The organism is Streptomyces sp. NPDC096310 (genome assembly GCF_044763125.1).
Taxonomy (GTDB): Bacteria; Actinomycetota; Actinomycetes; order Streptomycetales; family Streptomycetaceae; genus Streptomyces.
This window is the reverse complement of the sequence record NZ_JBIWFO010000024.1, coordinates 1-56,560: the sequence shown is the minus strand read 5'-3', so window position 1 is coordinate 56,560 and position 56,560 is coordinate 1. Positions and strand designations below refer to the sequence as shown.

Annotated in this window: 53 protein-coding genes, 1 pseudogene and 1 riboswitch; of the genes and pseudogenes, 17 read left to right on the top strand and 37 right to left on the bottom strand. The window is 70.8% G+C overall.

Annotated features, from left to right (window positions below; genetic code table 11):
- Positions 1–100 precede the first annotated feature (100 nt).
- The 17 genes from ACIQ7D_RS31115 to ACIQ7D_RS31035 form a co-directional block, all read right to left on the bottom strand.
- Positions 101–751 carry a hypothetical protein gene (locus tag ACIQ7D_RS31115; protein ID WP_403943329.1) on the bottom strand — a complete coding sequence of 217 codons (651 nt, stop codon included), beginning with the start codon at positions 749–751 and terminating at the stop codon, positions 101–103.
- 88 nt (positions 752–839) lie between these two features.
- Positions 840–1,400: a GNAT family N-acetyltransferase gene (locus tag ACIQ7D_RS31110; protein ID WP_403943327.1), complete on the bottom strand. Its 561-nt coding sequence runs from the start codon at positions 1,398–1,400 to the stop codon at positions 840–842.
- A gap of 33 nt (positions 1,401–1,433) precedes the next feature.
- Positions 1,434–3,644 carry an MMPL family transporter gene (locus tag ACIQ7D_RS31105; RefSeq protein WP_403943325.1) on the bottom strand — a complete coding sequence of 737 codons (2,211 nt, stop codon included), beginning with the start codon at positions 3,642–3,644 and terminating at the stop codon, positions 1,434–1,436.
- A gap of 187 nt (positions 3,645–3,831) precedes the next feature.
- Complete coding sequence (locus tag ACIQ7D_RS31100; RefSeq protein ID WP_403943323.1) at positions 3,832–6,009, bottom strand: phosphocholine-specific phospholipase C; 2,178 nt, start codon at positions 6,007–6,009, stop codon at positions 3,832–3,834.
- A gap of 106 nt (positions 6,010–6,115) precedes the next feature.
- The gene (locus ACIQ7D_RS31095) at positions 6,116–6,559 is read right to left on the bottom strand and encodes a universal stress protein (protein ID WP_403943406.1); all 444 of its coding nucleotides are present in this window, start codon (positions 6,557–6,559) and stop codon (positions 6,116–6,118) included.
- A gap of 125 nt (positions 6,560–6,684) precedes the next feature.
- Positions 6,685–7,941 carry an SLC13 family permease gene (locus ACIQ7D_RS31090; protein WP_403943321.1) on the bottom strand — a complete coding sequence of 419 codons (1,257 nt, stop codon included), beginning with the start codon at positions 7,939–7,941 and terminating at the stop codon, positions 6,685–6,687.
- Between the two features lie 218 nt (positions 7,942–8,159).
- Positions 8,160–9,668, bottom strand: a complete 1,509-nt coding sequence (gatB, locus tag ACIQ7D_RS31085; RefSeq protein WP_403943319.1) for an Asp-tRNA(Asn)/Glu-tRNA(Gln) amidotransferase subunit GatB — start codon at positions 9,666–9,668, stop codon at positions 8,160–8,162.
- Positions 9,665–10,306, bottom strand: a complete 642-nt coding sequence (locus ACIQ7D_RS31080; protein WP_403943317.1) for a hypothetical protein — start codon at positions 10,304–10,306, stop codon at positions 9,665–9,667. The genes gatB and ACIQ7D_RS31080 overlap by 4 nt, the downstream gene beginning before the upstream one ends.
- Positions 10,303–11,583 carry an AAA family ATPase gene (locus tag ACIQ7D_RS31075; RefSeq protein ID WP_403943315.1) on the bottom strand — a complete coding sequence of 427 codons (1,281 nt, stop codon included), beginning with the start codon at positions 11,581–11,583 and terminating at the stop codon, positions 10,303–10,305. Before ACIQ7D_RS31075 ends, ACIQ7D_RS31080 begins: the two co-directional genes overlap by 4 nt.
- A 95-nt stretch (positions 11,584–11,678) precedes the next feature.
- On the bottom strand, positions 11,679–11,906 hold the full coding sequence (locus ACIQ7D_RS31070; RefSeq protein ID WP_403943404.1) for a hypothetical protein: 228 nt from the start codon (positions 11,904–11,906) through the stop codon (positions 11,679–11,681).
- A gap of 8 nt (positions 11,907–11,914) precedes the next feature.
- Positions 11,915–13,423, bottom strand: a complete 1,509-nt coding sequence (gatA, locus tag ACIQ7D_RS31065; protein ID WP_403943313.1) for an Asp-tRNA(Asn)/Glu-tRNA(Gln) amidotransferase subunit GatA — start codon at positions 13,421–13,423, stop codon at positions 11,915–11,917.
- Positions 13,424–13,429: 6 nt separating this feature from the next.
- On the bottom strand, positions 13,430–13,726 hold the full coding sequence (gene gatC, locus ACIQ7D_RS31060) for an Asp-tRNA(Asn)/Glu-tRNA(Gln) amidotransferase subunit GatC (protein WP_010984178.1): 297 nt from the start codon (positions 13,724–13,726) through the stop codon (positions 13,430–13,432).
- A 169-nt stretch (positions 13,727–13,895) separates the two neighbouring features.
- Entirely contained in the window at positions 13,896–16,022 is a 2,127-nt protein-coding gene (locus ACIQ7D_RS31055) for a putative bifunctional diguanylate cyclase/phosphodiesterase (RefSeq protein WP_403943311.1), read from the bottom strand.
- A gap of 262 nt (positions 16,023–16,284) precedes the next feature.
- Positions 16,285–18,585 (bottom strand): NAD-dependent DNA ligase LigA, encoded by a 2,301-nt coding sequence (gene ligA, locus ACIQ7D_RS31050; RefSeq protein WP_403943309.1) that lies wholly within the window; start codon positions 18,583–18,585, stop codon positions 16,285–16,287.
- 9 nt (positions 18,586–18,594) lie between these two features.
- Entirely contained in the window at positions 18,595–19,623 is a 1,029-nt protein-coding gene (locus tag ACIQ7D_RS31045; protein ID WP_403943307.1) for a methionine synthase, read from the bottom strand.
- A complete protein-coding gene (locus tag ACIQ7D_RS31040) occupies positions 19,620–20,309 on the bottom strand; it encodes an SDR family oxidoreductase (protein WP_403943304.1) in 690 nt (229 codons plus the stop codon). Before ACIQ7D_RS31040 ends, ACIQ7D_RS31045 begins: the two co-directional genes overlap by 4 nt.
- Before the next feature lie 29 nt (positions 20,310–20,338).
- A complete protein-coding gene (locus tag ACIQ7D_RS31035) occupies positions 20,339–20,878 on the bottom strand; it encodes a TIGR00730 family Rossman fold protein (protein ID WP_403943303.1) in 540 nt (179 codons plus the stop codon).
- Positions 20,879–21,080: 202 nt separating this feature from the next.
- On the opposite strand from ACIQ7D_RS31035, the gene ACIQ7D_RS31030 reads away from it, so the two are divergent.
- From ACIQ7D_RS31030 to ACIQ7D_RS31010, 5 genes are all read left to right on the top strand, one after another.
- Positions 21,081–21,890: an ABC transporter ATP-binding protein gene (locus tag ACIQ7D_RS31030; protein WP_403943301.1), complete on the top strand. Its 810-nt coding sequence runs from the start codon at positions 21,081–21,083 to the stop codon at positions 21,888–21,890.
- On the top strand, positions 21,887–22,648 hold the full coding sequence (locus tag ACIQ7D_RS31025) for an ABC transporter permease (protein ID WP_403943298.1): 762 nt from the start codon (positions 21,887–21,889) through the stop codon (positions 22,646–22,648). The genes ACIQ7D_RS31030 and ACIQ7D_RS31025 overlap by 4 nt, the downstream gene beginning before the upstream one ends.
- Positions 22,649–22,663: 15 nt before the next feature.
- Entirely contained in the window at positions 22,664–23,491 is an 828-nt protein-coding gene (locus ACIQ7D_RS31020) for a MerR family transcriptional regulator (protein ID WP_403943297.1), read from the top strand.
- Between the two features lie 35 nt (positions 23,492–23,526).
- The gene (locus tag ACIQ7D_RS31015) at positions 23,527–23,862 is read left to right on the top strand and encodes a DUF427 domain-containing protein (RefSeq protein ID WP_403943402.1); all 336 of its coding nucleotides are present in this window, start codon (positions 23,527–23,529) and stop codon (positions 23,860–23,862) included.
- Positions 23,863–23,950: 88 nt separating this feature from the next.
- On the top strand, positions 23,951–24,727 hold the full coding sequence (locus ACIQ7D_RS31010) for an alpha/beta fold hydrolase (RefSeq protein ID WP_403943400.1): 777 nt from the start codon (positions 23,951–23,953) through the stop codon (positions 24,725–24,727).
- Positions 24,728–24,750: 23 nt separating this feature from the next.
- Here the strand turns inward: ACIQ7D_RS31010 and ACIQ7D_RS31005 are convergent, their stop codons facing one another.
- Positions 24,751–25,251, bottom strand: a complete 501-nt coding sequence (locus tag ACIQ7D_RS31005; RefSeq protein WP_403943294.1) for an ATP-binding protein — start codon at positions 25,249–25,251, stop codon at positions 24,751–24,753.
- A gap of 248 nt (positions 25,252–25,499) precedes the next feature.
- Between ACIQ7D_RS31005 and ACIQ7D_RS31000 the strand changes: the two genes are divergently transcribed.
- Genes ACIQ7D_RS31000 through ACIQ7D_RS30990 form a run of 3 tightly spaced genes read left to right on the top strand, consistent with a single transcriptional unit; the run spans position 25,500 to position 27,239 of the window.
- On the top strand, positions 25,500–26,351 hold the full coding sequence (locus tag ACIQ7D_RS31000; RefSeq protein WP_403943292.1) for a helix-turn-helix domain-containing protein: 852 nt from the start codon (positions 25,500–25,502) through the stop codon (positions 26,349–26,351).
- A gap of 12 nt (positions 26,352–26,363) precedes the next feature.
- The gene (locus tag ACIQ7D_RS30995) at positions 26,364–26,627 is read left to right on the top strand and encodes a DUF397 domain-containing protein (protein ID WP_403943289.1); all 264 of its coding nucleotides are present in this window, start codon (positions 26,364–26,366) and stop codon (positions 26,625–26,627) included.
- Positions 26,628–26,657: 30 nt separating this feature from the next.
- The gene (locus tag ACIQ7D_RS30990) at positions 26,658–27,239 is read left to right on the top strand and encodes a hypothetical protein (protein WP_403943286.1); all 582 of its coding nucleotides are present in this window, start codon (positions 26,658–26,660) and stop codon (positions 27,237–27,239) included.
- Between the two features lie 103 nt (positions 27,240–27,342).
- Here ACIQ7D_RS30990 and mnmA read toward each other — a convergent pair whose 3' ends face one another.
- The gene (mnmA, locus tag ACIQ7D_RS30985) at positions 27,343–28,470 is read right to left on the bottom strand and encodes a tRNA 2-thiouridine(34) synthase MnmA (protein ID WP_403943284.1); all 1,128 of its coding nucleotides are present in this window, start codon (positions 28,468–28,470) and stop codon (positions 27,343–27,345) included.
- Positions 28,471–28,530: 60 nt separating this feature from the next.
- Between mnmA and ACIQ7D_RS30980 the strand changes: the two genes are divergently transcribed.
- Complete coding sequence (locus ACIQ7D_RS30980) at positions 28,531–29,280, top strand: N-acetylmuramoyl-L-alanine amidase (protein ID WP_403943281.1); 750 nt, start codon at positions 28,531–28,533, stop codon at positions 29,278–29,280.
- Between the two features lie 197 nt (positions 29,281–29,477).
- Here the strand turns inward: ACIQ7D_RS30980 and ACIQ7D_RS30975 are convergent, their stop codons facing one another.
- The 11 genes from ACIQ7D_RS30975 to ACIQ7D_RS30925 all read right to left on the bottom strand — a co-directional run bounded on the left by ACIQ7D_RS30975 (position 29,478) and on the right by ACIQ7D_RS30925 (position 41,924).
- Positions 29,478–30,641, bottom strand: coding sequence for a cysteine desulfurase family protein (locus ACIQ7D_RS30975; protein WP_403943279.1), 1,164 nt, complete (start codon positions 30,639–30,641; stop codon positions 29,478–29,480).
- 145 nt (positions 30,642–30,786) lie between these two features.
- A complete protein-coding gene (locus ACIQ7D_RS30970; protein ID WP_403943277.1) occupies positions 30,787–31,620 on the bottom strand; it encodes a thioesterase family protein in 834 nt (277 codons plus the stop codon).
- Between the two features lie 76 nt (positions 31,621–31,696).
- The gene (locus ACIQ7D_RS30965) at positions 31,697–32,356 is read right to left on the bottom strand and encodes a trimeric intracellular cation channel family protein (protein ID WP_403943274.1); all 660 of its coding nucleotides are present in this window, start codon (positions 32,354–32,356) and stop codon (positions 31,697–31,699) included.
- Between the two features lie 197 nt (positions 32,357–32,553).
- Positions 32,554–33,738: an ABC transporter ATP-binding protein gene (locus tag ACIQ7D_RS30960; RefSeq protein WP_403943271.1), complete on the bottom strand. Its 1,185-nt coding sequence runs from the start codon at positions 33,736–33,738 to the stop codon at positions 32,554–32,556.
- Complete coding sequence (locus tag ACIQ7D_RS30955; RefSeq protein ID WP_403943270.1) at positions 33,735–34,871, bottom strand: ABC transporter ATP-binding protein; 1,137 nt, start codon at positions 34,869–34,871, stop codon at positions 33,735–33,737. Before ACIQ7D_RS30955 ends, ACIQ7D_RS30960 begins: the two co-directional genes overlap by 4 nt.
- On the bottom strand, positions 34,868–35,878 hold the full coding sequence (locus ACIQ7D_RS30950; RefSeq protein ID WP_403943268.1) for an ABC transporter permease: 1,011 nt from the start codon (positions 35,876–35,878) through the stop codon (positions 34,868–34,870). Before ACIQ7D_RS30950 ends, ACIQ7D_RS30955 begins: the two co-directional genes overlap by 4 nt.
- 159 nt (positions 35,879–36,037) lie before the next feature.
- Positions 36,038–37,798 carry an ABC transporter substrate-binding protein gene (locus ACIQ7D_RS30945; protein WP_403943265.1) on the bottom strand — a complete coding sequence of 587 codons (1,761 nt, stop codon included), beginning with the start codon at positions 37,796–37,798 and terminating at the stop codon, positions 36,038–36,040.
- A 42-nt stretch (positions 37,799–37,840) separates the two neighbouring features.
- Positions 37,841–38,839 (bottom strand): ABC transporter permease, encoded by a 999-nt coding sequence (locus tag ACIQ7D_RS30940; protein WP_403943263.1) that lies wholly within the window; start codon positions 38,837–38,839, stop codon positions 37,841–37,843.
- 360 nt (positions 38,840–39,199) lie between these two features.
- The gene (locus tag ACIQ7D_RS30935) at positions 39,200–39,994 is read right to left on the bottom strand and encodes an enhanced serine sensitivity protein SseB C-terminal domain-containing protein (protein ID WP_403943261.1); all 795 of its coding nucleotides are present in this window, start codon (positions 39,992–39,994) and stop codon (positions 39,200–39,202) included.
- Between the two features lie 316 nt (positions 39,995–40,310).
- On the bottom strand, positions 40,311–41,045 hold the full coding sequence (locus ACIQ7D_RS30930; RefSeq protein WP_403943259.1) for an enhanced serine sensitivity protein SseB: 735 nt from the start codon (positions 41,043–41,045) through the stop codon (positions 40,311–40,313).
- Positions 41,046–41,156: 111 nt separating this feature from the next.
- The gene (locus ACIQ7D_RS30925) at positions 41,157–41,924 is read right to left on the bottom strand and encodes an AAA family ATPase (protein ID WP_403943257.1); all 768 of its coding nucleotides are present in this window, start codon (positions 41,922–41,924) and stop codon (positions 41,157–41,159) included.
- A gap of 210 nt (positions 41,925–42,134) precedes the next feature.
- A riboswitch (glycine riboswitch) is annotated at positions 42,135–42,232 on the top strand.
- 146 nt (positions 42,233–42,378) lie between these two features.
- Here ACIQ7D_RS30925 and gcvT point away from each other — a divergent pair.
- The 4 genes from gcvT (at position 42,379) to ACIQ7D_RS30905 (ending at position 46,873) form a co-directional block, all read left to right on the top strand.
- Positions 42,379–43,518 (top strand): glycine cleavage system aminomethyltransferase GcvT, encoded by a 1,140-nt coding sequence (gene gcvT, locus ACIQ7D_RS30920; protein ID WP_403943255.1) that lies wholly within the window; start codon positions 42,379–42,381, stop codon positions 43,516–43,518.
- A 152-nt stretch (positions 43,519–43,670) separates the two neighbouring features.
- Positions 43,671–44,048, top strand: a complete 378-nt coding sequence (gcvH, locus tag ACIQ7D_RS30915; RefSeq protein WP_403943252.1) for a glycine cleavage system protein GcvH — start codon at positions 43,671–43,673, stop codon at positions 44,046–44,048.
- Positions 44,049–44,100: 52 nt separating this feature from the next.
- Complete coding sequence (glyA, locus tag ACIQ7D_RS30910) at positions 44,101–45,369, top strand: serine hydroxymethyltransferase (RefSeq protein ID WP_403943250.1); 1,269 nt, start codon at positions 44,101–44,103, stop codon at positions 45,367–45,369.
- A gap of 121 nt (positions 45,370–45,490) precedes the next feature.
- Positions 45,491–46,873 carry an L-serine ammonia-lyase gene (locus ACIQ7D_RS30905; protein ID WP_403943248.1) on the top strand — a complete coding sequence of 461 codons (1,383 nt, stop codon included), beginning with the start codon at positions 45,491–45,493 and terminating at the stop codon, positions 46,871–46,873.
- Here ACIQ7D_RS30905 and ACIQ7D_RS30900 read toward each other — a convergent pair.
- Positions 46,860–47,732, bottom strand: coding sequence for an alpha/beta fold hydrolase (locus ACIQ7D_RS30900; RefSeq protein WP_403943246.1), 873 nt, complete (start codon positions 47,730–47,732; stop codon positions 46,860–46,862). The genes ACIQ7D_RS30905 and ACIQ7D_RS30900 overlap by 14 nt on opposite strands.
- A 237-nt stretch (positions 47,733–47,969) precedes the next feature.
- A complete protein-coding gene (locus tag ACIQ7D_RS30895) occupies positions 47,970–48,440 on the bottom strand; it encodes a hypothetical protein (RefSeq protein WP_403943244.1) in 471 nt (156 codons plus the stop codon).
- Positions 48,441–48,585: 145 nt separating this feature from the next.
- Between ACIQ7D_RS30895 and ACIQ7D_RS30890 the strand changes: the two genes are divergently transcribed.
- The gene (locus ACIQ7D_RS30890; RefSeq protein WP_403943241.1) at positions 48,586–49,227 is read left to right on the top strand and encodes a CGNR zinc finger domain-containing protein; all 642 of its coding nucleotides are present in this window, start codon (positions 48,586–48,588) and stop codon (positions 49,225–49,227) included.
- 207 nt (positions 49,228–49,434) lie between these two features.
- Positions 49,435–50,640, top strand: coding sequence for an IS701 family transposase (locus ACIQ7D_RS30885; RefSeq protein WP_403943238.1), 1,206 nt, complete (start codon positions 49,435–49,437; stop codon positions 50,638–50,640).
- Here the strand turns inward: ACIQ7D_RS30885 and ACIQ7D_RS30880 are convergent.
- On the bottom strand, positions 50,580–52,544 hold the full coding sequence (locus ACIQ7D_RS30880) for a helix-turn-helix domain-containing protein (protein ID WP_403943235.1): 1,965 nt from the start codon (positions 52,542–52,544) through the stop codon (positions 50,580–50,582). The two genes, ACIQ7D_RS30885 and ACIQ7D_RS30880, sit on opposite strands and share 61 nt — an antisense overlap.
- 278 nt (positions 52,545–52,822) lie before the next feature.
- Here ACIQ7D_RS30880 and ACIQ7D_RS30875 point away from each other — a divergent pair, with 278 nt between their 5' ends.
- Positions 52,823–53,587, top strand: coding sequence for a methyltransferase domain-containing protein (locus tag ACIQ7D_RS30875; RefSeq protein WP_403943232.1), 765 nt, complete (start codon positions 52,823–52,825; stop codon positions 53,585–53,587).
- A gap of 50 nt (positions 53,588–53,637) precedes the next feature.
- Positions 53,638–53,946: pseudogene (locus ACIQ7D_RS30870) on the top strand (aminodeoxychorismate synthase component I); the annotation flags it as partial.
- An 83-nt stretch (positions 53,947–54,029) separates the two neighbouring features.
- On the opposite strand, the gene ACIQ7D_RS30865 reads toward ACIQ7D_RS30870, so the two are convergent.
- The 4 genes from ACIQ7D_RS30865 to ACIQ7D_RS30850 form a co-directional block, all read right to left on the bottom strand.
- Positions 54,030–55,124 carry a transaldolase family protein gene (locus ACIQ7D_RS30865; protein WP_403943229.1) on the bottom strand — a complete coding sequence of 365 codons (1,095 nt, stop codon included), beginning with the start codon at positions 55,122–55,124 and terminating at the stop codon, positions 54,030–54,032.
- A gap of 3 nt (positions 55,125–55,127) precedes the next feature.
- Entirely contained in the window at positions 55,128–55,328 is a 201-nt protein-coding gene (locus ACIQ7D_RS30860) for a hypothetical protein (protein WP_403943227.1), read from the bottom strand.
- Complete coding sequence (metF, locus tag ACIQ7D_RS30855) at positions 55,325–56,311, bottom strand: methylenetetrahydrofolate reductase [NAD(P)H] (RefSeq protein WP_403943225.1); 987 nt, start codon at positions 56,309–56,311, stop codon at positions 55,325–55,327. Before metF ends, ACIQ7D_RS30860 begins: the two co-directional genes overlap by 4 nt.
- A gap of 3 nt (positions 56,312–56,314) precedes the next feature.
- Positions 56,315–56,560, bottom strand: a 246-nt coding sequence (locus ACIQ7D_RS30850; protein ID WP_403943223.1) for a methionine adenosyltransferase domain-containing protein, incomplete at its 5' end; no start/stop codon positions are given.

Here is a 56,560-nt window from a genome sequence, read left to right as displayed (position 1 = left end):
AAAGCGGGGCCGGACATACGGACGGCCTAAGGCCCCGGGCGGCATGAGCCGCTCAGACCTTAGACCGGGCGGGGGCGGAGGGGTGTGGGGGGAATCGGCGTCAGGCGCCGGTGGTCGGCAGCGCCGCGAAGAGGTCGAAGTACATGGCCATGGAGATCAGCAGCCCCAGGAAGCCGAGTACGGCGCCGGCGAGCGCGAAGGGCCGTACCCAGCCGTCGCGCTGGGGCAGCGTCAGCACGATCACGCCGAGGAGGAGCGCCACCAGGGCGACCCCGCCGTTGACGGCGGCCGTGACGTGCCAGGCGTCGCCGTAGATCGCGGAGATCTGCTGCTCGGCTGTGGCGGACTGGCCGGTCTTGAGCTGTCCTACGAGGCCCTGGCGCTCGGCGAGGACCTTGCTGGTCCAGGTGCCGGTGAGGGCGACGATGCCCAGGCAGACGGCGACGACGGCCGCGGCGGCGGCGCCGAGACCGGACGACGCCGCGGGGGCGCCCTCAAGGAGGTCCAGCTCGTCGTCCTCGCCGGCCGCCTCGTCCTCGTCGAGGTCGGCGGCCGGGGCGGCGGCGCCGGTGGAGGCGTCGGTGGTGGGGGCGCCGGCGGTGGGGGCGCCGGCGGTGTCGGCGGACGTGTCGCCGGGGGTGCCGTCGGGAGTGTCGCTCTTCTTCAGATCGGCCTGGGTTCCGGCCGCCTTGGTGGTGGGGGCCTCGGCCGTCTCCGGCTCGGGGGTCTGGGTCTCGGGGGTGGACTTCATACTTCGCACGCTAGGGGCCCGTTCTGAGAACTTCCTGAGAACGCGGAAATTCACTCCCGTGGGCAGCCGTATCGTGATCAGCGGTTGATCAGCTCGGCGTACCGGGCCGTGCGCGCCACTCCGGGGCGAGCACCGACCAGACCTCCGTGTCCTGGCGTACGCCCTGGTACGGGTAGTTCTGCCGCAGCACCCCGTCCCGGGTCATCCCGAGCCGCCGGGCGACCCGGATACTGGCCGCGTTCTCCGCCGAGACGCGCCATTCGACGCGGTGTATCCCGCGCTCCTCGACCGCCCAGTCGATCAGGACGGCGGCGGCGCGCGTGACCAGGCCGCGCCCCGTTCCCGCGGGCTCCAGCCAGCAGCCGATCTCGCAGTTCCCGGCGGGCGCGTCGAAGATACGGAAGAGCACGCCGCCGACGAGGGTGGGGCCGAGCCAGATCCCGTAGAGGCGTCCGGTGTCGGCCGCCTGCTTCTGCGCGTACGAGTCGAGGAGCGCCCGCGCGGACGCCGGGTCCGTGACGGCCCTGGCGAGCTGGATGTGCTCGTCCACCAGGTCCCTGGCGCGGTCCATGTGGGCCAGGAACTCCGCTGCCCGCCAGGGCTCCAGCGGGCTCAGCCGGGCGTCGTCACCCAGTGGTACGGCGAACATGATGATTCCCCCGTGCGGTGTGTGTCGTGCGGTTCACCGGACGAGCGGAGTGTGCTTGTGCTCGTGCGGCACGGGGATCTTCGCACGTTCGCGGTGCTCGGGCGCCTCGATACTGATGCGCGGGAGCCGGCGGTCCACGGCGCGCGGCAGCCACCAGTTGGCGCCGCCGAGCAGATGCATCAGGGCGGGGACCAGGAGCGTACGGAGCACGAAGGCGTCCAGCGCGACCGCCGTGGCCAGGGCGATGCCGAACATGGCGATGACGCGGTCGCCGCTCAGGACGAAGGCGAGAAAGACCGAGATCATGATCACCGCCGCCGAGTTGATCACCCGGCCGGTCTCGGAGAGCCCCACGCGCACGGCCCGCGCGTTGTCGCCGGTCTCCAGCCACTCCTCGTACATCCGGCTGACCAGGAAGACCTGGTAGTCCATGGAGAGCCCGAAGAGAACCGAAACCATGATCACCGGTAGGAAGGGTTCGATCGGCCCCGCGCTGCCGAGCCCCAGCAGCTCACTCCCCCATCCCCACTGGAAGATCGCGACGACGACTCCGAAGGAGGAGGCGACGGCGGCCACGTTCATCAGAGGGCCCTTGAGCGGGATGCCCACGGAGCGGAACGCCAGCAGCAGGAGCAGACAGCCCAGGGCGATGACCACCCCGACGAAGAGGGGGAGTTTACCGACGATGATGTCCGCGAAGTCGTCGTAGCTCGCGGTGACGCCACCGACGTACACCGCGAGGGAGGTGCCGGCCGCCGCCGTGGGCAGCACGTCGCCGCGGAGCCGGTCGACCAGGTCGCTGGTGTGCCGCGACTGCGGCGAGGACTCCGGTACGACGGTGAGCAGCGCGGTGTCGCCGGAGCCGTTGAAGGCGATGGGGCCGACCGAGGCGACGCCCTCGGTGGCACGGAGGGCGTCCGGAAGCTGGTCCATGGCGAGCCGGTCGGCGGCGCTGTCGAGATGCGCGACCAGCGTCAGCGGGCCATTGACTCCGGGCCCGAACCCTTCGGCGAGCTGGTCGTACGCCTTGCGGGTGGTGGCCGTGGCGGCGTTGTTGCCCTGGTCGGAGCTGCCGAGGTGGAGGGCGAAGGTGGGGAGCGCGAGGACCAGCATCACCACGGCCGCGACGGCGCCCAGCAGCTTGGGGCGGCGTTCGACGAAGAGGGACCAGCGGACGGCGAAGCCGGTGGGCAGGTCGGGCCGCGGACCGTGGGCGGCGAGCCGGGCGCGCTGGCGCCGGCTCAGCGCGCGTGTGCCGATGAAGGAGAGCAGGGCGGGCAGCAGGGTCACGGACGCGGCGACGGTCAGGACGACCGTCAGCGAGGCGGCGATCGCGACCCCGTTGAGGAAGCTCAGGCGCAGGATCAGCATGCCGAGCAGGGCGATGCAGACGGTGGCCCCGGCGAAGACGACGGCCCGGCCGGTGGTGGCGACGGCGCTCACCGCCGCCTCGGGGACGGTCAGCCCACGCTGGAGGCCCTTGCGGTGCCGTACGACGATGAACAGCGCGTAGTCGATCCCGACGCCGAGCCCGATGAGCAGGCCCAGCATGGGCGCGAAGTCGGCGACCGTCATGGCGTGGCCGAGCAGGACGATGCCCGCGTACGCGGTGCCGACGGAGACCAGCGCGGTCGCGATGGGCAGCAGGCCGGCCGCGAACGAACCGAAGACGAGGAAGAGCACGACGGCCGCCACGGCCACACCGACGATCTCGGCGGTGTGCGCGGAGGTGGCCTCGGTGAGGGCGACGGCGCTGCCGCCCAGCTCGACCCCGAGGCCCTTCCGAGCCCCTTCCAAGGATGTCGCGGTGTCCACCAGGGCCCGCGCCTGGGACGGCGGGATGTCGTCGGCCTGCCGGTCGAAGGTGACGCGCGCGTAGGCGGTACGGCCGTCCGCGCTGATCTGCTCGGCGCCCTCGGCCGAGTACGGGCTCACGACGGAGGAGATCCCGGGCAGCCCGGCGACCTTGCCCAGCATCTCCCCGGCCCGCAGCTCGACACCGGCGTCGCGGACGGAGCCGTGCTCCGTGTGCCAGACGATGGTGTTGCTGTCCCCGCCGAGCCCCGGGAAGGCCGTACCGAGAAGCTCGGTGGCCCGGCCCGACTCGGTGCCGGGGACCTCGTAGTCGTTGGAGTACGAGGTCCCCATCACACCGGCGGCCGCGGAGGTGCCGCCGAGCGCGAGCAGCCAGAGGAGGACGGCGAGAAGCCGGTGGGTGACGCACCATCGCGCGAGGGCTGCCAAGGACTGCTCCCTGAGTGGTTCATGGATCTTTACCGGGAACGGCCCGTGGGGGAGCCCGCAAAGAACGCGTGACCTACGGAGAGCTACTATCGCAGCCGAAAGAGATCCTTAGTGATCCTTTGTCCGGTTGGTGGCCTTACTCACAGTAAGGCTTGGCGATGGGGCGGCGCCTCGTGGCACGGAGATGTCAACCAGCGACGCTCGCCCGACCGTTCTCGACATGGCCCATGAGACGGCGGCGGAACGGGGCGGCGGAGCCCTCGGCTGCGTCGGTGGTCACCTCGATGTCGTACCAGCCGTGCGCGTCGGCCGCCGAGTGCACGACGCCCCTGCTGCGGCCCGGCTTCACCGTGATCCGGCGCGTCCAGCCGTCCAGGTCGGCCTCGTCGACGTATCCGAGGGGCCGCACCGTGAAGGTGACAGGACGCGTGCCCCGGTTGGTCAGGGTGAGGTGCAGATCGCGGTCGTGATGGTCGACGGACGAGGCGACCTCGGCCCCGTCCCCGGCGACCGGTCCGGAGAACTCCCGGCGGAAACCGTTCGGCCCGGTGATCGTGAAACGGTAGGAGTCACGCTCGGTGCGGCCCGGGCCGGTAAGGGGCACCGTCCATTGTGCCCTGCCCCTTACATCACGGTGCTGCGGGATCGCGAACTCGCCGGCGTACGGGTAGAGCGCGAAGTGGGCGCTGGCCGGGCCCGTGTTGCTGAGCGCGACCGTGAACGTCCGCCCGTCCGCGTCGACCCACCCGTGCGCGTCCGGCTGGTACGGCAGTGGCCTGGCCGGGCGCGCGCCCTTCTCCTGTACGGGCATCTTCTGCTCGGCCGGGGGTACGGGCTGCCAGCGGCCGGTGAACGGCGGGATCGCGCCGGGCTGTTCCACCTCGGGCTGGACGCGCCCGCGCCGGAAGTCGAACGCCGAGGTCAGATCGCCGGTGACGGTGCGCCGCCACGGGGTGATGTTGGGCTCCGCCACCCCCGTCCACCGCTCCAGGAAACGGATCACGGAGGTGTGGTCGAAGACCTGGGAGCAGACATAGCCGCCCACGGTCCAGGGCGAGACGACCAGCAGCGGGACCCGGACGCCGAGCCCGGTGGGGCGGCCCTTCCAGCGCTCGTCGGGGTCGTCCACGGGCGGCACGGGCGGCGGCACATGGTCGAAGAAGCCGTCGTTCTCGTCGTAGTTGATCAGTACGACGGTATGCCGCCAGACGTCCGGATGCGCTCCGAGCGCGTCCAGCACCTGGTAGACGAGGGAGGCACTGGCCACCGGCGACGAGGAACCGGGGTGCTCGGAGTCGACCGCGGAGGGCACCAGGTACGACACCTCGGGCAGCGTCCCCGCCGCCACGTCGGCGCGGAACGCCGCGGCGAGCGTGCCGGTCTCGACCCGGCGCAGCCCGCGCTCGAAGAGCGAGCGCTCCTCGGCCGTGAGGGTGGCGACGCCCTCCTCCAGCGCGCCGAGCAGCCGCGCGCGCTCGGTCATGTCATCGGCGTCCCGCACGGCGGCGTAGAACGCCTCCATGTAGGTGAAGCCCGCCGCGCCGTGCTGTCCGGGCAGGGCGCGGGCCCGGCCGAGCGCCTTACGGGCCACGTCCTTGAACGTGGTGAAGAACTCGATGTTGTTGTCGGTGAAGTTCTCCCACTCGGTGTACGTGCGCCAGCTCCGGCCCGCCTTCTCCAGCCGCTCGGCGTAGGTCGGCCACGGGTAGCCGGGGTGGGTGCCCTCGTCGTACGCGTCGTTGCCGACGGCGCGCCGCCCGTCGGCCTCGAAGCCGGTCCAGCCGCTCCAGAGGTGGTTGCGGTTGGGGCTCGTCGAGGTGTGGACGGAGGAGTGGTACGCGTCGCAGACGGTGAAGGTGTCCGCCAGCTCGTAATGGAGCGGGATGTCACGCCGGTCGTAGTGGGCCATGGTGGCAGCCGTCTTGGCGGAGACCCAGCCGTCCATCCAGCCGTCGTTCCAGGCCGCGGCGCCGCCGTCCCAGGAGTGGTCGAGGGCGCCGATGTACTGGAGGTCCTTGCGCTGCGTCGCGGCGGCGTCCCGTACGGAGAACGGCAAAACGGTGCCGCCCGACGGGGCCGGCTGCGCGAACACGGACTTCCCGGAGGGCAGCTCGACGGCGTTGCGGTCGCCGAAGCCCCGTACGCCGCGCAGGGTGCCGAAGTAGTGGTCGAAGGACCGGTTCTCCTGCATGAGGACGACCACGTGCTTGATCGCGTGCAGCCCGCCGGGCGCGGGTCCGGTGGCGAGCGCCGCCTGGAGGGACGGCGGCAGTACCGACGCGGCAGCCGCCGCGCCCACGACGCCCGAGCCGAGGGCGAGCACTCTTCTGCGCGACAACTCTCCGCGCGACATCTCCGGTGACATGTCCCGGACGGTAGTGAGAGCGGATGGCAGGGGGAAGACCCCGGCGCGTCCACCAGGTGAACGTCCCCGGGGCGCGCCCCGCCTCCGAGGCCGCGCTGCTCCCCGGCTACCCGCCCGCTTCCTCGCCGTACGGCCAGACCAGCAGGACCGGGCACGTCGCGTGGTCGACGACGAAGCGTGTCGCGCGGCCGAGGCTGTGCGGCCCGGGGCGGTCGCGCTCGCCGTCGCGCGCGCAGATCAGCAGATCGGCGCCGGTGGCCGCCCGTACCACCTCGTGCTCCACCTGGCCGTGGTGTTCGAGGAGTTCGCAGGGCCGGCCGAGCCGGTGCGCGGCGGCCTCCAGCAGATCGGCCGCCGCCGTACCGGAGAGGGCTTCGAGCCGCGGGCCGGGGTCGCGGTCCGGGCGGTGGCCCCGGCCGAGGAGCCCCGCGTAGGCGTGGTGCGCCGCGGCGACGATCTCGTCGTCGCCGATGTGGAGCAGCACCACGGCGTCGTGCGGGGCGCGTGCGCGGGCCGCGTCGACGCAGGCGGTCCAGGTGGACTCGGTGATCCAGACGAGCGTGGTCCGCGGTGTGGCGTCGGCCTGAGGTGCGGCGTGGGCCCGCGGGTCGGCGCCCGCCTGCCGGTCGGCGCCCGCCTGCGGACCGGTCGCGGGAAAGGGGAGCGGCACTGCGGTCAGCCTCCGATCAGTCGCAGAGTGCCCCACAGTGCCACGGTCGAGACGGCCAGCGTGGCAGGCACGGTGAGCAGTCCGAGCCGGGTGAAGTGACCGATCTTGGGCTCGGCGTCGTGCTCGTGCAGGATGCGCCGCCACAGCAGCGTGGCGAGCGACCCGACGTACGTCAGGTTCGGGCCGAGATTGACCCCGATGAGTGCGGCGAGAACGGGCCCGGGGCCGGCCGGGGCGAGGACCGGCAGCAGCGCCAGGATCGCCGGGAGGTTGTTGATCGCGTTGGCCAGGACGGCGGCGATCGCCGCGATGGCCAGCAGCGAGAGCAGGGAGGAGCCGCCGGGCAGCAGCCAGGTGATCCCGGTGTCCAGGCCGTTGTCGACGACCGCCTTGACGACGACGCCGAGCGCGAGGACGAAGAGGCAGAACAGCGGGGACGCGGCGCGCAGCAGCTTCACGGGGGTCGTACGCCGCTGCCGCAGGGCACGGACGGCGAGCACGGCGGTACCGGCGACGGCCGCCCACAGCGGTTCGATCCCGGCGAACGAGGTGACGGCGAACCCGGCCAGTGTCAGCCCCAGCACGACCAGCGTGAAGACCGGGACGTCGCGCCGCTCGTCCGTCCTCGGGGGGTGCGCCCCGGCGGCCAGGTCGGCGGCGAAGAAGCGGCGGAAGACGACGTACTCGACGGCGATCGCGGCCAGCCACGGCAGGGCCATCAGCGCGGCGAACCGGGTGAAGGAGAGCCCGCTCGCGGTGAACGCCAGCAGATTGGTCAAGTTGGAGACCGGCAGCAGCAGGGACGCGGAGTTCGCGAGGTGCGTACAGGCGTAGACGTGCGGGCGGGGCCGGGCGCCGACCCGCGCGGCGGTCGCGAAGACCACCGGCGTGAGCAGGACGACCGTGGCGTCCAGGCTGAGTACGGCGGTGATGACGGCGGCGACGGCGAACACCCCGCCGAGCAGCGTGCGCGGCTTGCCGCCGCAGAGCCGCGCCACCAGATCGCCCGCGGCGGTGAACAGCCCCTCCTCGTCGCAGAGCTGGGAGAGGACGAGCACGGCCGCGAGGAAGACGACCACGGGCAGCAGGGTGTGGGTCTGCTCCCACGCCTCCCCCGGCGAGACGGCGCCGAGGACGACGACCAGCAGGGCCGCGGGGACGGCGGCGACGGCCTCGGGCAGACCGCGCGGCCGCCCGACGGCGAACGCCAGCACGGCGAGCAGCAGGGCGACGGAGACGATCTCGGCGGCGACGGTGTTCACAGGATCTGATCTGCCTCGTGATCGTGGTGGTTCGAAACGGCCCGGCACGTTCGCGACAGGCTGGGCACGAAGGTACGGCGTACGAGGTCACCGGCGACGTACGAAGCCACTGGGGGCGGCGCACCGTCGCCGGTGCGCCGCCCCCAGTGGCGTGCTGTGCGTGTGATGTGCGGGCCGGGATCAGCCCTCGGCGCCCAGCTTCTCCGGACTGTGCATGTCTATTCGCTCGGGGCGAGCCGCTCCAGAATCAGCTCGCGGACGCGCGCCGCGTCTGCCTGGCCGCGCGTCGCCTTCATGACGGCGCCGACCAGGGCGCCCGCCGCCGCGACCTTGCCGGCGCGGATCTTGTCCGCGACGGCCGCGTTGGCCGCGATCGCCTCGTCCACGGCGGCGCCGAGCGCGCTGTCGTCGGAGACGACCTTGAGGCCGCGCTTCTCGACGACGGTGTCCGGGTCGCCCTCGCCCGCGAGCACGCCCTCGATCACCTGGCGGGCCAGCTTGTCGTTGAGGTCGCCGGCCGCGACGAGCGCGGCGACACGGGCGACCTGCTCGGGCGTGATGGGCAGCTCGTCCAGCGCGCGGCCGGACTCGTTGGCGTTACGGGCCAGCTCGCCCATCCACCACTTGCGGGCCTGGTCGGCCGGGGCGCCCACGGCGATCGTGGCGACGATGGGCTCGATCGCGCCCGCGTTGAGGATCGACTGCATGTCGTGCTCGGAGACGCCCCACTCCTCGCGGAGCCGGTTGCGGCGTACGCGCGGCGGCTCGGGCAGCGTGGCGCGCAGCTCCTCCACCCAGGCGCGGGCCGGGGCCACGGGGACGAGGTCGGGCTCCGGGAAGTACCGGTAGTCCTCGGCGTTGTCCTTGATCCGGCCGGAGGTGGTGGAGCCGTCCTCCTCGTGGAAGTGCCGGGTCTCCTGGAGGATGGTGCCGCCGCTGTTCAGCACCGCGGCGTGGCGCTGGATCTCGAAGCGTGCGGCGCGCTCGACGCTGCGCAGCGAGTTGACGTTCTTGGTCTCGGAGCGGGTGCCGAACTCCTCGCGGCCGTTCGGGCGCAGCGACAGGTTGACGTCGCACCGCATCTGGCCCATCTCCATGCGGGCCTCGGAGACGCCGAGCGCCTTGATCAGCTCACGCAGCTCGGCGACGTACGCCTTGGCGACCTCGGGGGCGCGCGCGCCGGCGCCCTCGATGGGCTTGGTGACGATCTCGATGAGCGGGATGCCGGCGCGGTTGTAGTCGAGCAGCGAGTGGGACGCGCCGTGGATCCGGCCCGTGGCACCGCCGACGTGCGTCGACTTGCCGGTGTCCTCCTCCATGTGGGCGCGCTCGATCTGCACGCGGAAGATCTCGCCGTCCTCCAACTGGACGTCCAGATAGCCGTTGAAGGCGATCGGCTCGTCGTACTGGGAGGTCTGGAAGTTCTTCGGCATGTCCGGGTAGAAGTAGTTCTTCCGGGCGAAGCGGCACCACTCGGCGATCTCGCAGTTGAGCGCGAGCCCGATCTTGATGGCGGACTCGACGCCGATCGCGTTGACGACCGGGAGCGATCCCGGCATGCCCAGACAGGTCGGGCAGGTCTGCGAGTTGGGCGCGGCGCCCAGCTCGGTCGAGCAGCCGCAGAACATCTTGGTCCTGGTGCCGAGCTCGACGTGGACCTCCAGGCCCATGACGGGGTCGTACGTGGCGAGGGCGTCCTCGTACGACACGAGTTCAGTGACGGTCACAGGTACTTCTTCCTCATCAATGCTTCATCGGTGTCGGCCAGCCAGCGCTGGTAGGACGACAGCTTTCCGAGTACGGAGAGATCCACTTCGTCGGCGAGGCGGGCGAAGTAATCGCCGGGGTCGGATCGCCGTGCCTTCTTCAGTACGTTCGCCAGTACGCGCTTCGGGTGGGCGGGGTGGCCCGGCGCCGGGTTTCCCTGTTCCACATCGGCGGGGTGCGGATGCGGGTGCGCCGACAGGTCGGCGGCCGGCTGTACCCGGGTCAGTGCGGCCCGGTCCGCCAGGACCCACGATTCGGTCATCATCCGGGGACCGAGCAGCACGGGCGTCGCCGCCCGCTCCGGCAGCGCGGCCAGCGCCTCCATCAGTCCGTGGGCATCCGGAATCTCCTTGTGGTCCCGATGGATGAAGAGTACGTCGCACCGCTCGGCCAGCGCCGTGGCCGCCTGGAGGAGAACCTTCGGCGCCGCCGTGGTGTGGACCGGAGCCGTCTCGCAGGGAGTGAGTACTTCGGCGGCCTTCAACGCTCTGGCGTGCAGCGTCTCCTCCAGTTGCCGCACGATCAGCCGTTCGAGGAAGAGCAGATCGCTCGGGCCTTCCACGAGCAGCCCGAACCTGAGCAGGCGTACGCGGCTCACGCGATCACCTGCCCCATGGACTCCAGCAGGCGCTTCACCTGCTCGGCCGTGACCGTGTCGCCCGGCTCCTCGTCCGCCAGGGGGGTACGCACAGGGCGGGCCCGGGTCACGGTCGAGACGCCTGTGCGCGCCGGGTCGATGTGTGATGCCTGCTCCAGGAGGACCAGGCTTCCCGAGGCGTCGTCGCGCAGTGCGGAGAGCAGCACGGGAGAGTGTGTGGTGGCGATCAGCTGCCGGAAACCGTAGGTCCGGGCCGCCCGGTCCACGAGGCCGGGGAAATCGTCCACGTCTCTGCGCAGCCGCCTCACCAGCTCGGCGATCCGGGTCGGATGCAGGCCGTTCTCGATCTCCTCGACGGCCAGCAGCCCGGCCCGCCGGTCGTCGTACCAGGCGGCGAGCAGGGCGAGGACGCGCATCGTGCCGTCGGACAGCATCGGCGGGGACGTCCAGCCGGTGTGCCGGAACCGTACGTCGAAGTCGTACTCGCCGCGCCGTTCGTCGAACAGCGGCCTGATCCCGGACGCCTCCGGGATCAGCGCGGCCAGGTCGGCCTCCATGTCGCGCAGCTCTTCGATGCCGAGGCGGTGCAGAACGGCCGCCAGATTGCCGCCGTTCGCCAGGAGCGTCAGCTCGTCGCTGCCGCCGAACGGCCGGCGCATGGCCGCGGGGTCGAGCGCGATCCGCTCCCAGGTCGCCGTTTCGCTCGCGAGCCGGCCGAGGAGTTCCTGCGCGGCCTCCGTCGCGGGTCCGTCCGTGGCGGGGTCGCTGCCGCGGAGCTGAGCCCAGTCCGCCCCGTTGCGCTCCACGAAGGACGTGCGCGCCGCGGCGAGGGCCGAGCGCAGCGGCCCCGGGATCGCCAGCCGGTCCATCCACTCCGTACGGGTGAGGCTGCTCACCCACACCCGCCCGCCACGCCATGCGGCCTTCACCGGCCCGGGCGGCGTGCCCTGGCGTTCGATGGCCAGCCGTACGACCAGCGGGAGCGGTCCGTACGTACTGGGCACGATCATGCCGATCTTGACCGTCAGGCCGGACGCCGTGTACGCGCCGCCGGCCCCGTCGGCATGGTGGAAGAGGTCGCGCGCGGCGAGCCGCGGGTTGTCGCCGTCCAGCGCTCTCGGCAGCCCGGTCGTCACCACACGGCGGACGAAGTCCAGGGCGTCCAGAAGGTTCGACTTGCCCGCGCCGTTGACACCCATCAGCACGGTGCAGGGGCGTACGTCCAGGGCGAAGCCGACGAACGACTTGAAGCCGTCGATCTCGATGCGGGTGATCACCAGGTCACCTCCTTCCGTGGCAGCGGTGGCAACAGCGGCGGTGGTACGCCGCGGTGCGGGTGCCGGGGCCCGCGAAGGCCCCGGCACCCGTGCGGTCAGCCCAGCAGGTCGTCGTCGCCCAGGCGCTTCAGCTCGCGGTACAGGATCGCCAGGCCCGTGACGATGGCCACCGCGGAGACCGCCGCGTCGACCAGCCGGAGCGTGTCGTGCTCCTTGCGGGCCAGCTTGGCCTGCTTCACGACGCCGAAGGCGCCGAGCGCGGTGCTGCCGATCGACAGGTACGTACCGGTCTTGGACTTCTTGAAGCCCTTGGCCTTGCTCATTGCACTGGTCACAGTGACGGTGCCTCCTCCAGCAACGGGTGTCCCCACCTTTCCACGAAGGCCGCTTCGACGGCGGCACCGACCGTGTAGAGCCGGTCGTCCTTCATGGCGGGGGCGATGATCTGCAGGCCGACCGGGAGACCGTCCTCGGGCGCGAGGCCGCAGGGCAGCGACATGGCCGCGTTGCCCGCCATGTTGACGGGGATGGTGCACAGGTCCGCGAGGTACATCGCCATCGGGTCGTCGGTGCGCTCGCCGATGCCGAAGGCGGTGGTCGGGGACGTCGGGGAGACGATCACGTCGACCTGCTCGAAGGCCTTCTCGAAGTCCCGGGTGATGAGCGTGCGGACCTTCTGGGCCGAGCCGTAGTACGCGTCGTAGTAGCCGGAGCTGAGCGCGTACGTGCCCAGGATGACGCGGCGCTTGACCTCGTCGCCGAAGCCGGCCTCGCGGGTGAGGGCGGTGACGTCCTCGGCCGAGCGCGTGCCGTCGTCGCCGACGCGCAGGCCGTAGCGCATGGCGTCGAAGCGCGCGAGGTTCGAGGAGCACTCGGACGGCGCGATCAGGTAGTACGCGGCGAGGCTGAGGTCGAAGGACGGGCAGTCCAGCTCCACGATCTCGGCGCCCAGCTCCTTCAGCAGCTCGACCGACTCGTCGAAGCGCTGGAGGACCCCGGCCTGGTACCCCTCGCCGCGGAACTGCCGGACGACGCCGACCCGCATCCCGGCGACCGAGCCGTTGCGCGCGGCCTCGACGACCGGCGGGACCGGCGCGTCGATGGAGGTCGAGTCGAGCGGGTCGTGGCCCGCGATGACCTCGTGCAGCAGCGCGGTGTCCAGGACGGTACGGGCGCAGGGGCCGCCCTGGTCGAGGGAGGACGAGAAGGCGACCATGCCGTACCGGGAGACGGCGCCGTACGTCGGCTTGACGCCGACCGTGCCGGTGAGCGCGGCGGGCTGGCGGATGGAGCCGCCGGTGTCCGTGCCGATGGCCAGCGGCGCCTGGTAGGAGGCGAGCGAGGCGGACGAGCCGCCGCCGGAGCCGCCGGGGATCTTGGTGAGGTCCCAGGGGTTGCCGGTGGGGCCGTACGCGCTGTTCTCCGTGGAGGACCCCATGGCGAACTCGTCCATGTTGGTCTTGCCGATGATGACGACGTCCGCGGCCCTGAGCTTCTTGGTGAGCGTCGCGTCGTACGGCGGGAGCCAGCCTTCGAGGATCTTGGAACCGACGGTGGTCGGGATCCCCTCGGTGGTGAAGATGTCCTTCAGTGCGACCGGGACGCCGGCCAGCGGGCCGAGCTTCTCGCCCGCCGCCCGCTTCGCGTCCACGGCGCGGGCCTGGGCCAGCGCGCCCTCGCGGTCGACGTACAGGAAGGCGTGCACCTTCTCGTCGACGGCCTCGATGCGCGCGAGGTGCGCCTCGGTGACCTCGACGGCCGTGAGGTCACCGGAGGCGATCCTCGCGGCGATCTCGGCGGCGGTGAGCTTGATGATGTCCGTCTTGACGGTGTCGGTCATGACTGTTTAGTCCTCCCCCAGGATCTGCGGCACCTTGAAACGCTGCTGCTCCTGGGCAGGGGCGCCGGAAAGCGCCTGCTCGGGGGTGAGCGACGGGCGGACCTCGTCCGCGCGCATGACATTGGTCAGCGGCAGCGGATGGGAGGTCGGCGGTACGTCTTGGTCGGCTACCTCGGATACGCGGGCGACCGCGCCGATGATGTCGTCGAGCTGTCCGGCGAAGTGGTCGAGCTCTTCGGCCTTCAGCTCCAGACGCGCCAGCCGGGCGAGGTGGGCGACCTCCTCGCGCGTGATGCCAGGCATGCAGCGATCCTCAGGGGTGAGTGTGATTGGTTTTCACCCAATCCTATGGGGCGGGCACCCCTGCTCACGAAACGGCCGGGACGCCCGTCCCCGCGGGCGTCCCGGGCGGCCCGGGACCGGGGACCCCCGCGGACCACCGGGGGCCGCCTCAGCGCGCCGCTGCCCGGCCCTACGTGACCGCCTGGCCCGACTGTTCGCGGGCCCGCGACTCACGGGCCCGGGCCGCCTCCAGCTCGGCCGGACGCTGCCAGCCGTGCTCGCCCCTGGCCAGCAGCCAGGCCGTCGCCTCGTGGGGCGGCATCGCCGCGGCCACCAGCCAGCCCTGTACGGCGTCGCAGCCCAGGTCCCGCAGCCTCTCCCAGGTCTCGTCGTCCTCGACGCCCTCCGCGACGACCAGCAGGCCCAGGGAGTGCGCCAGGTCGACCGTGCAGCGGACGATCTCCGCGTCCTCGGTGTCGACCGCGAGCCGGGCCACGAAGGAACGGTCGATCTTCAGCTCGCTCACCGGCAGCCGCCGGAGATGGACCAGCGAGGAGTACCCCGTACCGAAGTCGTCGAGCGACATCTTCACCCCGTGCCCGGTGAGACCGGCGAGGGTGTCGGCGGCGCGCTGGGGGTCCTCCAGCAGGACGTGTTCCGTTATCTCCAGCTGGAGGGAGCCGGCCGGGACACCGTGCCGGGCCAGCCGGGCCGCCACCGCGCCCGCGAACCCGGGGGTGTGCACGTCCCGCGGCGAGACATTGACGGCGACGGGCACCATCAGTCCCTGGTTTCGCCAGCGGGCGACCTGAGCGAGAGCGGTGTCCAGTACGTACTCCGTGAGGTGAGGCATCAGACCGGAGGACTCGGCGATCGCGATGAACTCGTCCGGAGGGACGCGCCCGCGCTCGGGGTGCACCCAGCGCACCAGCGCCTCCAGGCCGGCGACCTGGCCGTCGAACCGGACCTTCGGCTGGTAGTGCAGCTCCACCTCCCGCGCGTCCAGCGCGCGGCGCAGATCGCCGAGGAGGCCGAGGCGGTCGGGGGTGTTGGAGTCCCGCTTGGACTCGTAGACCTCCACGCCCGTACGGTCCCGCTTCGCCTGGTACATGGCGACGTCCGCCCGCTGGAGCAGCCCCTCCGCGTCCAGCGCGTGCTCGGGGTAGACGGCGACGCCGGCGCTGGCCTCCAGGACGAGGGTGAGGCCGTCGAGGTCCAGCGACGAGGAGAGGTCCGCCACGAGATGACGGGCGACGCGCTGCGCACTGGTGGTGGAGTCGCATGTCGGGAGCAGTACGGCGAACTCGTCGCCGCCGAGCCGCGCGGCCTCGGCTCCGCGCGGCAGGGCCAGCCTCAGCCGGTCCGCTATCTGCAGCAGCAGCCGGTCCCCCGCCAGGTGGCCGAGCGTGTCGTTGACGGAACGGAACCGGTCCAGGTCGATCAGGACCAGCGCCGCTCTGGCGCCCTGGCCCTCCGCCTCCTCCAGCGCCGACCAGGTGCGCTCCAGCAGCCACTGCCGGTTGGGGAGTTTGGTCAGCGGGTCGCGGAGCTGTTCCTCGGCGCGCGCCCGGGCGATCCAGAGCGTGGAGTCGAGGGCTATCAGCGGGATCGCGAAGAGCGGCAGGAGCACCGGCTGCGACATCGCGACGACGCAGATCAGCGGGGCGATGCCGAGCAGGGCGACCGCGACGAGCCCCTGCCGGTAGAGGGCGGTGCGGCCGGCGGCGGGCAGCCCAGCGCCCTGCGGCGCCAGCGCGTACCAGAGCAGCAGCCGGGTGACCGTGAGCTGGGCGCCCGCCGCGAGCACGATCTGCGGGACGTCACCGATGGTCCAGTCGAGCGGCTGCCAGGGGTGCTCGACGGTGGGGACCACACCGAACACCGCCAGGGCGAGCGCGGCGGCCCCGGTCCCCAGCAGGTCGGCCGCGCCGTGCAGGACGCCCTGGCGCCAGCGGTGTCTGCGGGCCACACCGACCAGGACGACGACGGCCAGGCTGACCAGTCCGGCCGCGACCCACCCGTACAGCAGCAGCACGGCGAGGGTGAGGGCCGCGCCGGAGCCCGTCCCGCCCCACCAGCGGTCGCGGCCGAGCGCGACGAGATGGCCGACGATGACGCCGGTGAGGACGGCCAGCGCCCAGCCCGCGTCGGAGCCGGGGAACAGCGCGTGACCGTCCCGCAGTGTCCACACCACGCCGGTCACCAGAACGACGACGGCGAGTCCCACCACCAGAACGGGCGTTCTGGCGGCCATGCCCCCAAATCCCGCGAAACCGCGCGGGGGTGGGACCGGGGCGGCGCTCTCGGTCGGTTTCATTCCCGTCCCTCTCACAGCCGGCGGAGCCGATGCCACGCGATGGCACGTTGTCGTGCAACACGGCTGGAATCGGACTACTGAGCCGTGTTCGACAGGCGCACATCTCAACAGTAGGCCGCGAAAGGCCTCGACGGGCAGCGCTCTACATCTGTTGCCCGAATGCGACCGGCCCATCCCTATCCATCTGGTATGCGCCGAACGGGTGAGCTTGACGGCCCGAAATCGACGGTGTGACGTCGCGCACCGCGCGGGCGGGACCGCCTCACTCCCCGGGCGTGACCGGAGCCTCCTCGGATGCGGACGGAGTCTTTCCGTCGGACGGGGCGGCCTCTTCGCCGGTGGCGGCGGGCTCCTCGGGGGTGAGCGCGACCTCCCTGGCGGCGTCCGGGCCCTGTTCGAGCAGGACGGTGAGCCCGTCGCCGTCCAGGACAGGCACCTTCAACTGCATCGCCTTGTCGTACTTCGACCCGGGGTTCTCACCGACCACCACGAAGGCGGTCTTCTTCGACACCGAGCCGGTCACCTTCGCTCCACGGCTCTGCAGCGCCTCTTTCGCGCCATCCCGCGTGTACTGCTCCAGCGTGCCCGTCACCACGACCGTGAGCCCTTCCAGCGGCCGGGGGCCGTCGTCCTCGCCCGAGCCCTCCTCCTCCATCCGGACGCCCGCCGCACGCCACTTGCGCAGGATCTCGCGGTGCCAGTCGACCGCGAACCACTCCTTGAGGGAAGCCGCGATGATCGGCCCGACGCCGGCGACGTCCGCCAACTCCTCCTCCGTCGCCTCCTCGATCCGGTCGATCGAACGGAACTCCCTGGCCAGCGCCTCGGAGGCGACCGGCCCCACATGGCGGACGGAGAGTCCGGCGATGATCCGGGCGAGCGGGCGCTCCTTGGCCGCCGCGATGTTCTCCAGCATCGCGAGGGCGTTCTTCCGCGGCTCGCCCGCCTGGTTGGCGAAGACGGTGGCGATTTTCTCCTCGCCGGTCTTCGGATCCCGCTTGGGCAGACCGCTGTCCTGGTCGAGGACGTACGCCGTGATGGGCAGCAGCCGCTCGATGGTGAGGTCGAAGAGATCGCCCTCGTCCAGCAGCGGAGGAATGGCCGGTTCCAGCGGTTTGGTCAGGGCGGCCGCGGCGACATAGCCGAAGTTCTCGATGTCGAGGCACTTGCGGCCCGCGAGATAGAACAGCCGCTCGCGCAACTGGGCGGGGCAGGTACGCGCGTTGGGACACCGGATGTCGATGTCCCCTTCCTTCATCGCGCGCAGCGGCGTACCGCACTCGGGGCACTCGGTGGGCATCACGAACTCGTGGGCGTCGTCCGGGCGCAGGTCGACCACCGGGCCGAGGATCTCCGGGATGACGTCACCGGCCTTGCGCAGCACGACCGTGTCGCCGATCCACACGCCCTTGGCCCGCACCACGTCCTGGTTGTGCAGGGTGGCGAACTCGACCTCGGAGCCCGCCACCGTGACCGGCTCGACCTGGGCGTAGGGCGTGACCCGCCCCGTACGGCCCACACCGACCCGGATGTTCACCAGTTTGGTGTTGACCTCCTCCGGCGCGTACTTCCAGGCGATGGCCCAGCGCGGCGCGCGCGAGGTGGAGCCCAGCCGGCCCTGGAGCGGGATCTCGTCGAGTTTGACGACCACCCCGTCGATCTCGTGCTCCACGGAGTGGCGGTTCTCCCCGAAGTACGTGATGAACTCCCTGACCTCGGCGACCGATCCGACCACCTTGTTGTGGCGGGCGGTCGGCAGCCCCCACTCGCGCAGCAGTTCGTAGGCGTGGGAGAGGCGGTCGATGTCGAAGCCCTGGCGGGCCCCGATGCCGTGCACCACCATGTGCAGTGGGCGGGTCGCGGTGATCTTCGGGTCCTTCTGGCGCAGCGAACCCGCCGCCGCGTTGCGCGGGTTGGCGAAGGGCTTGTCACCGGCCTCCACCAGACGGGCGTTCAGCTCCTGGAAGGCGTCCATCGGGAAGTAGACCTCGCCGCGGATCTCCACCAGGTCGGGGACGCGCTCCCCTTCGAGGCGGTGCGGGATCTCCGCGATCGTGCGGACGTTGGGCGTGATGTCCTCGCCCGTCCGGCCGTCGCCCCGGGTGGCCGCGCGGGTCAGTCTGCCGTGCTCGTACGTCAGGTTGACCGCGAGCCCGTCGACCTTCAGTTCGCAGAGGTAGTGGAAGTCCGGCGTGCCCACGTCCTTGGCGACGCGGTCGGCCCACGCCCCCAGTTCCTCGTCGTCGAACGCGTTGTCGAGGGAGAGCATCCGCTCACGGTGCTGGACCGCGGTGAAATCCGTCGCGTACGCCCCCGCGACCTTCTGCGTCGGCGAGTCGGGCGTGCGCAGCTCCGCGTACGTCTCCTCCAGCGCCTCCAGCGTGCGCAGCAGCCGGTCGAACTCGCCGTCGCTGACGATCGGCTGGTCCTTCACGTAGTACCGGAAGCGGTGCTCCTCGATCTGCTCGGCGAGGAGGGCATGCCGCTCCCGTGCCTCAGCGGGCACCGCACTCTGCTGTTCGCCAGCCACCGTCTCGTCCTCCCGATCACCATGGCCCGTCATCCGGGACCGTCACTCAGGGTTGTCCGCGAGGGATCTCGCGGCCCTGACGCAGTGCGCCGTCGCGGCGTGCGCGTACGCGGGTGAGGCACCCGCGAGCCCGCACGTCGGCGTGAGCACCACGGACTCCGTCAGAGTCCCCGGATCGAGCCCCAGCCTGCGCCACAGCGTCCTGACACCCATGACGCTACCGGCAGGGTCTGACAACGGGCCGTCAGTGCCCGGCACGACCCCCGCGAAGAGCTTCGTGCCGGCCTCGACGGCCTCCCCGATCGTCTCTTCGTCACGCTCGGTGAGTAGTCCGAAATCGAACGAAACGGCCGCCGCGCCCGCCCTCCGCAGCAGCGCGAACGGCACGTCGGGCGCGCAGGAGTGCACGACCGAGGCCCCCGGCGCGAGCGCCGTCAGCTCGCGCAGCGCGCCCTCCACGACCTGCCGGTCCACCGCCCGGTGGGTGCGGTAGCCGCTGGCGGTCCTGACCTGTCCGCGCAGGACGGCGGTGAGGGACGGTTCGTCGATCTGGAGTACGGGGACGGCGCCCGGCACCCGGCGCCGTACCTCCGCGAGGTGCGCGCTCACCCCCTCCACCAGGGAGGCGGTGAGGTCCCGGCAGGCGCCGGGGTCGCCGAGGGCGGACTCGCCGCCGCGCAGCTCCATGGCGGCGGCGAGCGTCCACACCCCGACGACCTGGACCTTGAGCGGCCCCTGATACCCCTGGGTGAACTCCTCCAGTGCGTCGAGGTCCTCCCCCAGCCAGGATCTCGCCCGCTTGGTGTCCCGCCCCGGGTGGTCCCCGATCCGCCAGCCGCTGGGCTCCACGCGGGCGTAGATCTCGGCGAGGAGTCCGGCCGTACGGCCGATCATGTCGGCGCCCGGCCCTCTCGCGGGGAGTTCGGCGAGGTACGGGAAGTCCTCGAACGTCCCGGTGACGGCGCGGGCGGTCTCGCGCGCGTCGCCGCCCGGCATGGAGCCGACGCCGGTGGCGGGCCCCCAGACGGTGGTGGCGGTGTCGCTCTGGGGGCTCTCGGACGGCCCGCTCATCGGCCCGGCCGTACGGTCACGTCGTCGATCTGCGCGTCACGCGGCAGGTCGAGCGCGGTCACGATCGTCGTCGCGACCGACTCGGGGTCGATCCAGCGGGACGCGTCGTACTCCTTGCCCTCCTGCTGGTGCACCTTGGCCTGCATGGGGCTCGCCGTACGGCCCGGGTAGACGGAGGTGACCCGTACGCCGTTCGGCCGCTCCTCGTCGCGCACCGCGTCGGCCAGCGCCTTCAGTCCGTGCTTGGAGGCGGCGTACGCGCCCCACTGGGCGTGGGCGCGCAGCCCGGCGCCCGAGTTGACGAAGACGATCTGCCCGTGGGAGACGCGGAGCTGCGGCAGCAGCAGCCGGGTCAGCTCGGCCGGGGAGATCAGGTTGACCGCGAGCTGGCCCTGCCACGCCTTGGGCGTCAGCTCCCCGACCTCGCCCAGTTCGACGACGCCCGCGATGTGCAGGAGCGAGTCGAGCCGGTCGGGGAGGTCCTGCTGACCGAGCGCCCAGGAGAGCCGGTCGGGGGTGGCGAGGTCGCCGACGAGGGTGCGGGCGCCGGGAAATGCCTGCGCGAGTTCCTTCGCGCGGCCGGCGTCGCGGGCGAAGAGGATCAGGTCGTCGCCGCGTTCGTGCAGGCGGCACGCGACGGCGGCGCCGATGCCCGAGCCCGCACCGGTGAGGAGATGGGTAGCCATGCGGTCATCGTCGCATCACCGCGCCCGGATCACCGCACGCCGACGGCCTCCTCCAGATAGGCGAGGGCGCCGACCCCGTCCTCGGCGAAGAAGACCAGCTCGGTGAGGGGCAGCGGCAGGAAACCCTCGTCCTCCATCCGCCGGAACTGCTCCTTCAGTCCGTCGTAGAAGCCGGCCGTGTTGAGCAGCACCACGGGGTGGCCGTGCATGCCGTGCTTCTTCAGCTCCAGGATCTCGGTGGCTTCGTCCAGCGTCCCCGTACCGCCGACCATGATCACGACGGCGTCGGACTTGGCGAGCAGCAGCGCCTTGCGCTCCGCGAGGTCCTTCGCGATCACCATCTCGTCCGCGTCGGGCCGGGCCACGGCCTGGAGGAAGTCCACCGAAACCCCCACCAGCCGACCACCGCCCTCCCGCACCCCATCGGCGACGACCTTCATCAGCCCGCTGTCGGAGCCACCCCAGACGAGGGTGTGGCCGCCCTTGCCGATCAGTTCGCCGAATTCGCGGGCGGGGCGGGTGTAACGCTCGTCGAGGTCGGCGGCGGAGAGGAAGACACAGATATTCATGGGGTGAACGGTACGGGCTGCCCCGTGACGGGGAGTGGATCAGCGAGCGCCCGCCGCGCAGGGCGTCCGGCAGAGCGGTCTCAGGGGTACCGGCGCCGTGGTCGGAGCGGGCTTGACCTTGACGCTGGGTCAACCCTCCATCCTTCCGGCAGGAGCTTCCTCGCAGCCGCCTGGAACAGCTCCGCAAAGGAGGCACATGACTATGACGGCCCAAACGATCGACGGTCCGGCGATGCGCGTGCGGGGTCTGGAGAAGTCGTACGGGAAGCTCGAAGTGCTGCGCGGTGTGGACTTCGATGTGGCGCGGGGCAGCATCTTCGCCCTGCTCGGCTCCAACGGGGCGGGCAAGACCACGACCGTGAGGATCCTCGCCACGCTCCTCAAAGCCGACGCGGGGACGGCGAGCGTCCATGGCTTCGACGTCGCCACGCAACCCGAGAACGTGCGCGAGTCCATCAGCCTCACCGGGCAGTTCGCGGCCGTCGACGAGATCCTCAGCGGTCGGGAGAACCTCGTACTCGTCGCCAGGCTGCGCCACTTAAAGGACCCGGCCGCGATCGCGGACGACCTGCTGAGGCGTTTCTCGCTGACCGAGGCGGGCGCGCGGAAGGTGTCCACGTATTCGGGTGGGATGCGCCGTCGGCTGGACATCGCGATGAGCCTCATCGGGAATTCGCCGGTGATCTTCCTGGACGAGCCGACGGCCGGACTCGACCCCGAGGCCCGCATCGAGGTGTGGGATGCGGTGAAGGAGCTCGCCGGCCACGGAACGACGGTGCTGCTCACCACGCAGTACCTGGACGAGGCCGAGCAGCTGGCCAACCGGATAGCAATCCTCCACCAGGGTCGGATCATCGTGAACGGCACCCTCGCCGAGCTCAAGCAGCTCTTCCCGCCCGCCACCGTCGAGTACGTCGAGAAGCAGCCGACCCTGGAGGAGATCTTCCTCGCGATCATCGGCGGCGGCGAAAAGAGCGACGCTCCTGGCACGACAACTGAGGGACAAGAATGACCGCGTACTTCTTCAGCGACACTGCCGCGCTCACGGGGCGGACCCTGCGCCATGTCACACGCAGCATGGACACCATCATCACGACCGCCATCACGCCGGTCGCCATGATGCTGATGTTCGTCTACGTGTTCGGAGGCGCCATTGATACCGGGTCGGTTCCGTATGTGAACTACATGCTGCCCGGCATCCTGCTCATGACCATCGCATCGGGCATCTCCTACACGGCGTACCGGCTGTTCACCGATGTGAAGAGCGGGATCTTCGAGCGATTCCAGTCCATGCCGATCGCGCGGTCGGGTGTGCTGTGGGCCCATATCGTCACCTCTCTGGTCGCCAACCTGATCGCGCTCGTACTCGTCGTGGGCGTCGCTCTGCTCATGGGCTTCCGCTCAGGAGCGGGAGTGTCGGCATGGCTCGGGGTCACCGGCATCCTGCTCTTGTTCACCCTGGCGCTGACCTGGCTCGCCGTGATCCCCGGGCTCTCCGCGTCGTCGGTCGAGGGAGCGGGCGCGTTCGCCTACCCGCTCATCTTCCTGCCGTTCGTCAGCTCGGCGTTCGTGCCCACAAAGACGATGCCCGGCCCGGTGCGCTGGTTCGCCGAGCACCAGCCGGTGACGTCGATCGTCAACACGATCCGCGACCTGTTCGCCCAGCGGCCCGTCGGCGACGACATCTGGACCGCCCTCGCCTGGTGCGTCGGCATCCTCGTCGTGGCGTACGTCTTCGCGATGGCCGCCTATCGCCGGAAGATCGCCTGAGGCAGTCTGAGACCCATGCTCACCATCAGCCGGCTTGCGGCGTACGCCGGGGTGACGGTGCGGGCGGTACGCCACTACCACAAGGTCGGGCTGCTGCCGGAGCCCGAACGCAACCAGTCCGGATACCGGATCTACGACGCTGCCGCGGTCGTGCGACTGATCCGGATCCACACCCTGGCCGATGCCGGCGTGCCGCTGGCCAGGGTGCAGGAACTCCTCGACGCCGGCCCGGAGGAGTTCGCCGGCGGTGTCCAGGAGATCGACAAGGATCTGCGCGCCGAGATCCGCCGGCTGCAGGGCACCCGCAGACGGCTCGCCCGGCTCGCCGCCGGAGAGCACCTGGCGCTCCCGCAGAGCGTCGTGGACTACCTCGACCGGCTGCGCGGTCTCGGCGTTGAGGAGCGGTACATCGAGATGGAGCGGGACGCCTGGATCATGATCGCCGCCCAGGTGCCGCATTCGATCGACTCCGTGATCGCCAAGAAGCACGAGGAGCTGGACGACCCCTGCATGGTGAAGCTCTACAGCCTTCTCAGCGGGGCACTCGACCGACCGGCCGACGATCCGCAGATCGTCGAGGTCGCCGACATCATGGAGCGCTTGATGATTCGCGCTGTGGAGGCCGGCGAGGTGGGTGCCGACGACGGCATCGACGACCAGTTCGTCGACCTGCTGGACTCAACCATGGTCGAGTCCTCACCGCACGCCGCGCGGCTGTTGGCGATCCTGGAGGAGCGGGGCTGGAGGGGTTGGACCCGCGTCGAGCGCGTACCTGCCGACAGGCTCAGCACCGAGCTGCCGCTCTCCGGGAAGAGCCCGGCGCGCGACGTTGCTGAACAGTAGAGAGTGAACCGGAACCACACCCCCCGAAGGGACCGATCACCATGGCCGCAGGACACCGCATCACGGTCGAGCAGGGCACGGAGCATGTACGCGTCGTACGGGACGGGCAGGTCCTCGCGGAGAGCCGCGCGCCGCTGGTGCTGCGCGAGACCGGCTGCCCGGCCCGCTACTACCTTCCGCCCCAGGATGTAAGGACGGAGCTGCTGACGCCCTCGGAGACGACGACCCACTGTCCGTTCAAGGGTGACGCGTCCTACTGGTCGCTGCCTGACGCGCCGGACCTGGTCTGGGCCTACCCCACCCCGAAAGCAGAAGTAGCCCAGGTCAAGGACCACTTCTGCTTCTACGACACCGAGGTGGTGGCCGCCTGAGAAGGCCGTTGGAACTCCGCCACGAAAAACGTCCCCCATGGAGCGATGATTTGGGCCGGGCCCGCCGGTCTGACTCTCCATGGACAACGTGTGCAAGGTGAAGTCGGCGGACGGCACCCCGATCGCCTACCGGCGGTCGGGCGGGGGACCGCCGGTGATTCTGGTGGGGGGTGCGATCAGTACGGCGGAGTCGGAGGCGCCGCTGGCCCGGCTGCTGGCGCCGCGCTTCGCCACGATCACCTACGACCGGCGCGGCCGGGGCGCCAGCGGCGACCGCGCCCCGTACGCCGTGGAACGGGAGATCGAGGACCTGGCCGCGCTGCTCGCGGTGGCGGGCGGCAGCGCGGCACTGTACGGCGTGTCCTCGGGCGGCGCGCTGGTCCTGGAGGCGGTGGCGGCGGGGCTTCCTGTCACCCAGTTCGCGGTGTACGAGCCGCCGTACGCCACGGACCCGGCGGCCCTGCCGGCGAAGGCCGCGTACACGCAGCGGCTGACGGAGCTGCTGGCGCGCGGGGAGCGGGACGACGCGGTGGAACTGTTCCTGTCGGGCCTGGGGTTGCATCCGGCGACGATCGCGGTCATGCGCCGCTCCCCGCTGTGGACGGACCTGGCGGCGGTGGCCCACACCCTCGCGTACGACAACCAGGTGCTGGGCGAGGGACTGATCCCGGTCCGCCGCCTCTCTGCGGTCACCACCCGAGCGATGATCGTGGACGGCGGCGCGAGCCCCCCGGTGGTCCGCGACGCGGCCCGCGCGGCCGCGAGAGCCCTCCCCCGCGGCCGGCACCGCACCCTGACGGGCCAGACCCACGAGGTGGCCCCGCATGTGCTGGCGCCGGTGCTGGAGGAGTTCTTCGCGGCGTAGGGCCCTGGCCGGCCGCTCAGCGCTCAGGCCGCGAGGGCCGTCACACCACCGAGAGGGGGCGGCGACCCGCCGTCCAGGGCGAGTTCGAACCAGATGGTCTTGCCCCCGGTCCCGTACGGCCCCTCCCCCACGGCGCAACCGCCCCACCGGTCCGCGACCAGGTCGAGCATCACGAGCCCGCGCCCGCCCTCGCTCTCCCCGCCACCGCGACTGCCCACCCCCGAACGCTCGGGGAGATCCGGACTCATGTCCCACACACTGACGCGCAGCACGGGGCACAACCAGTGCAACCGGAGCGAAGCGGGCCCCTTGGTGTGCCGTACGGAGTTGGTCGTCAGCTCGGACGCCAGCAACTCCGCCCGGTACATGAGTTCGGTGAGCCCATGTGCGGTGAGGACGGCCCGCAGCGTCGTACGGGCGATACGGGGCCCGCGCGGGTCGCAGGGAAAACCGAGTTCGTACTGCCAGGGCTCGCTGAACGGGATGGGGACCGGATGGAGCTGGGGGCGGGGTTCCGGATTCACGGGACACCTCCTGGGTGCGCGATGTGATGGCGTCGGCGGTGGCAATGCCGGTTCCGTGCCTGGCTGTTGTGCTGGTGCGGGCCTGACCCGGTGCGCTTCCTTCTGACGCTGAGTGACCAGAAACTCTCACGCCGCAATCACTCACTTCAACCCGTGATACGTATTTCACTCATACGGGTTGAAGGCCTCACCTTTCTGGAAACACTCCGCACGGTGTCGGCACACTGAGCGTGAAGAAGGAGAGGCCCATGGCACCCCGGCAAGAACCAACAGTCCGCCAACGCAGGTTCGGCAAGGAACTCCGACGGCTCCGAGATGCCGCCGGCATGTCGGCCCCCAGAGCCGCCGAGCTTCTTGGCACGGACCGGACCACGATCTCCAACGTGGAAGCCGGACGCTTCGGCATCAGCGAGACGCGCCTGCGCCGTCTGGCCAGCATCTACGAGTGTGACGACCCGGGCTTGATCGACGCCCTCGCGGAGATGACGGGTGGCAGGAAGACAGGCTGGTGGGACGAGTACCACGGCAAGATCCCGGCAGACTTCCTCGAAGTGTCCGAGCTGGAACACCACGCGTCGAGTCTGCGGACCGTACAGACCGCGCACATCCCGGGGATATTCCAGACCGAGGAGCACGCGAGGGCACTCTTCGAGCTGTTCATTCCCGCACTCCCGCGCCTGGAGGTCGAATTGCGCATCGCGCAACGCCTCTCACGGCACAGGGTGATCACGGACGATCCCGCCAGGCCCTATCGAGGGTTGATCCACGAATCGGCCCTGCGGATGGGGGTCGGGGGGCGGGCGGTGGCGGAGGCGCAGCTCAATCACCTGGTGAAGGAGAGCGAACGCCCCAACGTCGACCTTCTCGTGATCCCGTTCTCCGCGGGCGGTTTCCCCATGGCGGGTGACTCCGTGATGTACGCGTCGGCCCGGAACCCGCTGTTGGACACGGTTCAGGTGGACTCCCCCATCGGCGCCGTCTACTACGACTCCCCGGCACAACTGGCCAACTTCCGCAGGCGCCTGGACTGGATCGAACAGGTGGCGTTGAATCCGGAGCAGTCGCGGGACGCCATCCTGCGCATCATCGAAGATCCGTAAGAGGGACACGTCGTGCCCGAACCGAAGTGGCTGAAGTCCTCGTTCTCCGAGGCTTCAGGAAACAACTGCGTGGAGATATCCGTGCCGGAGCCGGACCGCGTCGCCCTCCGCGACAGCACCCGGCCCGGGGTGATCACCACGACCGACCTCGCCGCCTTCCGTACCCTGATCTCCGCCCTGCGGGCAGAACAGCGCACGCCCCTCGGCCCACCGGGTCGTTCTGACCCGGCACCCCGGCCCCTTGTGCGATCTGCAACAACTCGTAGGGTTGCATGACGAGACCGGGGTCGGGGAGGGGTTCGGGAGATGCGTCGTATGCTCAGGCGGGGGCGCGGTGGTCTGCGGTCACAGGAGGTCTCGGTCAGAATCGCCATTCCCTTCGTCGCGGAGATCGGCGGCGTCTGGGCGCCCGTTGACGCCGAGCGGGAGGCCGCGTGGGAGCTCTACGTCGAACTGGCCACCCGAGTCACGGTCGTCGAGCTGGGCGAGGACGAAGGTCTGTTGCGCGAGGCTCTGTCCTCGTTCTACACCGTTTTCGGTACGACCAGGGAGATCCTGCGCCGGTACGGGCCGTCGGTCGCCCCGCGCGTGGCCCCGGGACAGGTCACCTTCGGATTGCTCGCGGTGAACATCCTCAATCTCTCCATCCGGCCGCTGCTCAGCCGCTGGCACCCCCTCCTGGCCGCCCACGAGGCGCAGCGCGCCGACCACACCGATCCCGTCTCCCACGAACGGCAGTGGAGCCGCGCGGAGGAGTTGCGAAACGAGATCGCCAACGTACGCAAGGTGCTGCTCGCCCTGGCGCAGTCGCTCAACGAGGTGGCGGGGGTGGGCGACCTGATCACCGCGCGGATACCGCGGCAGACACCCGCGGCGGACCCTTCGTAGCGTTCTTCGTTTCGTACCCGCCCGCGCCGTCCTGACCGTACGCCCCGTGCGCCCTACGCCCCCGCGCGCCGTACGCCCCGTGCGCCATACGCCCCCGCGCGCCTCAGCCCGCCAGCGCCCCCGTGCGGCGCTCCGTCGTCGCGATCGTCGCCGAGCCGACGACGCGGGCGCCGTCGTACAGGACGATCGCCTGGCCGGGGGCCACGCCGCGGACCGGCTCGTCGAAGCGGACGTGGAGGGTGCCGTCGACCAGTTCGGCGGTCACCGGGGTCTCGCCGCCGTGGGCGCGGAGCTGGGCGGTGTAGTCGCCGGGACCGGTGGGGGCGGTGCCGCACCAGCGGGGCTTGAGGGCGGTCAGGGCCGTGACGTCGAGGGAGGCGGCGGGGCCGACCGTGACGCGGTTGTCGACCGGGGAGATGTCCAGGACGTAGCGGGGCTTGCCGTCGGCGGCCGGGTGACCGATGCGCAGGCCCTTGCGCTGGCCGATGGTGAAACCGAACGCGCCGTCGTGGCTGCCGATCTTCGCACCGGATTCGTCGACGATGTCGCCCTCGGCCCGGCCCAGGCGGTCCGCGAGGAAGCCCTGGGTGTCGCCGTCGGCGATGAAGCAGATGTCGTGGCTGTCGGGCTTCTTGGCCACAGCCAGGCCCCGGCGCTCGGCCTCGGCGCGGATCTCGTCCTTGGTGGTGAGCGTGTCACCGAGGGGGAACATCGCATGGGCGAGCTGGCGCTCGTCCAGCACACCGAGGACATACGACTGGTCCTTGGCCATGTCGCTCGCGCGGTGCAGTTCGCGCGAGCCGTCGGGGGCGGTGACGACCGTCGCGTAATGGCCCGTGCACACCGCGTCGAAACCCAGCGCGAGCGCCTTGTCGAGCAGCGCCGCGAACTTGATCTTCTCGTTGCAGCGCAGACAGGGGTTGGGGGTCCGGCCCGCCTCGTACTCCGCGACGAAGTCCTCCACGACGTCCTCGCGGAAGCGTTCCGCGAGATCCCACACGTAGAACGGGATGCCGATCACATCGGCGGCGCGGCGCGCGTCGCGGGAGTCCTCGATGGTGCAGCAGCCGCGCGCACCGGTACGGAAGGACTGCGGGTTGGCGGAGAGCGCGAGGTGTACGCCGGTGACGTCATGCCCCGCCTCGGCGGCTCGGGCGGCGGCGACGGCGGAGTCCACGCCGCCCGACATGGCGGCGAGTACGCGCAGGGGGCGCTGGGAATTCTGAGTCATAGCTCAACCAGGGTACGGCCCGAGGGAACCACAGTCGCGCGGGTATGCGTTGACGATCATATGGGCGAGAACGAGCAGGGTACGGCCGGCAGCGGCGCGAGGGGCAGCCGCCGGGCGCCCGCGGCCTCGGACGGGAAGAAGATCGGCCGCAGGGCGATACTGATCGGCGGCGCGGCGGCCGTGGTCGGCGGGGGTGTGCTGGCGCGGGACGAGCTCGCGCGGTTCTGGTGGCAGGTGCCGGGCGTCGGGAAGCCGCGCAACGAGGGCGAGCTGGACTACGCCCCCTCGGAGTGGGTGGCGGCCTCCTCGGCGAACTGGCGGCGGGCCGACCGGCCCGAGGACTTCCGGATCGACCGGGTGGTCGTCCATGTCGTCCAGGGGAGCTACGAGGTGGCGCTGAAGGTCTTCCGCGACCCGGCCCACGGCGCGGCGTCGCACTACGTGGTGCGCGAGGACGGCCATGTGGCGCAGATGATCCGCGAGCTGGACGTGGCGTACCACGCGGGGAACAGAAGCTGGAACGAACGCTCGATCGGCATCGAGCACGAGGGGTACGTGGACAAGCCCGAGTCGTTCACGGACGCGATGTACCGCTCGTCGGCGCGGCTGACGGCCGACATATGCAGACGCTACAAAATACCCGTGGACCGCGAGCACATCGTCGGCCATGTGGAGGTCCCGGGGACCGACCACACGGACCCGGGTCCGCACTGGGACTGGGACCGCTATCTGAAGCTGGTACGGGAGGCGAAGCCGATCCCCTCGCCCTCACCGTCGGGGCCCGGGTCGACGGCGGCGCTGGGGGCCTGAGCCTCGCCGGTACGGGGGCGACGCCGCGCCGGTACGGTCCCCCCACCTGGCCGTCGCGGTGGTACGGTCCCGGGCCACGCCGGTCGGTCCCGGCGACGCCCCGGTACGGTCGGCGTACGGTCCCGGGCCACCCGGGACGTACGGTCAGGGCCGCCCGGCAAAGCCGTCGCCGGCCGGGCCCGCCCCGTACGGCCGGCTCAGCTCAGGCCGGCGTTGCGCGCGCGGTCGACCGCAGGGCCGATGGCCTTCGCGACCGCCGCCACGTCCGCCGCCGTGGACGTGTGGCCGAGCGAGAAGCGCAGGGTGCCCCTGGCCAGGTCCGGGTCGCTGCCGGTGGCCAGGAGGACATGGCTCGGCTGGGCCACGCCCGCCGTGCACGCGGAGCCGGTCGAGCACTCGATGCCCTGCGCGTCGAGCAGCAGGAGCAGGGAGTCGCCCTCGCAGCCGGGGAAGCTGAAGTGCGCGTTGGCGGCGAGGCGGTGGTCGGGGTCGCCGCCGAGGACCGCGTCGGGGACGGCGGCCCGTACGGCCGTGATCAGTTCGTCCCGCAGGGCGCCGATCTCGCGGGCGAACGCCTCACGCCGTTCGGCGGCGAGCCGGCCCGCGACCGCGAAGGCGGCGACGGCGGGCACATCGAGGGTGCCCGAGCGGACATGGCGTTCCTGGCCGCCGCCGTGCAGCACGGGCACGGGCGTGTGCTCGCGGCCGAGCAGCAGCGCGCCGATGCCGTACGGGCCGCCGATCTTGTGGCTGGAGACGGTCATCGCGGCGAGCCCGGAGGCGCCGAAGTCCAGTGCGGTCTGGCCGAACGCCTGGACCGCGTCGGAGTGCAGCGGAATGCCGAACTCCGCCGCTACCTCGGCCAGTTCCGGGACCGGCAGGATCGTGCCGATCTCGTTGTTGGCCCACATGACGGTGGCGAGGGCGACATCGAGCGGGTTCCGTTCGATCGCCTCGCGCAGCGCGCCCGGCAGGACCCGTCCGTAGGAGTCGACGGGGAGGTATTCGACGGTCGCGCCCTCGTGCTCACCGAGCCATTCGACGGCGTCGAGGACGGCGTGGTGCTCCACGGGGCTGGCCAGCACCCGGGTCCTGGCCGGGTCCGCAGCGCGGCGGGACCAGTACAGGCCCTTCACGGCGAGGTTGTCGGCCTCCGTGCCGCCCGAGGTGAAGACCACCTCGCTGGGGCGCGCGCCGAGGGCCTCCGCGAACGTCTCACGGGCCTCCTCGACGGTACGGCGGGCCCGGCGCCCGGCGGCGTGGAGGGAGGAGGCGTTGCCGGCGAGGCCGAACTGGGCGGTCATCGCCTCGATCGCCTCCGGCAGCATCGGAGTGGTCGCGGCGTGGTCGAGGTAAGCCATGGTGGGCACAATTCTACGAGCGCGGACGGCCACCCACGCAGCCGGTACGGGCCGGAGCCGCCACAGGCCGGCCGGTACCGGTTCCCACGGTGTCCCGACTGGTGCGCGCCGGGCCGGATCGACCCGGCGCGCCGTTCCTGATCCCTCAGTCGCGGGGTGCGCGGGCCAGTTGGCGGGACTGGGCCACCAGCCGGTCCTCGCTGTCCCAGATCTCCGCGTCCTCCTCCAGGAAGCCGCCGGCCAGGTTACGGGTGGTGATGGCGACCCGGAGCGGCCCGGGCGCCGGGCGGCAGCGGACATGGACGGTCAGTTCGACGGTCGGCGTCCAGCCCCGGAGCCCCAGGTCGAAGGAGGTAGGCGGCAGCGCGTCGACGGTGAACAGGAGCGAGAGCGGATCGGGGGCGCGGCCGTCCGCGAGTTCGAACCAGGCGCGCATCTCGCCCCGCCCGGAGGGCTCGCCGAGCGCCCAGCCGACGGTGGCGGGGTCGATCCGCATGGCGAGCCGGTCGAGGATGGTGAAGTCGCCCTCGGGCGCCGGCCCGTCGGCGGTGCTGACGCACCGTTCCTGCGGCGGCATCCCGGGCGGCTTGGCAGCGGTCCTCACATCGTCGGGGAGGGCGTCCAGATCGCCGTACGAGGCGAGGAAGCGGATCCGCTCCACCTCCTCCCCGTCCTCCCCGGTCTGGAAGAGGGACGCCTGGCCGGTGGAGAGCGTACGGCCGGTGCGCAGGGTCTCGGTCCGTACGACGGCCGGTCCCGGCAGCGAGGGGGTGAGGTAGTGGGCGGACACGGCGAACGGGTCGGAGTGCGGCAGGTCTTCACCGAGCGCCCGGCCCATGACCGCCAGCAGATAGCCGCCGTTGACGATGTTCATGACGGTCCAGCCCGGAAAGAGCCGTGTGTCGTAGACGCCCGGGGCGCGGAGGGAGACAGCCGTCTCGCGGTCGAACTCGCTGTCCCCTATGGATACCTGTGCCATGGGACGCAACCGTACAACATGACCGTACTAAGCGGTAGCTTAAGTGGGAGGGACAGCGCTGGAGGGAAGGGGCCCCTCACACGGGTTCCTCCGCCTCCGAGCGGCGGTTCCAGGCACGCGGCGCCCGCCAGTGGAAGCGCATCGCGAGCAGCCTCAGAACGAACGCGGTCAGGACGGCGATCCCGCTGGTGAGGCCGTTGAGCGCGTCGAAGCGGATACAGAGGGCCACCATCGTGGCGCCGACGATGGCGGGCACGGCGTAGAGGTCGCGGTCCCAGCGCAGCAGCGAGGGCACCTCGTTGGCGAGGACGTCGCGCAGCACCCCGCCGCCGACAGCCGTGGCCAGTCCGAGGACAACCGAGGAGGTCAGGCCGAGCCCGTACTCGTACGCCTTGGTGGTCCCCGTGACGCAGAAGAGGCCGAGCCCCGCGGCGTCGAAGACGTTGACCGCGCCCTGGATCCGCTCGACGTGGGGGTGGAGGAAGAAGACCAGCGCGGTCGCCACCAGCGGCATGGAGAAGTAGCCGAGATCGGTGAAGGCGGCGGGCGGCACCGCTCCGATGATCAGATCACGGAGCAGCCCTCCGCCCAGCGCGGTGATCTCGGCCAGCACCGCCATACCGAAGACGTCGAAGTTCTTCCGTACGGCGAGCAGGGCGCCGGAGATCGCGAAGACGAAGATCCCGACGAGGTCGAGCGCGTGCTGGACGGAAGGCGTGAAAAGGTCATGGAACACCCGGACAGTGTGCCGGTACACGTACATACGGACGAGAACGAGCTCACAGAGCAAGACACAGGACCGGCGGAGCTGACCGGCACACCGACCGGCATCGAAAGCGTGTGGCGTCCGGCGGGAACCCGCCGGACGCCACTGCCCGAATGCCTCACACCGCACATCAGGCGCCGGACACCCGTGCGCCTGCCCGGTGCGGGCTACTCCTTGACGGTACCGGCGGTCCCATCGGTCTCCCCGGCCGTCTTCGCCGGGGAGGCACCCGCGCCCTCCGCCAGTTCGACGGTCTCCCGCGCCGCCACCGAGACCGTGTCCTGCGGACGCTGGTCCGGCGCGTTCTCCGGGTGGTGGCAGGCCGCCTGGTGGCCGGGCCCGAGCTGGATCAGCGGCGGCTCGGTCGTCTTGCAGATCTCCGTCGCCTTCCAGCACCGGGTGTGGAACCGGCAGCCGGTGGGCGGCGAGATCGGCGACGGCACATCGCCCTTGAGCAGGATCCGGTCGCTCTTGCCGCCGCGCCGGCTCGGGTCGGGCACCGGCACGGCCGACAGCAGCGCCTTCGTGTACGGGTGCTTGGGCGACTCGTACAGCGACTTGCGGTCCGCCAGCTCGACGATCTTGCCGAGGTACATCACCGCGATCCGGTCCGAGACATGGCGGATGACCGAGAGGTCGTGCGCGATGATCACGTACGTCAGCCCCAGCTCCTTCTGGAGGTCGTCCAGCAGGTTCACCACCTGGGCCTGGATCGACACGTCCAGCGCCGAGACCGGCTCGTCGGCGACGACCAGCTTCGGGTTGAGGGCCAGCGCCCGCGCGATGCCGATGCGCTGGCGCTGTCCGCCGGAGAACTCGTGCGGGTAGCGGTTGTAGTGCTCGGGGCTCAGGCCCACCAGCTCCAGCAGCCGCTGCACCTCCTTCTTCACACCGCCCTCGGGCTCGATGCCCTGGAGCTTGAAGGGGGTGGAGACGATCCCGCCGATGGTGTGGCGCGGGTTCAGCGACCCGTACGGGTCCTGGAAGATCATCTGGATGTCGCGGCGCATCGGGCGCAGCGCGCCCGTGGACATGTGCGTGATGTCCTTGCCCTCGAACTCGACCTTGCCGCCGGTCGGTTCGAGCAGCCGCGTGATCAGCCGTCCCATGGTCGACTTGCCGCAGCCGGACTCGCCGACGACGCCCAGGGTCTCCCCGGGACGTACGTCGAAGGAGAGCCCGTCGACCGCCTGGACCGCGCCGACCTTGCGTTTCAGCACACCCTTGGTGATCGGGAAGTGCTTGACCAGGCCGGTGACCCTGAGGATCGGCTCGACATCGTCCGAGGGGCCGCCCGTCGCGGCCTCACCCGCCGCGACCTGCTCCGGAATCTTCTTCGTCAGCTCAGTCACAGCTTCGGCGCAATCTCTTCGGTCCAGATCTTTTCCCGCTCCGCGCGCGACATGTGGCAGGCGGAGAAGTGCCCGTCGGTGATCTCCCGCAGGTCGGGGCGGACCGTACGGGTGAGGTTGTCCTTGGGGACGTCGGCGTACGGGCAGCGCGGGTTGAAGGCACAGCCGGACGGGACGTTGATCAGGCTGGGCGGGGTTCCCTTGACCGGCACCAGCCGGTCGGTCTGGTCGCGGTCGATACGCGGCATCGAGCCGAGCAGGCCCCAGGTGTAGGGGTGCTGCGGCTGGTAGAACACGCTCTGGGAGGAGCCGCGCTCGATGCACCGCCCGGCGTACATCACGAGCAGGTCGTCCGCGATCTCGGCGACGACGCCGAGGTCGTGGGTGATGATGACGACCGCCGAGTGGAACTCCTTCTGGAGATCCCGGATGAGGTCGAGGATCTGCGCCTGGACGGTCACGTCCAGGGCGGTCGTCGGCTCGTCGGCGATCAGCAGTTCGGGGTTGTTCACCAGGGACATCGCGATCATCGCGCGCTGGCGCATACCGCCGGAGAACTGGTGCGGGTAGTCGTGGTAGCGCCGGGCCGGCTCGGGGATCCCGACCCGGTCGAGCATGTCGACGGCGCGCTTCTTGGCGGTCTTCTTGTCGACCTTGTTGTGGACGCGGTACGCCTCCACGATCTGCGCGCCGACGCTGTAGTACGGGTGCAGCGCGGAGAGCGGGTCCTGGAAGATCATCGACATCTTGTGGCCGCGCAGCGCGCGCACCCGCTCGGGGCCCGCGCCGATCAGCTCCTCGCCGTCCAGCCAGATCTCGCCGGAGATCCGGGCACGCTCGGAGTTGTGCAGCCCCATGATGCCCAGCGAGGTCACGGACTTCCCGGAGCCGGACTCGCCGACGATGCCGAGGGTCTTGCCGGCCTGGAGGTCGAAGCTGACGCCGTCGACGGACTTCACGAGGCCGTCGTCGGTGTCGAAGTGGATACGGAGGTCGCGTACGGAGAGGAACGCGTCCTTCGCGGCCGGAGCGCCGGCGGCGGCTCCCGCGGCCGTCTCCACCGTGCCCGTGCCCGCCGCGCCCGTACCCGCGTCGTCCCCGCTCGCGTCCTGCGTCTTGCTCACGTCGCTCATGAGAGCCTCACCCGGGGGTCGATCGCGGCGTACACGAGGTCCACCAGCAGATTGCAGAGAACGATGAAGAAGGCGGCGACCAGCGTCACACCCATCACGATGGGCAGGTCGCTGCGGGTCACGCCCTGGATGGCGTACGCGCCCATCCCCTGGAAGGAGAAGACGCGCTCGGTGATGACCGCGCCGCCCAGGAGCAGTGCGAAGTCCATGCCGAAGATGGTGACGAGCGGGGTCAGCGCGGCGCGCAGGCCGTGCTTGACGACCACCTGGCGCTCCCGCAGACCCTTCGCCCGCGCGGTTCTGATGTAGTCCTCGCCCATGGTCTCCAGCATCCCCGCGCGGGTGAGCCGCGCGTAGAGGGCGGAGTACAGGAAGGCGAGGGTGCACCAGGGAAGGATGAGGTTCCACGCCCATTCGCCGGGGTTCTCGGAGAAGGGTACGAACTGGAGTTCTTCCCAGATCGTCCAGTGGAAGCTGAAGAGGGCGAGGGAGACCAGGCCGGTGAAGAACATCGGCAGCGAGACACCGGCCAGGGCGACGCCCATGGCCAGGCGGTCGAAGATCGAGCCCCGCTTGAGCGCGGAGAGAACGCCGATGGCGACACCGGAGACGACCCAGATGACCGCCGCGCCGATGGCCAGCGAGAAGGTGACCGGGATGCGCTGAAGGATCTCCGGCCAGACCTCGACGTGGGTCTTGAAGGAGTAGCCGAAGCACGGCGCGTGGCACACCGAGGGGTTGGGGCCGAGGTTGTACTCGGCGCCGACCACGATGGCCTTGACGAAGTGCCAGTACTGGAGGTAGAGCGGGTCGTCCAGCCCCAGGTTCGCCTTGATGGCGGCGATGGCGTCGGGGTCGGCGCCCTTACCGACGTACTGGGCGGCCAGTGAGTCGGTCGTCTGGCCGCCCAGCCGGGGCACCAGGAAGAAGATCGCGAACGTGACTGCGCTGACCACCAGCAGCAGCAACACCGCGGCGAATACGCGTCGGATGATGTACGCAGCCACAGCCGTGCGGTGCCAGGGCGTCCGGGCGGGGTGCGCCCGTACGATCCGGCACCTTCACCTGCCTTTCGGGGGGTGCTGATTGATGTAACAGGTGTTACTGAATGTGTTGCCGAGCGGGCTCGGAGTCTGCGCCGAGCCCGCTCGGAGGATCACGCGGACTTACTTGGACGAGCTCATCAGCACGTAGTCGTACATACCGAGGTACGACTCCGCGACGGTGACGTTGGTGGCCGAGTCCGGGCGGTACAGCAGGTTCTTCTTGTAGAAGAGCGGCACCGCGGACGCGTTCTCCAGGACCAGCTTGTCGACCTCGCCCCACTTCTCACCACGGGCGGTGGCGTCGAGGGTGCCGATACCGTCGGTCAGCGCCTTGTTGATCTTCGGGTCGTTCAGCTCCATCAGGTTCGTGCCACCGGACGGCTTGATGGCCGAGCCGTTCACGATGGAGTCGAGGAAGCCGTAGCCGGTGGGCCAGTCGGCACCCCAGGCCATCATCATCAGGCCGGCCTTGTTGTCGTGGACCCACTTGGGGGAGCCCGCGAAGTCCGTGAAGTACTTGTCCGCCGGGAACTGCTTGATGTCGGCCTCGATGCCGATCGCCTTCAGGCTCTGCTGGATCTGCGTGGCGGCCTGGACCTCGTCGGGACGGTCGGAACGGGCCGTCAGCGAGGTCTTGAAGCCCTTCGGCTGACCGCACTTGGTGAGCTGTTCCTTGGCCTTGGCCGCGTCGCCCTTGTTGCCCGCGGTCGGGTACAGGTCGAACTTCTTGTAGCCGGCGACCGACGGCGGGATCATCGTGGAGGCGGGGTCACCCTTGACCGAGCCGCCGACCGCGTCGACCACGCCGGCCTTGTCCACCGCGTACTGCACGGCCTTGCGGCACTCGATGTTGTCGAACGGCTTCACGTTGACGTTCATCGCCAGGTAGGCGAGCGCGCCGGCGTAGGGGTTGTCCGTCCGGGCCTTCTCGGCCGGCTTGACGAGCACCTTCGGCTGCGTCTTGGACTGGAGCCCGGTGCCGGCGATGTCCGCGGTGATCGTGTCGCTGAGCAGGTGCTCGTCGACCGTCGAGGCGTTGACGTTGAACTTCAGCTCGATCTTGTCCGGCAGCGCCTTGCGGATCGGGTCCGTCGCCGGGTCCCACTCGGGGTTCCGGGAGAACGTCGCGCCGCGGCTCTCACTGTACGAGTCGAACTTGTACGGGCCCGAGGACACGATCTTCTGGACGTACTCGGCGCCCGTGTCGGCCTTCTGCGGGACCGGAGCCGTCTGCGAGAACGCGGCCAGGTAGTCCATGTCCGCGAACGGCTTGTTCAGCTTGAACGTGATCGTGTACTTGTCCGGCGTCTCGATGGACTTGAGACCGTCGGGCGACTTGTCCTTGTACGGACCCTTGTACTTGTCGCCACCCTCCAGGTACGACTTGAAGTACGTCGGACCGTTGGAGATGGCCTCGGGCGCGAAGTTGGAGCGCTCAATGGCGTACTTGACGTCCGCGGAGGTGATCTCGGTACCGTCCTGGAACTTGACGCCCTTGCGGAGCGTGTACGTCCAGGTCTTGGCGTCCGGGCTGCCCTTGCCGAGGGAGGTCGCCAGGTCGGGGACGACCGTGAGGCCCTCCTTGCCGGCGGCCGGCTTGAACGTCACCAGGGAACGGGCGTACATGCGGGAGAAGTTCTGCACCCAGCCGTAGTACGTGTTGCCCGGGTCCAGGGAGTCCGGGCCACTGGAGTGCTCGTACGTGACCGTCCCCCCCTTCTTGGTGCTCGCGTTGACGATGCCGCTCAGTCCGGCATCGGCCTTCGCGCTGCCGCCCCCGTTGCCGTCCTTGCTGTCGCTGTCACCGCTGCCACAGGCGGTAGCACCAAGTGCCAACGCCAGCGTGACGGCGATGGCCGATGCTGTCTTTCTGCTGTTCACCTGAGGAAAGCCCCCTCGATCGATGGTGCGGCCGGGCCGCGATTACTTGCCACGGGGGTCGAGTGCGTCACGCAGACCGTCCCCCAGCAGATTGAAGGCCAGCACGGTGATGAAGATCGCCATGCCAGGAATGACCATGAACATCGGGTCGACCTGGTACAGGTCGACCGCGGTGGACAGCATGCCGCCCCACGAGGACTGCGGCGGGGCGATACCGACGCCGAGGAAGCTCAGGGAGGCCTCGAAGAGGATGTTGGTGGGGATCAGCAGCGTCGAGTAGACGAGGATCGGCGCGATCAGGTTGGGCAGCAGCTCCCGGAAGAGGATGAACGGGCCGCGCGCGCCGAGCGACCTGGCCGCCTCCACGAACTCGCGCTCGCGCAGGCTGAGCGTCTGCGCGCGCACGATGCGGCCGATGTACGGCCAGCTGAAGAAGCCGATGACGAAGATCAGTACGGCGATGCGCAGTGAGAGCCCTTCGAGCCCGAACACCTTGCCCTGGAGCGACGCCGAGATGGAGATCGCGAAGAGGAGCAGCGGGAAGGCGAGGAAGGTGTCCATCATGCGGCTGATGGTGCTGTCGACCCAGCCGCCGTAGAAGCCGGCGACGATGCCCATCACGACGCCGATGACGACGGAGAGCAGCGTGGAGCCGGCCGCGACGACCAGGGAGACCCAGGAGCCCTCGATGATGCGGGCCAGGATGTCCCGGCCGGTCTGCGGTTCGACTCCCAGGGGGTGGTCCCAGCTCATGCCGCCGAAGCTGCCCTTGGGCGCGAGCAGCGTGGGGTCGACCAGGTCCTGGTTGAAGGCGTTGGGGTCGAGCCCGAAGAACGACTGGAGCGGTTTGGAGAGTACGGCGACAAGGACCAGCAGGATCACGATGACGCCGCCCGCCATGGCGACCTTGTCCCGTTTGAAACGCGTCCACGCGATCCGGCCGAGCGAACGGCCCTCGATCTGCTTGCCCCCGGCGCCTTCCAGCACCGCTTCCGGCTGCGCTTGCGCCGCCGACCCGGTGGTCTCGATAGGTGCCGTCATTGCGCTGGAGACCCCTCTCGGCCGACGGGTGGCCGGCCTGTGACCGCCGCTGTAGCGGCTTCGTTCGCTTCATTGATGTCGCATGGTGGTCCCCCCGGTTCGGGAGATCTGCTTCTGTCAGCGCGTCGCCCACACATCAGTCGCACATACGTGCCGATGCCACCTGCTGGAGGGAGTCTTCAGCCCTATCGCGATCACCCGCCAGCCCCATCCGGGAATGTTTGCTCAACCGTGATGCGATCTGAGGGTTACCGTTATACGGACACGGCTTTGACCTCAACGGACGAGACCGATCACCAATCCGTCAGAATCCACCAGAACGGGCATGCCTGACACACCCGTTCCTCCCCCGTCGAGCGTTCAGTATGCGCGAGAGGCGGGGGGCGGATAGCCGTAACCGGAGGACTGGACGGGCGCCGCCTGCGCCGCGTGCGCCTCCCGGTCGTAGAACGGGCGGGAGTTGACACGCAGCCACATCGTGACCGGGTCGTACTCGTCGGACATCGCGACCGTGGAGACCGGCAGCCCGTCGGGGACGGCGCCGATCGACTGGCGCATCATCGCGCGTACGGAGTCGACGGAGGCCGGGCCCGTGTCGTACAGGTCGAGACCGATCGCCAGGTACGGGGCGCCCAGCGCCGGCTGCACCCAGGCGCGGCGCAGCGAGCGTACGGCGGGGGTGCGGTGCGCGTTCTGCGTGAGCAGGGCGTAGAACTGCGGGAGTTGGATGGCGGGCTCGGAGAGCCGCAGCGGGCCCGCGGGCATCCGGTCGAGGCCGGTGGCGATCCGGCGCAGGTCCAGCCACGGGATGCCGAGGCCGCCGCCTGGCGCGTGCGGATTGAGCCAGATCCCCCAGCGGTCCGGGAAGAGGGCACGGGCGATGTCACGGCCGGAAACCACCTCGTGCGCCCGGGTCCAGCCGCTGGCGGACAGCTCCTGGGCGGAGGTGACGCAGGGCGCGTAACCCAGCCCGTCGACCTCCATGTTGCCGTACTGGGCGTCGGGCGAACCGGCCTGACCGTGCCAGAGCAGCATCCAGACGCTGTCGTCGGCGAGGGCCTGGAGCAGTGCCTCGTACGCGTCGTACCGTCCCGGCGTCACCTGGCGCAGCATGTGCTCGACCTGCCCGGCCGCCGCGGTGCCTGACGCGCTCACTCTGGGTCCCGCCCCTCTTCGATCCACCATTCGTCCCGCTCCCCGGCGCCGCGCGGTGCGCCGGCCAGGCCATCAAACCAGCTTAGGCGGCTGGCCTGACACCGACTTGACGGCGGGTGTGCGTGCCGCATAGGCGGGAGGCGCGGCCGTGGCGGCGACGTGCCCGCGACTACGGGTCCTACCCGCCCCGGCCGGTCGTACCCCTCCGTCAGGTCCCGGATGGGACACGGAGTGCGGTACGAAGCCGGTACGTAAGGCGTGGTGCACGGAGCCGGTCGCCGCCCGGCGTTCCCGGCCACGCCCGTTCTCTTCCCGGCTACGCCCGTTCGTAGAAGGGCCTGACCTTCGCCAGCATCCACTCGCCGACCGGATCCTGGGTCAGGTCCAGCAGGAGGAGGTTGACCGGCCAGGCCACCGGGACCCGGCCCAGCGCGCGGCCGAGCGCGTCCATCGGCGCGTTGCGGTCGGCGGCCTCCCAGGAGGAGAGCTGGACGCCGATGAAGAGGACCGGCGGCTCGCCCTCGACGCTGGCGAGCGCGCGGCGGGCGGTGGCCACCGTGCCCGTCGCCCCGAACTCGGCCGCCGCGGCGGCGAGGAAGTCGACCGGGTCCTCCTTCCAGTCCGGCTGGAAGAGCCTGACGCGGCCCCCGCTGGCCGGTCCGTCGAGCGGCGTACGCCCCACCCGGCACAGTTCGGCGACGGCGAGCGGCGGCAGCGGCGCCCCGACCGCTCCGCCCGGGTTGATCGCGATGCCGAGCCGCGGCGGCATTCCGCGGGCGAAGTCGCGAGCGGGCGCGACGGTGAACGCCATGTGGTCGCCGACGCAACTGAGGAACTGCTGGTGCGAGCTGAAGACCGGGACGTACGGGGCGCCGTCGATCTCCACCGTCGGCAGATCGAGCGCCGGGCTGTCGGGGCCGCCCCCGTTGGGCAGCGGAACCCAGATCTCGCTGCGTCCGAGCACCTCGACCAGCCGTCCGCCCGCCGCGTCATTGCCGAGCGAGGCGGTGAGCACCTCTTCCAGCTCGTTGCCCGGCCATGCTGTGTTCACCACTGTGTACCTCTCCACCCCGTGCGCCCAGGACCCTGCGGCAGCACCCTAACGCCGCAGGCCGCAGGGTGCGCCGCCCGCGGGCGGGTCGCTCCGCGGCCTGCGGGCGGGTCACTCGGTGTCCGGCGCCGTTAAGAAGGCGATCCGCCCCAGCGCGCCCGCCGCGTCCCTGTCCAGCAGTACGGCCGAGGCGCACCCGGCGGGGAGCCGGCCCGCCTCGGCGTCCGTGAGCAGCCGGCGGACCGCGCCACGGTGGCGCGCGAAGGCGTACCCCGAGACGCCCCGGCCGCGCTCGCGCTGGCCCTCCCTGGCGGTCTCCGGCGCCACGTCCAGCAGGAGCAGATGCAGCCGGCGCCCGCGTGCGCGGGCCTCCCGGGCGAGCCAGCGCCGTACCCATGTCTGCGTACCGCAGTCGTGCACGACCAGGCCCGCGCCGGAGCGCAGCGCGCGCCGGAGCCCCGCGTAGTGCGCCGTCCGTACGAGGGGGCGGTAGACGGCGTACGGCAGCGCGGGCGGCATCAGCCGGGCCCAGCGGTCCCGCGCGTCCTGGGAGTCGATGCCGCCGCCCTGCGCGGCCCGCCGGATCAGCGTGGACTTCCCGCTGCCGGGCAGCCCGGAGACCACGACGAGGTCCCCCGCGTCGAAGACGAGACCGTCGGGTCCTCCTCCGGGTCCCCGCCCCCGCAGATCGCGCACGGCGGGGGCGGGCGGCACGGCGGGGGCGGTGGTGGCAGTGGTGGCGACAGGGGCGGTGGTGGCGCTGGGGGCGCTCACCGCCCCCGGGCCCCTCACCGCCCGGCCGCCCCCTGCCGCTCTCACGCCCTGCTGTGCGGGCATGCCCGCGGTCGTGGCACACGCGCCGGACCCCTGCGAGATCATCGCCGTCCCCCTGTCAGCTCAGTCCGTGTCAGCTCAGTCCGTCTGGCCCATGACTCTTGCCCATGAAGTGTAAAGACTTGGTAATGTCCCGCAAGCTTCTCACCCGTACCCGCGGCGCGCCCGGTCATCCGCGCGACGGCGTGCCGACCGGCCGCGCCACCCCGTGGCGGCCCGTGCGATGATGTGCCCGCCAACTGCATACCGGCCGTTTGAATCCGCGCGGGAGAGTCCCGGTCACCGTGTGCGCCGGGCGCCGAAGGAGCAAGTTCCTCCCTTGAATCTCTCAGGCCCCGTACCGCGTGGATGAGGCAGATCTGAAAAGCGGGCCGCGTCGTCGTGGCTCCACCCAAGGTGCAAGTCATGCCCTCCATACGCGGGGTCGTGATGAACCTCTCAGGTTCCGATGACAGATGGGGAGGACCGTCCTCGCCGTCATGCCCTGGGAGCCACACCGATGAGCCATGTCCCCCCGAGCAGCACCCCGCGCCGTACCGCCCTCGACGCCACGCACCGCGCGCTGGGCGCGACCATGACCGACTTCGCCGGCTGGGACATGCCGCTGCGCTACGGCAGTGAGCGCGACGAGCACACCGCCGTCCGTACCCGTGCCGGGCTCTTCGACCTCTCCCACATGGGCGAGATCACCGTCACGGGGCCGGACGCCGGACGCCTCCTCGACCACGCGCTCGTCGGCAACATCGGCGCCGTGGCGGCGGGCCGGGCCCGCTACACGATGATCTGCCAGGAGGACGGCGGGATCCTGGACGACCTGATCGTCTACCGCCTCGGCGAGGACACGTACCTGGTCGTCGCCAACGCCTCCAACGCGCAGACCGTCCTGGACGCGCTCACCGCCCGTGCGACGGGGTTCGACGCCGCCGTACGGGACGACCGCGACGCGTACGCGCTGCTCGCCGTCCAGGGTCCGGAGTCCCCCGGCATCCTGAAGGCGCTGACCGACGCCGACCTGGACGGGCTCAAGTACTACGCCGGCCTGCCCGGCACCGTCGCCGGGGTCCCCGCACTGATCGCGCGGACCGGCTACACCGGGGAGGACGGCTTCGAACTCTTCGTCGAGCCCCGGCACGCGGAGGAGTTGTGGAAGGCGCTCACCGAGGCCGGCGCGGGGGTCGGGCTGGTGCCCTGCGGGCTCTCCTGCCGTGACACGCTCCGGCTGGAGGCGGGCATGCCGCTGTACGGGAACGAGCTGTCCACCGCGCTCACCCCGTTCGACGCGGGTCTCGGCCGGGTCGTGAAGTTCGACAAGACGTCGAACGGCGGCGCCTTCGTCGGCCGCGCGGCGCTGGAGGCGGCCGCCGAGCGCGCCGCGTCCGCACCGCCGCGCAAGCTGGTCGGCCTGATCGCGGAGGGCCGCCGCGTCCCGCGCTCCGGGTACCCGGTGGTCGCCGGCGGCGCCGTCGTCGGCGAGGTCACCTCGGGCGCCCCGTCGCCGACGCTGGGCCGGCCGATCGCCATGGCGTACGTGGACGCCGCGTACGCCGCGCCCGGTACGGCGGGGGTGGGCGTGGACATCCGCGGCTCCCACGAGCCGTACGAGGTCGTGGCGCTGCCGTTCTACCAGCGCCGGAAGTGATACGGGCGCCGTCCGGCACCCCGGCGGCCCCGCCACGCGTCCCACCCGTCCCACCCATGCGTCGCGCGCCGTTCCGGCGCCGTTCCGGCGCCGTCTCGGTCCGCAAGACAGCGGTTCCGCACCACTCCCCCGCGTACAGGAGAATTCAGGTCATGAGCAACCCCCAGCAGCTTCGCTACAGCAAGGAGCACGAGTGGCTGACGGCCGCCGAGAACGGTGTGTCGACGGTCGGTATCACGGAGTACGCGGCCAACGCCCTCGGCGATGTCGTGTACGCCCAGCTTCCGGAGGTCGGTGAGACGGTGACCGCGGGCGAGACCTGTGGAGAGCTGGAGTCCACCAAGTCCGTCAGCGACCTGTACGCCCCGGTGACCGGCGAGGTCACCGAGACGAACCAGGACGTCGTCGACGACCCCTCACTGGTGAACTCCGCGCCCTTCGAGGGCGGCTGGCTGTTCAAGGTACGCGTCACCGAGGAGCCGAAGGACCTGCTCACCGCGGACGAATACGCAGAGTTCTCCGGCGTCTGACGTGACGCAGCTCACCCGGCCGACCCCTCACCAAGACACCCCAGGGACCGTGATGTCTTCGAAGTCGCTTCTGAACGCCTCACTCCACGAGCTGGACCCCGACGTCGCCGCCGCTGTCGACGCCGAACTCCACCGCCAGCAGTCCACCCTCGAAATGATCGCCTCGGAGAACTTCGCGCCGGTCGCGGTCATGGAGGCCCAGGGCTCCGTCCTCACCAACAAGTACGCCGAGGGCTACCCGGGTCGCCGCTACTACGGCGGCTGTGAGCACGTCGACGTGGTCGAGCAGATCGCCATCGACCGGGTGAAGGCGCTCTTCGGCGCCGAGCACGCGAACGTACAGCCGCACTCGGGCGCCCAGGCGAACGCCGCCGCGATGTTCGCGCTGCTCTCCCCCGGCGACACGATCATGGGTCTGAACCTCGCGCACGGCGGGCACCTCACCCACGGCATGAAGATCAACTTCTCCGGCAAGCTCTACAACGTCGTCGCGTACCACGTCGACGGCGAGACCGGCCAGATCGACATGGCCGAGGTCGAACGGCTCGCCAAGGAGTCCCGCCCGAAGCTGATCGTGGCCGGCTGGTCCGCGTACCCCCGCCAGCTCGACTTCGCGGCCTTCCGCCGGATCGCGGACGAGGTCGGCGCGTATCTGATGGTCGACATGGCGCACTTCGCGGGTCTGGTCGCCGCCGGGCTGCACCCCAACCCGGTGCCGCACGCCCACGTCGTCACCACCACCACGCACAAGACCCTCGGCGGTCCGCGCGGCGGCGTGATCCTCTCCACCAAGGAACTGGCGAAGAAGATCAACTCCGCGGTCTTCCCCGGCCAGCAGGGCGGCCCGCTGGAGCATGTCATCGCGGGCAAGGCGGTCTCCTTCAAGGTGGCGGCCACGGACGAGTTCAAGGAGCGCCAGCAGCGCACCCTGGACGGCGCCCGGATCCTCGCCGAGCGGCTGGTGCAGCCGGACGTGACCGAGGCGGGCGTCTCCGTCCTGTCCGGCGGTACGGACGTCCACCTGGTCCTGGTCGACCTGCGCGACTCGGAGCTGGACGGCCAGCAGGCCGAGGACCGGCTCCACGAGGTCGGCATCACCGTCAACCGCAACGCCGTCCCGAACGACCCGCGCCCCCCGATGGTCACCTCGGGCCTGCGGATCGGCACCCCCGCGCTCGCCACCCGCGGCTTCACCGCCGAGGACTTCGCCGAGGTCGCGGAGATCATCGCGGCGGCGCTGAAGCCGGAGTTCGACCGTGAGGCACTGGCGGGCCGGGTCACCGCGCTCGCCGAGAAGCACCCGCTGTACCCGGGCCTGTAATCCCGACCCGAGTACGCCGGGGCACCGCGCGCACCGGACCACCACCCCTGGTCCTTACGGCGCGGTGCCCCGTTCCACGTCCGGCCTCCTCGCCGTACGACACCTTGTAAGGAGCACCACCGTGGCCATCTCGGTCTTCGACCTGTTCTCGGTCGGCATCGGCCCCTCCAGTTCCCACACGGTCGGTCCGATGCGCGCGGCGGGCCTGTTCGCGCGCCGCCTCAAGAACGAGGGCCTGCTCGCCCACACCGCGTCCGTACGGTGCGAGCTGTACGGCTCGCTCGGCGCGACCGGCCACGGCCACGGCACCCCGAAGGCCGTCCTCCTGGGCCTGGAGGGCGACTCCCCGCGCACGGTCGACGTGGAGAGCGCCGACGGCAAGGTGGCACGTATCCGCGACACCGGCCGGCTCAGCCTGCTCGGCGTCCACGAGATCGCCTTCGACGCCGACACGGACCTGGTCCTGCACCGCCGCAAGGCCCTGCCGTACCACGCCAACGGCATGACGGTGTCCGCGTACGACACCGAGGGCGCGCCGCTGCTGGAGAAGACGTACTACTCGGTGGGCGGCGGCTTCGTCGTGGACGACGATGCGGTGGGCGAGGACCGGATCAAACTGGACGACACCGTACTGAAACACCCCTTCCGCACCGGCGACGAACTGCTGCGGCTCTCCGCCGACACTGGCCTGTCGATCTCCGCGCTGATGCTGGAGAACGAGAAGGCATGGCGCACGGAGGACGAGATCCGGGCCGGGCTGCTGGAGATCTGGCGGGTCATGCAGGCGTGCGTCTCCCGGGGCATGTCCCGCGAGGGCATCCTCCCCGGCGGCCTCAAGGTCCGCCGCCGCGCCGCCCACTCGGCGCGCCAACTGCGCGCCGAGGGCGACCAGCAGGCCCACGCGATGGAGTGGATCACGCTGTACGCGATGGCCGTGAACGAGGAGAACGCGGCGGGCGGCCGGGTCGTCACCGCCCCGACGAACGGCGCGGCGGGCATCATCCCGGCCGTCCTGCACTACTACATGAACTTCGCGGCGGGCGGCGCGACAGCGGCGGAGAAGGACGAGAACGTGGTCCGCTTCCTCCTCGCGGCGGGCGCGATCGGCATGCTCTTCAAGGAGAACGCCTCCATCTCGGGCGCCGAGGTCGGCTGCCAGGGCGAGGTCGGCTCGGCCTGCTCCATGGCGGCGGGCGCCCTGGCCGAGGTCCTGGGCGGCAGCGCGGAACAGGTCGAGAACGCGGCGGAGATCGGCATGGAACACAACCTGGGCCTGACCTGCGACCCGGTCGGCGGCCTGGTCCAGATCCCGTGCATCGAACGCAACGGCATGGCGGCGGTGAAGGCGGTCACGGCGGCGAAGATGGCGCTGCGGGGGGACGGCAGCCACAAGGTCTCGCTGGACAAGGTCATCAAGACCATGAAGGAGACCGGCGCGGACATGTCGGTCAAGTACAAGGAGACGGCCCGGGGCGGGCTCGCGGTGAACATCATCGAGTGCTGAGATCCTGGGCCCGTGCCGTCGGGCGTCGGCGCGGGTTCTGGAGGAAGGCGGTGAGCGCGGCCGCGAGTTCGGCGGGCGCGTCCTCCTGGACGAGGTGGCCGGCGCCGGCGAGGGGTTCAAGCCGTGCGTCGGGGATGCGGGCGGCGAGCTCCCGTCCCTTCGCGAGGGGGATCCAGTCGTCGTCCTCGCCCCAGCACACCAGCGTCGGGATGTCGATCTCGCCGTACCGGTCCTGCACCTCGTCGGTGTGAACCTGGTCGGCCTGGGCGATCTGCCGGTAGAAGGCCGCCTGGCCGAGGTCGCCGAGCCAGGGCCGGACCAGCCGGTCGAGGACCGCCGGGTGCAGGCCGGGGCTGCTCGCCGAACTCACGTACTCGCGCACCAGCGCATGGTGCAGTGCGGGCGGCAACTGCTCGAAGACCCCGGAGTGTTCGCCGACGAGCCGGAAGAACGGGGAGCCCCACGGCGCCAGCGCGACCGGGTCGACCAGGGCGAGCGCGCGGTAACGGGCGCCGTGCAGCAGATGCGCCCGCAGGGAGACGGCGCCGCCGAAGTCGTGGGCGGCCACCGAAGGTTCCTCCAGGCCCCAGTGGGTCAGTAGCTCGGCGAAGACCCGGCTCTGGGCGGCCAGGGAGACATCCTGGCCGGCGGACATCTCCGACGCCCCGTAACCGGGCATGTCCCACACGAACACCTGGTGACGGCGGGCGAGCGAGCGGGCGACAGCGCGCCAGACGTACGAGGAGAAGGGCGTGCCGTGGAGGAGCACGACCGGATCCTGACCGGGTTCTCCGAGGCTGCCCCAGCGGACCTCTCCGGACGTGCTGCGGAAGGTCTCGGCCAGTTCCCATGCACTCACGCGCTGTTCCTCTCGGTGGTACCTCCGGCCCGAGCCGGTCGATCGAGCCGGGTTCGGCCCGGACGCGGGTCCGCCGAACGTACGGCTCCGTCCCGTCATCGACGCCGCCGAAGCGCGACGGCCGCTGCCGGGATACGGCCGAAGGTGGCTCGGACTGGATTTTAGTGGCTGGAGATCATCCGGGAGGGGAGGGCCGCCGGATTCGCGCAGCGGCCGCGTGGGAGGACCGGCGCGGTCTCACATGGACGGCCTCGCCACCCCGCGAGCGACGGAAGCCGGCGCGATGGCGGCCGCGATGAGCTGGTCCGCCGTGTGCCGCGCCTTCTCCGCGGGCTCTGCGACCGTGCCCAGCGACCGGGTGCAGATCGCCCCTTCGAGGATCAGGAGGAGTTGGTCCACGAGGAGGCCGGGGTCCGGCGCGCCGGCGGCCTCGGCCAGGGTGAGCATCCGGGTCCGCAGCGCACGCTTGTGCTGGGTGACGACCGCGCGGATCACGCTGCCGGGCTCGGCCAGTGTTACCTGCGCGTTGACGAACGCGTTGCTGCGGAAGCCGTCGCACGGTGCGTGGGCCCACTCGGTGAGCGCGTCGAAGACCGCGAGCAACTGGGCGCGAGGGTCTTCCCGCGCCACTTCCGCGCAGTCTTCGAGAACGAGGTCCCAGCGACGTCGGCGACCGTCGAAGTAGGCGAGGAACGCGGCGGTGTTCATGGAGTTCTCCTTGTCTGCGGGCGGAGCGGTTCTCGTCCGGCCGGAGGCCGGAACCGGGATTCCGGCAGGCCGGAATCCGGCAGGCCCGAAGCCTCCGTAAGGGATATAATCGAAGTTCTCGCATTACCCTAGCATGGAGTAAGGCATGAAGATACTTTTTTCCAATTACAGCTTCGGGGCAGGTATCGCCACCGACCTCGTCAACACCTCGGCCCTCGTCTGGACCAGCACGGGCGAAGTCCTCACCGATCCACCCGCGTTGGCGCGCTTCCTGGACGAACACGAGGCACGGCTCGACGCCCTGCCCCGGGGCGCCCTGCCGACCGGCACCGATCTCGCCCAGGTGCTCGCGCTGCGCCAGGAGACGCGCGCTCTGCTGGAGGCCGGGCACGAGGACGAGGTCGCCGAAGGCGCGAACGAGCTGGCCGCGCGGGCGTCCGCGGCCCCGACCCTGCTCCGCGACCCCGACGGGAAGTGGGAATGGCACGTGGCCACCGACCCGCGGGCCTCTGTCGCCGACGAGCTCGGCGCCCTCGTGGGGGTCGGGCTGCTCGGCGTACTGCACACACTCAGCCATGCCCGCTTCCGGCACTGCGCCTCCCCCGTCTGCGCGGGCATGTTCATCGACACCAGCAAGGCCGGCCGTCGCCGCTACTGCATGCCCGGCCTGTGCGGGAACCGGCTGAACGTCGCCAACCACCGGGCCCGCCGGCAGGGGAGCGAGGCACGCCCGGAGAACGGGGACGCGAACGGGGACCGGAGCGGGAGCGGCACGGGCTCGCGGTGAGCCGACGGTGGGTGGTGTGGGAGTGGTGACCGGATCACCACCCGCACAGCGCCCATCGCCGGTCCGGGGGCGCGGAAGGAGCCGCCATGGTGACCCGGTCACCATCCCGGGGTGCCACGGTGTCGCCGTCACACCTCGCCGCAGACGGCCTGTCACCCGAAACCTGGTGGGAGTGCGTAGAGCACCCGTGCACCAGGAGGCGCCGCCATGGCCCACGCCACATCACTGCACGACCACGCCCGGCCCACGCGTCCAGCGCATCACCACGTCGCCGGCCCGGTGGATGTCGTCACCGAGCTCTGCACCGCCCTCTTCTCCCGGTTCCGCGGCTACGACCAGCGCGTCCGGGCCCGGCAGTACATGGACGGGCTGCTCCGGGCCCAGGGGCGCAAGTCGATCGCGAACATCGCGGCCTCGGTCGGTGTGCCGGGGGACGAGCAGCGGCTGCACCACTTCGTCAACAGCTCCCGCTGGGACGTGGGTCCGGTGCGCGGGGCACTGGCGGCGTTCCTCGGCGGCAACGGCCCCGTCCCGGTCTGGGTCGCCCTGCCGGTGTCCATCCCCAAAGCGGGCAGGCGCATGGTGGGGGTGTTCCCGCACTTCTCGGCCGAGGAGGGGCATCGGGTCGTCGGGCAACAGGCGTTCAGCATGTGGTACGCCTCCGAACGGATGGTCGCGCCAGTGAGCTGGCGACTGCGCGTGCCCGATCCCGGGCCCGGGCGGCGTCGTACCGTAGAGGAGTTCCCGGACGGGCTCGCCACCGCGACCGCCACCGCCGAGAACTGCGTCGCGAACCTCCTCGACGACGTCCGCGCGTGGCAGGTCGCCCCACGGCTGATCGTGGCCGACGCCCGGGGCGACGACGAACGGGCCCAGGTGTCACAGATGTTCCGGCACACGTCTCCCGTCGCCGTGCGCATCAGCGGACGCACGCTCCTCACCGTGGACGAACAGCGCCGGGGCGCCGGACACACGCGGCGGCTCACTCCCGCCCACGCCGCTCTCGACCAGGCGCGGCGGACGCGCTCCGCGGGCCACCTGGCGCACGGGGGGAACCCGCCCGTGACCGCGACGGCGAGCGTACGCCTCCCCGGCCCCCGGGACCCGCGGTGCCCCGGCCCGGCCGGCGGACTCGCACTCCTCGGCGTGTGGCACGAACCGCGGCGTGCGCCGGACGAGTTGTGGCTCACCAACGTCGACGAGCCCGCGTCACCCGCCCTGTTGCGCGCGACACGGCTGGCCCACAGGGTCGACGCGGGGTGGCGCGCCCGTGGCAAGGAGGTCGGACTGCGGGACTACGAAGGACGCTCCTTCCAGGGATGGCACCGGCACATGACTCTGGCCTCCTGCGCCTACGCGATGGCGGAGTTACGGTCCGCGGAGGCTTCGGGCGGCTCTTCCCTGGACGCTTGAACGGCCACGCCGTCCCTCTTCTGCACCAGCACGTCGTGCGTACGGTGCAACCGGAGCGCCACCTGCACCTCCAGCGCCCGCTCCGGCTTGAGCCAGTCGGCGCCGAGCAGTTCGGTGATCCTCTCCAGTCGGCGGGAGACGGTGTTGGGGTGAACGTGGAGCGTCTCCGCGGCACGCCGGGGACTGCCTCCGGCGGCGAAGTACTCGTCGAGGGTCCTGGTGAGTTCGGTCGAGCGCTGGGCATCGTAGTCGAGGACCGGTCCGATGGTGGCGTCGATGAAGCCGGCGGCGTCCCTGTTGTCCGACAGGAGCACGCCGAGGAAGCCCAGGTCCTCGGTGGACGCGTAGGCGCCGACGCTGTTGAGGGAGACCAACGCGTCCAGGCAGCGCAGCGCCTCCTGGTGCGCCTGCTGGATCAGGGACGGGCTGGAGACCGGGCCCGCGGCTCCCACGGTCACCGGCTGGCCGAGCAGGGGCGTGAGTTCGGTGGAGACCTCCGCGGCCGCGACGCTGGAGTCGGAGGAGGGCAGCAGCAGGGCGATGCACCCGCTCTGAATGCTCCTCAGCCCGTCCCGCCGCCGTACGTAGGCCGCCGCCCAACTGGCCGCCCTGCCCTGGGCTCCTCCCTCCGGGCGCACCACCACGACGACGTGCGGCCGTTCGAGGTCCACGCTCAGTCTGCGCGCCCGTTGGATGAACTGCTTGGCCGAGCGGTGCGGAGCGACCAGCAGATCCTCGAACAGCTCGTCGCGGAACGGGCTCGCGGCCGCGGCCTCACCGCGGTGTATCTGGAGCAGCACCGCGACCGCCTGGGACGCCAGCCGCAAGGTGCTCTCGGCCGAGCCGTTCAGAGGCTCCTCGGGGTGCAGGAGCAGGACCGCGAGTTCCTCGTTCCCCGCGGTCACCGGCACGACCCAGGTCCCCGTGGCGAGGACGACGGGGGCGCGCCGTACGGAAACCATGCGGGAGGCCTCCCACACCTCGGCCTCGTCCACCGGGGGTATCGTTCCGCGGCCCGCGAGCGGCCGGTATTCCATGTCCCGCACCCATACCGCGCCGCGGAACGTGTCGGCCACCTCGGAGACGAGGGTGCCCAGGCTGCCTCCCTCAAGAGCACGGTCCACCAGTCCCGCATGCCGCTCCGCGAGTCTTCGGACCTCGTTGAGCTGTGTCGTCATCCGCGAGGTGCCGGACTGGAGGCTCAGCACATCGGCATGGCTCCGTTCCAGCGTGCGGGCCTTCTCGATGGCCACGGCGGCCATGTCTCCCAGCGAGCTCATCAGGGAGACCTCCCCGACGGTGAAGTGCCGCACATTGCGGTCGGCGGCGTACAGCACGCCGAAGGCGTCGTCACCGAACCTCAGCGGGGCCGCGATGATGGCCCGCAGTCCCTCGGCGCGGACCACGTCGTCCAGGACCTTGGTGTGCCGCATCCGGGTGTCCGCGAGGTAGTCGGAACTCCACATCGGTACGGACCGGCTGACGGCCTCGTCGCCCAGGCCCGCGGAGTAGGGGACGCGATAGCCCACGGTGAGCGCCGACGCGTGGCCGTCCGCCGTGCGGACGAAGCTGTCCCCCGCCTCGATGTCGCGGAAGGTGATGTACGACATGTCCAGGCCGAGCAGCGTCCGGGTACGGCGGGTGATGGTCGACAGCAGTGCGTCGAGGTCGTACGGAAGGGTCAGGTCACGCGCGGTGTCCACGAGCGCCGACAGCTCGGCCTCGCGCTGCTGGCGGCGCGCGAACAGGGCGTGGATACCGGCCGCCATCTGCCCCGCACGCTCCAGTCGCCGCACCGCGTCGGGCCCGGATGCCGCTTCCCGGGCCCGCCGGACCAGTTCCTCGATCTCGGGTAATGGCGCCTCCGCGGCGAGCAGTTCGAGAACACCGAGCATTTCTTCCATACCGGAATGTTCAGGTGAATTCATCTTTTGGGTTGCCCTATCCGACAGAGCGTGCGCGCTTTCCGTCGCGCCCGCTGACCACACGGCCCTCACTGCGGGAAACCTTCCCTGGGTGTCATCGACACCGTCGCATGTGGCAAGCATCACACGCCATGGATGGTGTTCGCGTCACCATCGCGACAGCCAGGCCTGTCACCGGGTCACCTTCCTGGAAGACCGAAGCCATAGAAGAGTAATTGACCAGGCGAGATTCCCCCCTTCAGAATCCCGGAGGTTCGATGTTGGACGTGCGGAGCCACCTCAAATCCCTGGAACGCAGCAAACTGTCGAGGAACAACCCGAACCGCCCCCGGGTCTTCTCCATATCGGGTCGCGAATGGGATTTGCTGGACGAGGTGTTCGCGCCGGTCTACTCCCCCTCGACCAGTATTGCCCTCGACCTTCTCGGACTCGCGGAATCGAATCCCGAGGCCGCTCCCTCATCATTTCTGGAGATCGGCTGCGGGTCCGGAGTCATCGCCGTCCAGGCCGCGCTGTCCAACCGTACGACCGTGGCGATGGACATCAACCGGAACGCCGTGGAGAACACCAGGATGAACGCGGAGCGGCACGGGGTCACCGACCGTCTGACGGTGCTCCACAGCGACCTGTTCGACGCGCTCGACGAGGACGCCCGGTTCGACCGGATCTTCTGGAGCTCCAACTACGTGCTGGCTCCGGCGGACTACTCCTACGGCTCGGTCCACGAGCGCGCGTACATGGATGCCGGCTACCGCACCCACCGCCGGTATCTCGAACAGGCGGTGCACCACCTCACCGACACCGGCTCCGCTCTGCTGCACTTCTGCGAACGGGGCAACGCGGCCGAGCTGGCGCGCATCGCCGAACAGTGCGGTCGTGAGCTACGGGTACGGAGCCGCCGCACCGTGCTGGAAGGAACCGACCTGATCGAGCACGCCCTGCTCGAAGTGGTTCCCGTGGTGAGCCGGCGCACCCGGGACGACAACCGTGACAGGGATTCCGGACAGCTTGCGCGCGTCTGACCACCGGCGCCCGTCCCGTCCGCCACGGATCCAGGAGATAACGCCGCAGGATTCCGCTGTTCGGCATGTGCCCCGGGCATCGGGCAATCACGTCGGCCGACGGAGAAAAGGTGACCCGGGCACCGGAATCCTGCCACGGACGGAATTCTCCCGTGGCGCACACGGGACAGGGAGTGTTCCCCGGACTCCCTTCTCCGTTCGACGCGACCCGTTATCACTCCCTTACCGGCACCCACCTCCCTGACGAACTCGGAGCGTCGGCCCGGACACCTGACGGAGTTCTCATCGGAATGCGGCACCGGCATCGACCGCCGCACGGGGTGCGGTTTCCTCCGGAATCGATCGGAACCGAATATGGAAGAGCGCACCCGGCGGCGAACTTGGCCGGTTCTCGTTCACGGGCGACGCCTCCGCGCCGCTCACCCGCGTGGCCGAAAGGCCCTCAACGCGGCTCCCGCCATGACTCGACGACCGCGGCCCGGTCCTCCGCCAGTCCACGAAGCTCCGTGGCGGCCACTTCCCCGGCGACCTCCTCGACGCCCACACCGCTGATCCGTACCGCCGACAGGTGCTCCCGCGCGGCCGCGACCTCCCCCGAGAGCGTGTCACCGCGCAGCCGACCCCCCTGGGCCACCGCGTCGAGGGTCCGCGCCGACATGGTCTGCACGGTGTTCCAGGCCACCAGGTCCTCCACCCGGCGAGCGGCCACCGTCCGGTCCGCTTCCCCCGCGTCGGGCCAGAGCAGCCGTTGCGGCCTGGCCCCCGCGCTGCGCAGCCTGCGCCAGCCGCTCGTGCCGAGGCGTTCCTCGTACAGGTGGTAGACGGCCCTGGCGAGAGCCAGCGCGGACCGGCCGGGCAGCGCGGCGGCCCCCTGCCGCGCGCTCAGCGCGGCGTCCATGCGGGCCGTTCCGAAGGAGGCCACCGAGCCGCGGACCACCGAGCGCCCGGCGGCAAGGGCCCGTTCGAGTCCTTCGAAGTAGGCGTCCACCGCGCTCTCGTAGCGGCGGGGCGAGTAGAGGTGGCTGACGTTCACCCCGATCCCCGCCGCGACACAGCCGCTCACCACCTCCATGCCCGCCGCCGTACCGGCCACCGTGATCAGCAGGTTGGGCCGGTTCACCGCGTCGGCCAGGGCCCGTGCCTCGGCGAGCGAGCCGGCGGCGTCGTCGGCGAGCCTCGGGTCCAGCTCGGCGCAGACCCAGCCGTCCTCACCGTGCGTCGAGGCGAACCGCGCCGCGAGTATGTCGCAGGCCCGGCGGACATCGTGGCGGTGCAGTGTCCGCAGGGCCACCTCCGCACCGACCCCCCGCTCAGCGAGCACGTCGATCTGTTCGCGGTACGCGCTGCCCTCCCGTACCTCGCGCCCGAGTTCCCGCAGGGGCAGTACGGCACCGGTCACCTGGTCCTCCGCGACCCGGCGGTGCAGACTGCCGTCCGCGAGCTCCCGGCGGGTGACCCCGTCCAGCCAGACGCAGACCCCTTCCTGGACCAGGTCCGACAGGGCGGAGCCGCTACCGGCCGTCTTCACTTCGTCCACTGCTCACTCACTCTTCTTCTCGTCGGGCGTCGCCTTCTCGGACGCCTGAAAGCCGGCATCGGAACGGTCGTCGTCGGCCGCCGGAAAGGCCCACGCCCCGGTGGTGGCCGCCGACTGTTCCCACGGGACCGGACGACCGCTCCGGTGCGTGAGCCAGGTCGCCCAGCCCGCCACGAGAAGCAGGACGACACCGGTCACGATCACCGGGACCGCCCCGCGACCGGGGCCGAGCGGGCGTCCACGGGCCCGGACGCGGCGGCCGGTTTCCGCCCCGCGCCGAGGACACCGCGATGGACGTCGAACGCCGCGGCGGAGCGGTTCAGCGTGATGTAGTGCAGTCCCGGAGCGCCTTCGGCCAGCAGGCGGCGGCCCATCGTGGTCGCGTACTCCACGCCGATCCGGTACGAGGCGTCCTTGTCGTCCCGGGCCGACTCCAGGCGGTCCGCGAGCCCGGCGGGGAACACGGCACCGCTCAGTTCCGCGAACCGGGCGATCTGGCGGACGTCGACGGCCGGCATGATCTCCGGGATGATCGGAATGTCGCATCCCGCGGCCGTCACCCGGTCACGCAGCCTCAGGTAGTCCGCCACGTCGAAGAACATCTGGGTGATCGCGTAGTCGGCGCCCGCCCGGCACTTGTCGACGAAGTGGCGGATGTCGCTCTCCCAGTCGGGCGACCGCGGATGCCGTTCGGGGAACGCCGCGACGCCGACGGTGAAGTTCCCCAACGACCTGACCAGTTCCACGAGTTCGTACGCGTGGCGCAGGCCCTGTGGGTGCGGGGTCCACTCACCCCCGGGATCGCCGGGCGGATCGCCGCGCAGCACCAGGATGTCCCGGATGCCGGCGTCCGCGTACCGGCCGATGATCCCCCGCAGTTCGGCCACCGAGTGGCCGACCGCGGTGAGGTGCGCGACCGGGCGCAGCGTGGTCTCCGCGACGATACGCCGCGTGACCTCGACCGTACGGTCCCGGGAGGAGCCGCCCGCTCCGTAGGTGACCGAGACGAACGCGGGCGACAGCGACTCGGCCCGTCGGATCACCTGCCAGAGCGACCGGTTTCCCGAGGCGGTCCTCGCCGGGAAGAACTCGAAGGAGAAGGAGTACGGGGCGCCGGCCCTCGGGAGCGGGGCGCCGGCCCTCGGGAGCGGGGCGCCCGGGCCTGGGCTCCGCGGCGGATGCTCCACGACTCACACTCCCGTGACGGTGCGCAGGGCGTCCACGCGGTCCGTGCGTTCCCAGGTGAACTCCGGCAGCTCCCGGCCGAAGTGACCGTACGCCGCCGTCAGGGCGTAGACCGGGCGCAGCAGGTCGAGGTCGCGGATGATCGCGGCGGGGCGAAGGTCGAAGACCTGGCCGATGGCCTGTTCGATCTTCTCGGGTTCGACCGTGGCGGTGCCGAAGGTCTCGACGAAGAGGCCGACCGGTTCGGCCTT

What these genes read in the sequence shown, in the direction of transcription:
- ACIQ7D_RS30970 (WP_403943277.1), bottom strand. Translation starts at nt 31,620, where the DNA reads ATGGCACAGGTATCCATAGGGGACAGCGAGTTCGACCGCGAGACGGCT.
- ACIQ7D_RS31115 (WP_403943329.1), bottom strand. Translation starts at nt 751, where the DNA reads ATGAAGTCCACCCCCGAGACCCAGACCCCCGAGCCGGAGACGGCCGAG.
- ACIQ7D_RS30875 (WP_403943232.1), top strand. Translation starts at nt 52,823, where the DNA reads ATGTTGGACGTGCGGAGCCACCTCAAATCCCTGGAACGCAGCAAACTG.
- gatC (WP_010984178.1), bottom strand. Translation starts at nt 13,726, where the DNA reads ATGCCTGGCATCACGCGCGAGGAGGTCGCCCACCTCGCCCGGCTGGCG.
- glyA (WP_403943250.1), top strand. Translation starts at nt 44,101, where the DNA reads ATGTCTTCGAAGTCGCTTCTGAACGCCTCACTCCACGAGCTGGACCCC.
- mnmA (WP_403943284.1), bottom strand. Translation starts at nt 28,470, where the DNA reads ATGACTCAGAATTCCCAGCGCCCCCTGCGCGTACTCGCCGCCATGTCG.
- ACIQ7D_RS30895 (WP_403943244.1), bottom strand. Translation starts at nt 48,440, where the DNA reads ATGAACACCGCCGCGTTCCTCGCCTACTTCGACGGTCGCCGACGTCGC.
- ACIQ7D_RS31030 (WP_403943301.1), top strand. Translation starts at nt 21,081, where the DNA reads ATGACGGCCCAAACGATCGACGGTCCGGCGATGCGCGTGCGGGGTCTG.
- ACIQ7D_RS31045 (WP_403943307.1), bottom strand. Translation starts at nt 19,623, where the DNA reads ATGAGCGGGCCGTCCGAGAGCCCCCAGAGCGACACCGCCACCACCGTC.
- gcvH (WP_403943252.1), top strand. Translation starts at nt 43,671, where the DNA reads ATGAGCAACCCCCAGCAGCTTCGCTACAGCAAGGAGCACGAGTGGCTG.
- ACIQ7D_RS30880 (WP_403943235.1), bottom strand. Translation starts at nt 52,544, where the DNA reads ATGGAAGAAATGCTCGGTGTTCTCGAACTGCTCGCCGCGGAGGCGCCA.
- gcvT (WP_403943255.1), top strand. Translation starts at nt 42,379, where the DNA reads ATGAGCCATGTCCCCCCGAGCAGCACCCCGCGCCGTACCGCCCTCGAC.
- ACIQ7D_RS30955 (WP_403943270.1), bottom strand. Translation starts at nt 34,871, where the DNA reads ATGAGCGACGTGAGCAAGACGCAGGACGCGAGCGGGGACGACGCGGGT.
- ACIQ7D_RS30940 (WP_403943263.1), bottom strand. Translation starts at nt 38,839, where the DNA reads ATGACGGCACCTATCGAGACCACCGGGTCGGCGGCGCAAGCGCAGCCG.
- ACIQ7D_RS31035 (WP_403943303.1), bottom strand. Translation starts at nt 20,878, where the DNA reads ATGAATATCTGTGTCTTCCTCTCCGCCGCCGACCTCGACGAGCGTTAC.
- ACIQ7D_RS30975 (WP_403943279.1), bottom strand. Translation starts at nt 30,641, where the DNA reads ATGGCTTACCTCGACCACGCCGCGACCACTCCGATGCTGCCGGAGGCG.
- ACIQ7D_RS31040 (WP_403943304.1), bottom strand. Translation starts at nt 20,309, where the DNA reads ATGGCTACCCATCTCCTCACCGGTGCGGGCTCGGGCATCGGCGCCGCC.
- ACIQ7D_RS31110 (WP_403943327.1), bottom strand. Translation starts at nt 1,400, where the DNA reads ATGTTCGCCGTACCACTGGGTGACGACGCCCGGCTGAGCCCGCTGGAG.
- ACIQ7D_RS30925 (WP_403943257.1), bottom strand. Translation starts at nt 41,924, where the DNA reads ATGATCTCGCAGGGGTCCGGCGCGTGTGCCACGACCGCGGGCATGCCC.
- ACIQ7D_RS30885 (WP_403943238.1), top strand. Translation starts at nt 49,435, where the DNA reads ATGGCCCACGCCACATCACTGCACGACCACGCCCGGCCCACGCGTCCA.
- ACIQ7D_RS31100 (WP_403943323.1), bottom strand. Translation starts at nt 6,009, where the DNA reads ATGTCACCGGAGATGTCGCGCGGAGAGTTGTCGCGCAGAAGAGTGCTC.
- ACIQ7D_RS30980 (WP_403943281.1), top strand. Translation starts at nt 28,531, where the DNA reads ATGGGCGAGAACGAGCAGGGTACGGCCGGCAGCGGCGCGAGGGGCAGC.
- ACIQ7D_RS31025 (WP_403943298.1), top strand. Translation starts at nt 21,887, where the DNA reads ATGACCGCGTACTTCTTCAGCGACACTGCCGCGCTCACGGGGCGGACC.
- ACIQ7D_RS30990 (WP_403943286.1), top strand. Translation starts at nt 26,658, where the DNA reads ATGCGTCGTATGCTCAGGCGGGGGCGCGGTGGTCTGCGGTCACAGGAG.
- ACIQ7D_RS31000 (WP_403943292.1), top strand. Translation starts at nt 25,500, where the DNA reads ATGGCACCCCGGCAAGAACCAACAGTCCGCCAACGCAGGTTCGGCAAG.
- gatA (WP_403943313.1), bottom strand. Translation starts at nt 13,423, where the DNA reads ATGACCGACACCGTCAAGACGGACATCATCAAGCTCACCGCCGCCGAG.
- ACIQ7D_RS31020 (WP_403943297.1), top strand. Translation starts at nt 22,664, where the DNA reads ATGCTCACCATCAGCCGGCTTGCGGCGTACGCCGGGGTGACGGTGCGG.
- ligA (WP_403943309.1), bottom strand. Translation starts at nt 18,585, where the DNA reads ATGACGGGCCATGGTGATCGGGAGGACGAGACGGTGGCTGGCGAACAG.
- ACIQ7D_RS31055 (WP_403943311.1), bottom strand. Translation starts at nt 16,022, where the DNA reads ATGAAACCGACCGAGAGCGCCGCCCCGGTCCCACCCCCGCGCGGTTTC.
- ACIQ7D_RS30890 (WP_403943241.1), top strand. Translation starts at nt 48,586, where the DNA reads ATGAAGATACTTTTTTCCAATTACAGCTTCGGGGCAGGTATCGCCACC.
- ACIQ7D_RS31070 (WP_403943404.1), bottom strand. Translation starts at nt 11,906, where the DNA reads ATGAGCAAGGCCAAGGGCTTCAAGAAGTCCAAGACCGGTACGTACCTG.